62 protein-coding genes, 2 tRNA genes and 1 riboswitch (1 of these 65 running past the window's edge) are annotated in these 57671 nt (G+C 38.6%); of the genes, 18 read left to right on the top strand and 46 right to left on the bottom strand.

The window, feature by feature from the left end; all coding sequences use genetic code 11:
• The 14 genes from FRX54_RS05690 to upp all read right to left on the bottom strand — a co-directional run.
• Window positions 1–276, bottom strand: the 5' portion of a protein-coding gene (locus tag FRX54_RS05690) for a hypothetical protein (RefSeq protein ID WP_146461961.1). The gene continues 81 nt to the left of window position 1, outside the view; 276 of the gene's 357 nt are visible here — the first part of the coding sequence; the start codon lies at window positions 274–276; its stop codon lies off the left edge, out of view.
• Window positions 269–1144 carry a 16S rRNA (cytidine(1402)-2'-O)-methyltransferase gene (gene rsmI, locus FRX54_RS05685; RefSeq protein WP_146461959.1) on the bottom strand — a complete coding sequence of 292 codons (876 nt, stop codon included), beginning with the start codon at window positions 1142–1144 and terminating at the stop codon, window positions 269–271. Before rsmI ends, FRX54_RS05690 begins: the two co-directional genes overlap by 8 nt.
• A gap of 2 nt (window positions 1145–1146) precedes the next feature.
• A complete protein-coding gene (gene yabA / locus FRX54_RS05680; protein ID WP_146461957.1) occupies window positions 1147–1464 on the bottom strand; it encodes a DNA replication initiation control protein YabA in 318 nt (105 codons plus the stop codon).
• Window positions 1465–1472: 8 nt separating this feature from the next.
• Entirely contained in the window at window positions 1473–2348 is an 876-nt protein-coding gene (locus FRX54_RS05675; RefSeq protein WP_146461954.1) for a DNA polymerase III subunit delta', read from the bottom strand.
• A 1-nt stretch (window position 2349) separates the two neighbouring features.
• Entirely contained in the window at window positions 2350–2988 is a 639-nt protein-coding gene (gene tmk / locus FRX54_RS05670) for a dTMP kinase (RefSeq protein WP_146461952.1), read from the bottom strand.
• Window positions 2989–3098: 110 nt separating this feature from the next.
• Window positions 3099–3755 (bottom strand): CBS domain-containing protein, encoded by a 657-nt coding sequence (locus tag FRX54_RS05665; protein WP_146461950.1) that lies wholly within the window; start codon window positions 3753–3755, stop codon window positions 3099–3101.
• Window positions 3756–3854: 99 nt separating this feature from the next.
• Entirely contained in the window at window positions 3855–4565 is a 711-nt protein-coding gene (locus tag FRX54_RS05660; RefSeq protein WP_146461948.1) for an ABC transporter ATP-binding protein, read from the bottom strand.
• On the bottom strand, window positions 4565–5329 hold the full coding sequence (locus tag FRX54_RS05655; RefSeq protein WP_146461946.1) for an ABC transporter ATP-binding protein: 765 nt from the start codon (window positions 5327–5329) through the stop codon (window positions 4565–4567). Before FRX54_RS05655 ends, FRX54_RS05660 begins: the two co-directional genes overlap by 1 nt.
• A complete protein-coding gene (locus FRX54_RS05650) occupies window positions 5329–6279 on the bottom strand; it encodes a branched-chain amino acid ABC transporter permease (protein WP_146461943.1) in 951 nt (316 codons plus the stop codon). Before FRX54_RS05650 ends, FRX54_RS05655 begins: the two co-directional genes overlap by 1 nt.
• A 1-nt stretch (window position 6280) precedes the next feature.
• Entirely contained in the window at window positions 6281–7150 is an 870-nt protein-coding gene (locus tag FRX54_RS05645) for a branched-chain amino acid ABC transporter permease (RefSeq protein ID WP_146461941.1), read from the bottom strand.
• Between the two features lie 99 nt (window positions 7151–7249).
• On the bottom strand, window positions 7250–8425 hold the full coding sequence (locus FRX54_RS05640; RefSeq protein ID WP_146461939.1) for an ABC transporter substrate-binding protein: 1176 nt from the start codon (window positions 8423–8425) through the stop codon (window positions 7250–7252).
• Between the two features lie 113 nt (window positions 8426–8538).
• Entirely contained in the window at window positions 8539–8787 is a 249-nt protein-coding gene (locus tag FRX54_RS05635) for a DUF2129 domain-containing protein (protein ID WP_146461937.1), read from the bottom strand.
• Between the two features lie 79 nt (window positions 8788–8866).
• Window positions 8867–9469: an ATP-dependent Clp protease proteolytic subunit gene (locus FRX54_RS05630; RefSeq protein ID WP_146461934.1), complete on the bottom strand. Its 603-nt coding sequence runs from the start codon at window positions 9467–9469 to the stop codon at window positions 8867–8869.
• A 141-nt stretch (window positions 9470–9610) separates the two neighbouring features.
• Complete coding sequence (upp, locus tag FRX54_RS05625; protein WP_146461932.1) at window positions 9611–10240, bottom strand: uracil phosphoribosyltransferase; 630 nt, start codon at window positions 10238–10240, stop codon at window positions 9611–9613.
• Between the two features lie 198 nt (window positions 10241–10438).
• On the opposite strand from upp, the gene FRX54_RS05620 reads away from it, so the two are divergent.
• From FRX54_RS05620 to FRX54_RS05605, 4 genes are read left to right on the top strand one after another with little or no spacing between them, the layout of a single operon-like run.
• A complete protein-coding gene (locus FRX54_RS05620; protein WP_146461930.1) occupies window positions 10439–11230 on the top strand; it encodes an ABC transporter ATP-binding protein in 792 nt (263 codons plus the stop codon).
• Window positions 11231–11232: 2 nt separating this feature from the next.
• Window positions 11233–12159, top strand: a complete 927-nt coding sequence (locus FRX54_RS05615; protein ID WP_146461929.1) for an ABC transporter substrate-binding protein — start codon at window positions 11233–11235, stop codon at window positions 12157–12159.
• A gap of 9 nt (window positions 12160–12168) precedes the next feature.
• Window positions 12169–13188: an iron ABC transporter permease gene (locus FRX54_RS05610; protein ID WP_146461928.1), complete on the top strand. Its 1020-nt coding sequence runs from the start codon at window positions 12169–12171 to the stop codon at window positions 13186–13188.
• Window positions 13185–14171 carry an iron ABC transporter permease gene (locus FRX54_RS05605; RefSeq protein WP_146461926.1) on the top strand — a complete coding sequence of 329 codons (987 nt, stop codon included), beginning with the start codon at window positions 13185–13187 and terminating at the stop codon, window positions 14169–14171. Before FRX54_RS05610 ends, FRX54_RS05605 begins: the two co-directional genes overlap by 4 nt.
• A gap of 38 nt (window positions 14172–14209) precedes the next feature.
• On the opposite strand, the gene FRX54_RS05600 is transcribed toward FRX54_RS05605, so the two are convergent.
• The 8 genes from FRX54_RS05600 to FRX54_RS05565 all read right to left on the bottom strand — a co-directional run bounded on the left by FRX54_RS05600 (window position 14210) and on the right by FRX54_RS05565 (window position 21513).
• Window positions 14210–15142 carry a manganese-dependent inorganic pyrophosphatase gene (locus FRX54_RS05600; protein WP_146461924.1) on the bottom strand — a complete coding sequence of 311 codons (933 nt, stop codon included), beginning with the start codon at window positions 15140–15142 and terminating at the stop codon, window positions 14210–14212.
• A 69-nt stretch (window positions 15143–15211) separates the two neighbouring features.
• On the bottom strand, window positions 15212–15967 hold the full coding sequence (gene pflA, locus FRX54_RS05595; RefSeq protein WP_146461998.1) for a pyruvate formate-lyase-activating protein: 756 nt from the start codon (window positions 15965–15967) through the stop codon (window positions 15212–15214).
• A 139-nt stretch (window positions 15968–16106) separates the two neighbouring features.
• A complete protein-coding gene (locus FRX54_RS05590; protein WP_146461922.1) occupies window positions 16107–17345 on the bottom strand; it encodes an MFS transporter in 1239 nt (412 codons plus the stop codon).
• Window positions 17346–17510: 165 nt separating this feature from the next.
• Complete coding sequence (locus FRX54_RS05585; protein WP_146461920.1) at window positions 17511–18845, bottom strand: hemolysin family protein; 1335 nt, start codon at window positions 18843–18845, stop codon at window positions 17511–17513.
• A 79-nt stretch (window positions 18846–18924) separates the two neighbouring features.
• Window positions 18925–19476 carry a class I SAM-dependent methyltransferase gene (locus tag FRX54_RS05580; protein WP_146461919.1) on the bottom strand — a complete coding sequence of 184 codons (552 nt, stop codon included), beginning with the start codon at window positions 19474–19476 and terminating at the stop codon, window positions 18925–18927.
• 52 nt (window positions 19477–19528) lie between these two features.
• Window positions 19529–20182: a phosphatase PAP2 family protein gene (locus FRX54_RS05575; RefSeq protein ID WP_146461917.1), complete on the bottom strand. Its 654-nt coding sequence runs from the start codon at window positions 20180–20182 to the stop codon at window positions 19529–19531.
• Window positions 20172–20741, bottom strand: coding sequence for an ECF transporter S component (locus FRX54_RS05570; RefSeq protein WP_146461915.1), 570 nt, complete (start codon window positions 20739–20741; stop codon window positions 20172–20174). The genes FRX54_RS05575 and FRX54_RS05570 overlap by 11 nt, the downstream gene beginning before the upstream one ends.
• 59 nt (window positions 20742–20800) lie before the next feature.
• Window positions 20801–20933, bottom strand: a riboswitch (FMN riboswitch).
• A 31-nt stretch (window positions 20934–20964) separates the two neighbouring features.
• The gene (locus FRX54_RS05565; RefSeq protein ID WP_146461913.1) at window positions 20965–21513 is read right to left on the bottom strand and encodes a tRNA (cytidine(34)-2'-O)-methyltransferase; all 549 of its coding nucleotides are present in this window, start codon (window positions 21511–21513) and stop codon (window positions 20965–20967) included.
• Between the two features lie 268 nt (window positions 21514–21781).
• On the opposite strand from FRX54_RS05565, the gene trkA reads away from it, so the two are divergent.
• The 4 genes from trkA (at window position 21782) to FRX54_RS05545 (ending at window position 26011) form a co-directional block, all read left to right on the top strand.
• Window positions 21782–23131 carry a Trk system potassium transporter TrkA gene (gene trkA, locus FRX54_RS05560; protein WP_146461912.1) on the top strand — a complete coding sequence of 450 codons (1350 nt, stop codon included), beginning with the start codon at window positions 21782–21784 and terminating at the stop codon, window positions 23129–23131.
• A gap of 4 nt (window positions 23132–23135) precedes the next feature.
• The gene (locus tag FRX54_RS05555; RefSeq protein WP_146461910.1) at window positions 23136–24575 is read left to right on the top strand and encodes a TrkH family potassium uptake protein; all 1440 of its coding nucleotides are present in this window, start codon (window positions 23136–23138) and stop codon (window positions 24573–24575) included.
• 119 nt (window positions 24576–24694) lie between these two features.
• The gene (locus tag FRX54_RS05550) at window positions 24695–25162 is read left to right on the top strand and encodes a peptidase (RefSeq protein WP_146461908.1); all 468 of its coding nucleotides are present in this window, start codon (window positions 24695–24697) and stop codon (window positions 25160–25162) included.
• A 21-nt stretch (window positions 25163–25183) separates the two neighbouring features.
• Window positions 25184–26011, top strand: coding sequence for a hypothetical protein (locus FRX54_RS05545; RefSeq protein WP_146461906.1), 828 nt, complete (start codon window positions 25184–25186; stop codon window positions 26009–26011).
• 85 nt (window positions 26012–26096) lie between these two features.
• Here the strand turns inward: FRX54_RS05545 and FRX54_RS05540 are convergent, their stop codons facing one another.
• The 15 genes from FRX54_RS05540 to FRX54_RS05470 all read right to left on the bottom strand — a co-directional run bounded on the left by FRX54_RS05540 (window position 26097) and on the right by FRX54_RS05470 (window position 38963).
• Window positions 26097–26939 (bottom strand): DegV family protein, encoded by an 843-nt coding sequence (locus FRX54_RS05540; RefSeq protein ID WP_146461904.1) that lies wholly within the window; start codon window positions 26937–26939, stop codon window positions 26097–26099.
• Between the two features lie 102 nt (window positions 26940–27041).
• A complete protein-coding gene (locus FRX54_RS05535) occupies window positions 27042–27860 on the bottom strand; it encodes a Cof-type HAD-IIB family hydrolase (protein ID WP_146461902.1) in 819 nt (272 codons plus the stop codon).
• A gap of 15 nt (window positions 27861–27875) precedes the next feature.
• Window positions 27876–29102, bottom strand: coding sequence for a hypothetical protein (locus FRX54_RS05530; RefSeq protein WP_146461900.1), 1227 nt, complete (start codon window positions 29100–29102; stop codon window positions 27876–27878).
• Window positions 29103–29291: 189 nt separating this feature from the next.
• Complete coding sequence (gene rbfA, locus FRX54_RS05525) at window positions 29292–29645, bottom strand: 30S ribosome-binding factor RbfA (RefSeq protein WP_146461898.1); 354 nt, start codon at window positions 29643–29645, stop codon at window positions 29292–29294.
• A 29-nt stretch (window positions 29646–29674) separates the two neighbouring features.
• Window positions 29675–32395 carry a translation initiation factor IF-2 gene (gene infB, locus FRX54_RS05520; RefSeq protein ID WP_146461896.1) on the bottom strand — a complete coding sequence of 907 codons (2721 nt, stop codon included), beginning with the start codon at window positions 32393–32395 and terminating at the stop codon, window positions 29675–29677.
• An 18-nt stretch (window positions 32396–32413) separates the two neighbouring features.
• Window positions 32414–32716: a YlxQ-related RNA-binding protein gene (locus FRX54_RS05515; protein ID WP_146461895.1), complete on the bottom strand. Its 303-nt coding sequence runs from the start codon at window positions 32714–32716 to the stop codon at window positions 32414–32416.
• Window positions 32709–33005, bottom strand: coding sequence for an RNase P modulator RnpM (rnpM, locus tag FRX54_RS05510; protein WP_146461893.1), 297 nt, complete (start codon window positions 33003–33005; stop codon window positions 32709–32711). The genes FRX54_RS05515 and rnpM overlap by 8 nt, the downstream gene beginning before the upstream one ends.
• 19 nt (window positions 33006–33024) lie before the next feature.
• Window positions 33025–34173, bottom strand: coding sequence for a transcription termination factor NusA (nusA, locus tag FRX54_RS05505; protein WP_146461891.1), 1149 nt, complete (start codon window positions 34171–34173; stop codon window positions 33025–33027).
• Window positions 34174–34199: 26 nt separating this feature from the next.
• Complete coding sequence (gene rimP / locus FRX54_RS05500; RefSeq protein WP_146461890.1) at window positions 34200–34670, bottom strand: ribosome maturation factor RimP; 471 nt, start codon at window positions 34668–34670, stop codon at window positions 34200–34202.
• A 492-nt stretch (window positions 34671–35162) separates the two neighbouring features.
• Window positions 35163–35408 (bottom strand): hypothetical protein, encoded by a 246-nt coding sequence (locus tag FRX54_RS05495; protein ID WP_146461888.1) that lies wholly within the window; start codon window positions 35406–35408, stop codon window positions 35163–35165.
• A 173-nt stretch (window positions 35409–35581) separates the two neighbouring features.
• Window positions 35582–35668 (bottom strand) — tRNA-Ser (locus FRX54_RS05490).
• 32 nt (window positions 35669–35700) lie between these two features.
• Entirely contained in the window at window positions 35701–36345 is a 645-nt protein-coding gene (gene trmB, locus FRX54_RS05485) for a tRNA (guanosine(46)-N7)-methyltransferase TrmB (protein WP_146461886.1), read from the bottom strand.
• 2 nt (window positions 36346–36347) lie between these two features.
• Window positions 36348–37136 (bottom strand): cell cycle regulator CcrZ, encoded by a 789-nt coding sequence (gene ccrZ / locus FRX54_RS05480; protein WP_146461885.1) that lies wholly within the window; start codon window positions 37134–37136, stop codon window positions 36348–36350.
• Between the two features lie 58 nt (window positions 37137–37194).
• Window positions 37195–38229, bottom strand: a complete 1035-nt coding sequence (locus tag FRX54_RS05475) for an ABC transporter permease (RefSeq protein WP_146461883.1) — start codon at window positions 38227–38229, stop codon at window positions 37195–37197.
• Entirely contained in the window at window positions 38226–38963 is a 738-nt protein-coding gene (locus FRX54_RS05470; protein ID WP_146461881.1) for an ABC transporter ATP-binding protein, read from the bottom strand. Before FRX54_RS05470 ends, FRX54_RS05475 begins: the two co-directional genes overlap by 4 nt.
• Before the next feature lie 195 nt (window positions 38964–39158).
• Between FRX54_RS05470 and FRX54_RS05465 the strand changes: the two genes are divergently transcribed.
• Window positions 39159–39578, top strand: a complete 420-nt coding sequence (locus FRX54_RS05465; protein WP_146461879.1) for an HIT family protein — start codon at window positions 39159–39161, stop codon at window positions 39576–39578.
• Window positions 39575–39895, top strand: a complete 321-nt coding sequence (locus FRX54_RS05460; protein ID WP_146461877.1) for a hypothetical protein — start codon at window positions 39575–39577, stop codon at window positions 39893–39895. The genes FRX54_RS05465 and FRX54_RS05460 overlap by 4 nt, the downstream gene beginning before the upstream one ends.
• A 47-nt stretch (window positions 39896–39942) precedes the next feature.
• Here the strand turns inward: FRX54_RS05460 and brpA are convergent, their stop codons facing one another.
• From brpA to FRX54_RS05435, 5 genes are all read right to left on the bottom strand, one after another.
• Window positions 39943–41286 (bottom strand): biofilm formation/cell division transcriptional regulator BrpA, encoded by a 1344-nt coding sequence (gene brpA / locus FRX54_RS05455; protein ID WP_146461875.1) that lies wholly within the window; start codon window positions 41284–41286, stop codon window positions 39943–39945.
• Window positions 41287–41295: 9 nt separating this feature from the next.
• Entirely contained in the window at window positions 41296–41817 is a 522-nt protein-coding gene (locus FRX54_RS05450) for a GNAT family N-acetyltransferase (RefSeq protein ID WP_146461873.1), read from the bottom strand.
• On the bottom strand, window positions 41810–42253 hold the full coding sequence (gene tsaE, locus FRX54_RS05445) for a tRNA (adenosine(37)-N6)-threonylcarbamoyltransferase complex ATPase subunit type 1 TsaE (RefSeq protein WP_146461871.1): 444 nt from the start codon (window positions 42251–42253) through the stop codon (window positions 41810–41812). Before tsaE ends, FRX54_RS05450 begins: the two co-directional genes overlap by 8 nt.
• Before the next feature lie 83 nt (window positions 42254–42336).
• The gene (locus FRX54_RS05440; protein WP_146461868.1) at window positions 42337–43749 is read right to left on the bottom strand and encodes an NCS2 family permease; all 1413 of its coding nucleotides are present in this window, start codon (window positions 43747–43749) and stop codon (window positions 42337–42339) included.
• Between the two features lie 123 nt (window positions 43750–43872).
• A complete protein-coding gene (locus tag FRX54_RS05435) occupies window positions 43873–44463 on the bottom strand; it encodes a DUF1361 domain-containing protein (RefSeq protein ID WP_146461866.1) in 591 nt (196 codons plus the stop codon).
• A gap of 161 nt (window positions 44464–44624) precedes the next feature.
• On the opposite strand from FRX54_RS05435, the gene FRX54_RS05430 reads away from it, so the two are divergent.
• The 6 genes from FRX54_RS05430 to serS all read left to right on the top strand — a co-directional run bounded on the left by FRX54_RS05430 (window position 44625) and on the right by serS (window position 50348).
• Entirely contained in the window at window positions 44625–45440 is an 816-nt protein-coding gene (locus FRX54_RS05430; protein WP_146461851.1) for a Cof-type HAD-IIB family hydrolase, read from the top strand.
• A gap of 224 nt (window positions 45441–45664) precedes the next feature.
• A complete protein-coding gene (locus tag FRX54_RS05425; protein ID WP_146461849.1) occupies window positions 45665–46657 on the top strand; it encodes a PTS sugar transporter subunit IIB in 993 nt (330 codons plus the stop codon).
• A 30-nt stretch (window positions 46658–46687) separates the two neighbouring features.
• A complete protein-coding gene (locus FRX54_RS05420) occupies window positions 46688–47488 on the top strand; it encodes a PTS mannose/fructose/sorbose transporter subunit IIC (protein ID WP_146461996.1) in 801 nt (266 codons plus the stop codon).
• Between the two features lie 14 nt (window positions 47489–47502).
• Complete coding sequence (locus tag FRX54_RS05415) at window positions 47503–48414, top strand: PTS system mannose/fructose/sorbose family transporter subunit IID (protein WP_146461847.1); 912 nt, start codon at window positions 47503–47505, stop codon at window positions 48412–48414.
• A 60-nt stretch (window positions 48415–48474) separates the two neighbouring features.
• A complete protein-coding gene (locus FRX54_RS05410) occupies window positions 48475–48840 on the top strand; it encodes a DUF956 family protein (RefSeq protein ID WP_146461845.1) in 366 nt (121 codons plus the stop codon).
• Between the two features lie 233 nt (window positions 48841–49073).
• The gene (gene serS, locus FRX54_RS05405) at window positions 49074–50348 is read left to right on the top strand and encodes a serine--tRNA ligase (protein ID WP_146461843.1); all 1275 of its coding nucleotides are present in this window, start codon (window positions 49074–49076) and stop codon (window positions 50346–50348) included.
• A gap of 89 nt (window positions 50349–50437) precedes the next feature.
• Here serS and FRX54_RS05400 read toward each other — a convergent pair whose 3' ends face one another.
• The 3 genes from FRX54_RS05400 to FRX54_RS05390 all read right to left on the bottom strand — a co-directional run bounded on the left by FRX54_RS05400 (window position 50438) and on the right by FRX54_RS05390 (window position 54857).
• The gene (locus tag FRX54_RS05400) at window positions 50438–51838 is read right to left on the bottom strand and encodes a LysM domain-containing protein (RefSeq protein WP_146461842.1); all 1401 of its coding nucleotides are present in this window, start codon (window positions 51836–51838) and stop codon (window positions 50438–50440) included.
• A gap of 206 nt (window positions 51839–52044) precedes the next feature.
• Window positions 52045–52914, bottom strand: a complete 870-nt coding sequence (gene scrK / locus FRX54_RS05395; protein ID WP_146461839.1) for a fructokinase ScrK — start codon at window positions 52912–52914, stop codon at window positions 52045–52047.
• 71 nt (window positions 52915–52985) lie between these two features.
• A complete protein-coding gene (locus tag FRX54_RS05390; RefSeq protein WP_146461838.1) occupies window positions 52986–54857 on the bottom strand; it encodes a sucrose-specific PTS transporter subunit IIBC in 1872 nt (623 codons plus the stop codon).
• Window positions 54858–55065: 208 nt separating this feature from the next.
• On the opposite strand from FRX54_RS05390, the gene FRX54_RS05385 reads away from it, so the two are divergent.
• Entirely contained in the window at window positions 55066–56508 is a 1443-nt protein-coding gene (locus tag FRX54_RS05385; RefSeq protein WP_146461836.1) for a sucrose-6-phosphate hydrolase, read from the top strand.
• Between the two features lie 4 nt (window positions 56509–56512).
• On the top strand, window positions 56513–57475 hold the full coding sequence (locus FRX54_RS05380; protein ID WP_146461833.1) for a LacI family DNA-binding transcriptional regulator: 963 nt from the start codon (window positions 56513–56515) through the stop codon (window positions 57473–57475).
• 86 nt (window positions 57476–57561) lie between these two features.
• Here the strand turns inward: FRX54_RS05380 and FRX54_RS05375 are convergent.
• Window positions 57562–57635 (bottom strand) — tRNA-Asn (locus FRX54_RS05375).
• Between the last annotated feature and the right edge of the window lie 36 nt (window positions 57636–57671).

The following is a 57671-nucleotide window of genomic DNA, read 5'->3' as shown; positions in this document are numbered from 1 at the left end:
TGTTTGCTGATCCGTCATAAGATAAACCATTCTAAACAGTCCTGCTCGTTTAACATTAAACGTAAAACGTTGCTTTAGGTCACGTCCATATTCTTTTTGTCTTGTTTTATCCAATTCTAAGGGTAGTTTGGGAAGACCTGCCATAACAAAATTTCCATCTTGATCCATCAAGGGGATTTGGTTATAAAGCGTTGTTAGATATTGGACCCCAGTTTCACGATCGACCAAGAGCATCACGGGATGTTTCAACATATAATAAAGAAAACGATTATTCACTGTGATCCTCCTTTTGTTGATGGTAGGCTTGATAGAGTTCCTGACGATTTAGACCGTATTCTTTAGCAACTGCCTTAATCGCTTGGTTGGGCTTATGACCTGATACAACTAAGGCCTTGACCAAAGCTACTGGATCTTGGTCTGCTAGCGATCTATCTTCAAGAGCTGCTCCTGAAACGATTAGCAAACATTCTCCCTTAATGGCTTTCTCTTCTAACGCCTCAATCAGCTCACTTAGACTTGCACGTTGATATTCTTCATAAATCTTGGTCAATTCACGTACTAAAACCACTTGACGATCACCATAAACTGCCAACATATTCGTCAACGTGTCTAGCACACGATAAGGTGACTCATAAAAAATTTGGGTTTCTGGATAGGCTTTTTTTTCTTCAAAAAAACTGAGCTGCTGACCTTTTTTACGTGGTAAAAAACCATAAAAAATATGCGGTTGCGGAGCCAGCCCACTCGCAATCAAGGCTGTAATGCCTGCAGAGGCACCCGGCAGAGAAACGACTGGAATCTCTCTAGCAAGTGCTGCTTGTACCAAATCATGACCTGGATCAGAAATACTTGGCATGCCAGCATCAGATACTTGAGCTAGTGATTTCCCCGACAACAACAATTCAATTAACTCTCCTATTTTTTCATAAGCATTATGCTCGTGAAAGCTCGTTTGAGGGGTTTCAATGTCAAAATACTTAAGTAGTTGCCCAGTCGTCCTTGTATCTTCCGCACAAATGACATCAACTGACTTTAAGACATCGATAGCTCGAAAGGTCATATCTTGCAAGTTACCAATAGGTGTTGGCACCAGATAAAGACTACCGACTACTCTTACTTCCTTAAAACTTTTTTGAATTTGCATCGTTAAGCTCTTTCTAGCTGCTCATCACACCAAAGGCAGTCACCGTCATTATCTCGTCGTTGACCATAAAAATCTTTACACACATGAAAGCCATCTTGATAGATGCCCAATAAGGTATCACGAGTTTCCTTACTGGTTCTCGTTTTACCTTTTTCAACTTCTTCAAAATATTGACGCAGCTTGGTATTCTCTAAACGCAAGCGAGCATTCTCCTCGACCAAGGCTTGCACTTGTTTTTTCATGGCTTCCACATCAGCCAAGGTCAACATTAAATTTTGTGAAAAGCCATCAAAGGCATCAAATAGATCTTTTTTTACCATTATTTTCCTCAACTTATCACCATATATTCCAAAACATTTTGAAAACTAACATGACTTTTCCACATTTTCTGAGCCAAATAAAGTCGCTCTAAATAAGCAAAAGCCATCTGTTTGGGCAACTGTTCTGCCAACAAGAAACTCAACAACTTAAAAACAAGCTCTTGTTCACTTTTTTCCTTAAACAGCGTTACTAGACGTGCAACTTCTAAAAAAGAAGACTTGGAATCATTAAATAAAACGGTTAAAAAACGTTCTAGGTGCTGTAGTTGCTGCAAGACTTTCTGACTTTTTACCAGAGTTTCAGCCTCTTCTTGATCCTTAGCCAATTGTGCTAGAATCTTCGCTTGATTCGGTAATAGCCCTGATCTAGCAAAGAAATCCCTGAGATAGCTTTCATTTTTAGGGAAAAACACCTGCTGACAACGACTTTTGATAGTTGGTAGAATCAGATTAGCATCGTCTGTTAAAAGAAAAATCAAAACATTAGTCTTTGGTTCTTCCATAATCTTCAACAAGCTATTGGCTGCATTGGGGTGCATTTTTTCTGCCTGTCGAATAATAAAAACCTGCTTATCTCCCTCAAAACCTGAACGAGAAAAATCACGCAACGCCTCTCTGATGGTTTCTGTTTTAATCACCTGTCCGATTGGCTCAATCACATGTAAATCAGAAAATTCCAACCTTGTAATCAAGCGACAAGAACGACACGTTCCACAGGGCAAGTTTTCTACCAATTCAGAGCAAAATTGACTTTGCGTGATAAACAAAGCTATTTCCCAACTGGCAAATCCCCCATCAAAAAGATAAGCATGACTCAAACGCTCTGTCTGTAAAATCTTAACAAAGTCTGCGTAAATTTTCGGTTGTAATTGGGCTACTGTCATGCTAATTACCTTTCACTAAGGTTAGTATCTTTTCCATCGCCTCTTTCACAACAAGATCCAAAGCCTGTGTGGCATCTATACAGACAATCCGTTCAGGGTGCAGCTGGGCTAGTTCCTGGTAACCCTTTCGCACACACTGGTGCATCTCCAGTTTTTCCAAATCTAGACGATTAACTTCTCGATTTTTATTTTGATTGATACGCTCTAGGCCAATTTCAGAAGGCACATCAAAATACAGGGTCAAATCTGGCTCACGGTCATCGGTAACGTAAGCATTAAGCCAAGTAATCGCTGACTTATCCAGTTGGCGACCGTAACCTTGATAAGCCATCGAACTATCAACAAAACGATCCACCAACACCAAGGTCCCGTTTTCCAAAGCTGGCACAATCTTTTCAACCATGTGTTGACGTCTAGCCGCCATATAAAGCAACAGCTCCGTCTTATTGTCCATGCTAGTGTGCGTAATATCTAAAATCACGTCACGGATTTTTTCAGCGATCGTTATCCCACCTGGCTCTCTAGTTGCCACTACATCAACTGATAATTCAGCCTGCAAGCTAGGTAACAGACGCTCTAAAACTGTTGTTTTTCCAGCTCCATCTGGCCCTTCAAATGAAATCAATAATCCTTTTGTCATAGCAGCCCTTCATTAGTTTAGTAGTTCTATTCTATCAAAAAAAGTCAAAAAAAGCAGTCGCAAGCAAGTAAAAAGGTTGAAAAGTTTTCCCTTTCCAACCACTAATAGCCTTATAAAGCCTTGACCTCAGTTAGGGTCACACTATCCACTTGAACTCCTTGTTCTGTCAATTCTTTCTTCAACAGTTCTGGGTCAAAACGACCATCCAACTGGACTTCAACCAAAACCTTATCTTCATTTTCATTATTGACCAAAACGCTTCGGATATTGAGATGGTCCTCAGCAAAAATCTTAACGACTTTTTCAAAAGCTCCTGCTTGATCTTTCAAGAACAAACGCACACGCACCCCTTCTTCACCATAACCAGATACTTTAAGGAAGGTTTTAAAGACATCTCGATCAGTAATGATGCCAGACACAATCCCATTTTCTGCTACAGGAAGAACACCAACCTTATTTTTCATCATGAGATAGATCGCATCTTCTAACGTCGCATAAGGTGAAATCGAAACTACATCCTTAATCATGACATCACCAATCTTCGTCTTATTTAATAAATAATTCATCTCATAAATGGAAAGACTGGTTGCTTTTGAAGGGGTCGCTTCTGCCATGGTTCCTTCTGTCACCAAACCGACTAGTTTATCATTTTCAATAACAGGTAAACGACGCAAATTTTGTTCCTTCATCAAGTCAGCTGCATGAGCCACACTCGTATCTGGTGATACATAAACCACTTTTTTAGTCATAAAATCTTTAACAGCCATAAATACTCCTCCACTCTTTTTATCTACTTTTATTATAGCATAAGTCGAAATCGTTTTCTATGTTAAAAAAATCCCTGACAAGTGTCAGAGATTTTCTCGTTAACCACCAAGATAGGCCTTTCTCACTTCATCAGAAGCTAAAAGCTCCTGACCTGTTCCTGAAAGAACTACTTTACCAGTTTCTAAAACATAACCACGATTAGCGATTGACAAGGCCTTATTGGCATTTTGCTCAATCAGAAGAACCGTTGTACCTTGACGCTGAATATCTTGGATAATGTCAAAAATTTCTTGAATAAAGATTGGTGCCAACCCCATTGATGGCTCATCTAGTAAGAGCAACTTGGGTTGACTCATCAAGGCACGCCCCATAGCCAACATCTGTTGCTCACCACCGGATAGAGTCGCTGCATCTTGGTTTTTACGTTCTTCTAAACGAGGGAAACGTGCAAAAATCTTTTTGAGATTAGCTTGGTTTTCTTCTCGATTATTTTTAAGGAAAGCACCCATCTCAAGATTTTCCAAAACCGTCAAACCTGAAAAGACATGGCGACCTTCTGGTACTTGTGACAGACCGTCTGCTACGATCTTACGAGCAGGGACTTTTTGAATTTCATTACCTAAAAATGAAATCGTACCACCACTTGGACGAACCAAGCCAGAAATAGTTCGTAGAATCGACGTTTTACCTGCACCATTGGCACCGATTAGGGTAACCACTTCTCCTTCGTTAACCTCAAAACTAACATTTTTAACAGCCTCGATAACACCGTAACTGACTGATAAATTTTCTACTTTTAACATAGGCATTAGGCGTCACCTCCTAGGTAGGCTTCAATTACTCGTTTGTTATTTTTAATTTCTTCTGGTGTACCATGAGCGATTAGACGACCGTATTCTAAAACATAAATACGTTCTGTTACTTCCATAACCAAACTCATGTCATGCTCGATAAGGATAATGGTAATACCAAATTCTTCCTTAATCTTACGAATTAAGCTAGTCAACTCTGCCGTTTCTTGTGGGTTCATACCCGCTGCTGGCTCGTCCAAGAAAAGAATCTTAGGCTCTGTTGCCAAGGCACGAACAATTTCTAAACGACGTTGCTGACCATAAGGAAGATTTTTAGCCAAGGTATCCGCATCCTTATCCAAATCAAAGATGGCAAGTAAGCTCATGGCTTTTGAGGCCAATTCTTCTTCATTTTGATAGAATTTTGGCAGACGAAGAAAAGAAGCTAGTAGATTTGGCTTACGATTGTTCCCCATACCAACCAAAACGTTTTCCAATACCGTCATATCCTTAAACAGACGGATGTTTTGGAAGGTACGCGACAAACCAAGTGAAGCAATAGTATATGGTTTTTTTCCATTAAGAAGAGTGCCGTCTAAGCTCACTGTTCCTTCACTTGGCTCATAAACACCTGTCAAGAGATTAAACAGTGTGGTTTTACCTGCCCCATTAGGACCAATCAAACCAACCAGTTCACCTGCATTTAATTCTAGAGTGACATCACCAACGGCAGTTAGACCACCAAAGTTTTTAGTCAGATTTTTTACCTCAAGAAGTGCCATTAGTTTTTGCCCTCCTTACCTTTTGCGAAAAATTTAGATAGCATCAATTCTTTTGTACCAAGAAGACCACCTGGACGGAAGACCATTACCAAGATAAGAGCAAGTGAGTAAATAATCATTCGCAATTCTGATACATTTTGCAAGAACATATTTAAAACACCTAATACAATAGCAGCAACTACTGTCCCAGTTACTGAACCTAGACCGCCCAGTACGGCAATAATTAAATAATCAATCGAGCGTAGAATGGTGAAATCTTTTGGCACTGCTGTTCCAAGGTAACCAATATAAAGAGACCCTGCCAAACTTGCCATCATAGCTGCAATCACAAAGGTTAGTACTTTAGCTTTTGTCGTGTTAACACCCATTGACTCAGCCGCAATTTCATCCTCACGAACAGCAATCACTTCACGCCCCATTGGACTACGAAGGTAGTTTAAAACCAAGATAACGATCCCCACCACAAAGATGAATACAGTTGGCCAAGTCGTGTATTGTAAGATACCAGTCAAACCTGCAGCACCATTAGTTAGCTCTCCTCCGTTGATGATAATCATACGGATAATCTCAGATACACCAAGGGTTGCAATAGCAAGATAGTCCCCTTTCAAACGTAACGTTGGTAAACCAACAACTAGGGCAACTATTGCTGCAATCAAGGCACCTACAAGCATAGATACATAAAATCCCGCATAGGTCGGCATGGATTTTGTTAAAATAGCTGTCGCATAGGCACCAATAGCCATGAAACCTGCTTGTCCTAGAGGGAATTGGCCTGAGAAACCAAGAATTAAGTTAGTTCCTAAAGCCATGATAATGCTAATACCAATTCCCATCAAAATTTGCACATAATAAATGCCTAATAAACCACTAGAAATCAAAACAGATAAGAGAACAAAGACGGCAGCAATCAAAGCAAGCCAAACAAGATTTACTTTCAAATTTTTCATGCTACACCTTCTCCTTCACATTTTTACCAAGAATACCTGCTGGTCTAATCAGCAAAATGACAATCAAAATAATATACACCACTGCATCACGGAAACTTGACAAACCAATTGAGATTGAGAATGTTTCCAAAAGACCAATGATAAAGCCACCAAGTGCTGCACCTGGAATAATCCCGATACCACCCAAAACGGCAGCAACGAAGGCTTTAATACCTGGTGTCATTCCCATCAAAGGATCAATCGAGTTGTAATAAAGACCAATCAAGACACCTGCTGCACCAGCAAGAGCCGAACCAAGAGCAAAGGTAAAGCTGATGGTCGAGTTAACGTTGATCCCCATAAGTTGTGCCGCATCACTATCAACAGACACTGCACGCATGGCTTTACCCATTTTTGTTTTCTTAACAATAAATTGCAAAGCAATCATCAAGCTGACCGATACAAGCAAGATAGTCAACTGAACATTGGTAATGCTAATTGGACCTAAATTATATTTAACTGTCTGTAAGGCTTGTGGAAAGGCACGCGTGTTGGCACCAACCAAGTAAACCATACCGTATTCTAAAAGGAAAGACACACCAATTGCTGTAATCAAAGCAGCAATTCGAGTTGAATTTCTTAACGGACGATAGGCTAAAAATTCAATTAAAACACCCAAAGCCGCAGTCAAAATCATTGTCAACAAGAGTGCAACAAAGAAATTCATCTGGAAGGTTGAGATTAAATAGTAACCAATAAAGGCACCCATCATGTAAAGATCACCATGGGCAAAGTTAATCAACTTGATAATACCATATACCATGGTGTATCCAAGGGCAATCAGGGCGTAGACACTCCCTAAAATTAACCCATTGACAAGTTGCTGAAGCATAGAGTCACCAAACTTTCTATCAATAATAATGAATAAGTGGAAGAATATATTCTTCCACTTATGCTATTTTAATTCAGACTATGTAAATAGTCAAGTCCCTTATTTGACTTCAACTGAAGTTGCTGAAGCTTCCTTACCATCTTTCAAGCTAACAACAAGTGCTGTTTTCGCTGGGTTATGGTTGGCATCAACTGTGAACTTACCAGTTACACCCTCAAAATCTTTCAAACTAGCCAGGTTAGTTGCCACATCTTTAGACGTTTTAGCACCCTTAGCTGCTTCTGCTACCATATAAACTGAGTCGTAAGCAAGAGCGGCAAACATGTTTGGCTCTGAGCCATATTTCGCTGTATAAGCTTTTACAAAGGCAGAAGATTTTTCAGTCAAGTTAGTTGATGTTGAGTAACCTGATACATAATACACATTATTAGTGTTTGCTGCACCTGCTGTTTCAACGAATTGTGGATCATTAAATCCGTCTGGGCCAAGGATTGGCTTATCGATACCCATTTCACGCGCTTGTTTCGTGATCAAACCAGTTTCAGTATAGTAACCTGGCATAACGATTGCGTCAAACTCTTTATCTTTAACTTTAGTCAAAGCTGCTTGGAAATCTTTATCGCCTGAAGCAAATGTCTCTTCAACAACAACTTCCCCTTTGTAAGATTTCTTGAATTGATCAGCTACAGCTTTCGCGTAGTCACTTGAGTTGTCATAGAAAAGAACAACTTTTTTAGCACTTAGGTTATCTGTTGCATATTGTGCAAGGATTGCTCCTTGGAAGCTATCAACGAAGGTCGCACGGAAAACGTAATCTTGTACTTTACCAGAAGCATCCAAAGTCAAGCTGTCTAGCGTACCTGAAGGTGTTACCAACGGTACTGCAGCTTGTTGAGCAGCACTAACTGTCGCTGCCGTATTAGCCGATGTCGCTGGTCCAACCATAGCGACAACCTTATCTTGAGTCGCCAAGCTTGTTGCTACGTTTGCTGCCTCAGTTGTGTCCGATTTGTTGTCTTTAGAAACCACTTCAAGTTTCTTACCATCAACACCACCAGCAGCGTTGATTTCTTCAGCAGCCAAATCAGCACCGTTTTTCTCAGCACTACCATAAGCTGCTACTGCTCCAGATAACTCAAAGTTGTAACCAACTTTTACTGTTTCACCAACTTCATTACCTGCTGAATTAGACGAACTACCTGGTGCAGCACCACAAGCTGCTAAGACAGCTGTACTAACAAAAGCAAGTGTTGCTAATGCAAATTTTTTCTTCATAATCTTTTCTCCTTAAGAATTTCTTAATTGATATGTTTTATATCATACTGAATTGTCAGATAATTGTCAAGACTTTTTTTATTAAATTTTTTTATTTTATTATAAAAACGTTTTCACTCCTGTAAATTACCAACAAATTCTTGGTTAATGTCCGTAAAATACGATGGCAACACAGTTTTCACATAGTTTAACTGACTAATTTCTGCTACGATTTGTTCAGCCCCTTCTGCATTAACATAGAGTAACAGGTAACGCATTTTTTTTGAATGATAAATTTTATCGCCATACTGACTTAATTTTTTCGCATCTCGATTGTAATAGAGATAAACCAGTAAACCTTGTCGTTTTTGCCTTTCAAACATCACTTCTCCTCATCAAAATAAGAGATAAAAAGCTAACCAATTTATCTAAGGAATTGCTTTTTATCTCTTGTTACTCACTTTATTGCAAATTGTTATTGGCCATGATTTCATCAATAAAGCCATATTCTAGCGTTTCTTTCGCACTCATCCAACGATCGCGTTCCGCATCTTGATGAATCTTCTCAACAGGTTGACCTGAATTTTCTGCTAAAATTCGTTCAAGATTTTCTCTGGTTTTCAAGAGGTGTTCAGCTGCAATAGCCATATCTGTTTGTTGAGTACCGCCACCTGTGCCACCCATTGGCTGATGGATCATGTATTCTGCATTTGGTAACATGAAACGTTTACCTTTAGTACCACTTGAAGCAATAATCGTTCCCATTGAAGCAGCCATTCCCATCACAATAGTCTGAACATCTGACTTAATAAAGTTCATGGTATCAACAATAGCAAGACCTGCTGACACTGATCCACCTGGAGTATTGACATAAAGATAAATGTCTTTGGTATTATCTTGGGCATCAAGAAACAGGAGTTGGGCAATGACAGAATTTGCCATGTTATCCTCAACAGGACCTGTCAACATAATAATACGATCTTTTAATAAGCGTGAGTAAATATCATACGAACGCTCGCCACGACTAGTTTGTTCAATTACTACTGGAATCATAATTCTCTCCATTTCTAATTTTGCTTGGTCAATTATGACCGTTACAACATTCAATAAGTCTATTATAAAGCCTTGGTCAAAAAAGGTCAATTTTTTTTATTTAACTACTTTCATAAAGTAAGGACCGAAACAACTGTTTCAGTCCTACTCGACCTACTTGGTACCAAATAAACGGTCACCTGCATCACCAAGACCAGGGACAATGTAACCATTCTCGTTTAATTTTTCATCCAAGGCTGCTGTGTAAATGTCAATATCTGGATGGGCTGCTTGTAATTTCTTTACACCTTCTGGTGCCGCCACCAAACACACAAATTTGATATTGGTTGCTCCACGTTTTTTAAGGGAATCTACAGCCAAAATCGCTGAACCACCTGTCGCCAACATCGGATCAACTAGAAAAATTTGACGTTGATTAATATCTTCTGGTAACTTAACCAAGTATTCCACTGGCTCAAAGGTTTCTTCATCACGGTACATGCCAATATGACCGACCTTGGCTGCTGGAACCAGACTCAACAAACCATCAACCATACCAACACCAGCTCGTAAGATTGGCACAATCGCTAACTTTTTCCCTGTCAATTGTTTTTGGACAGTCTTAGTAATCGGTGTTTCAATCTCCACATCTTCTAGGGGAAGGTCACGAGAAACCTCATAACCCATTAACATGGCAATTTCATTAACCAATTCACGAAAGTCCTTGGTCGAGGTTGTTGTGCGACGCAAAATTGACAATTTATGTTGAATTAAAGGATGTGAAATTACTTGAAAGTTACCCATAACAATCACCTCTATTATTTTTTTCTATTATAGCAGATTATTAACTGAAAATCTGCTATAAGGTTATGAAAATTAGAATTTTATGCGACTTCCTCTAGATTAGTCAATAATGATTCCAATATTTCTGAAAAGAGCTTTCTCCTCTTGGCTGACTTTTATTTTGTGCTATAATAAAAATCAGAAAGAAGACTAGAAACGATGTCAATGATTGAAGCTAAGGGTATCCATGTTACTTATCATAAACAAAAGATTCTCTCAAACTTAAGTACTAAATTAAACGATGGACAAATCACAACCATTATTGGCCCCAACGGTTGTGGAAAATCTACCTTGCTCAAGGCTTTATTACGTCTAACACCTATTGAAAAAGGGCAAATTCTTCTGGATGGACAGGCTATTCATTCATTACCAACCAAGGACGTGGCTAAAAAAATTGCCCTTTTACCACAAACGCCACAAGTGCCAAAAGGGCTGTCAACCTATGAGTTGATTTCTTATGGTCGTTTTCCACATCAAAAGTATCTAGGTGGTCTTAGCAATGAAGACCGTGATAAAATTCATTGGGCTATGGAAATCACAAGAGTTACTCCTTTTGCCCAGACGGATGTTGACCAGTTATCAGGTGGGCAACGCCAACGTGTTTGGATTGCCATGGCTTTAGCCCAAGATACGCCAACGATTTTTTTAGATGAGCCAACCACCTACTTGGATATGAATCATCAATTGGAAATTTTAGAGCTCTTACAAGACCTTAATCAGCAGCAAGGAAAAACCATTATTATGGTCTTACATGACTTAAATCTAGCTACTCGTTTTTCTGACTATTTAATTGCTATGAAAGAGGGCAAAATCCATCATCATGGAGTTGTTAATCAGGTCTTGACTAAGTCTGTCTTACGAGAGATTTTCCAAATCGATGCTCAAATCACAACCGATAGGCTTTCACAAAAACCGATTCTAATCAGTTATCAATTACACAAAGGAGTCTAAACATGAAAAAAATGACTAGCTTAGTTTTAACCCTTCTCATGATTATGGTTTTAGCAGCTTGTGGCAAGGCCACATCAAACAATCAATCTCTTTCTGATTCTGAGAATTTGCCTAAAATCGACGGCTTTACTTACTATGGTCAAGTTCCCCAGTCACCAAAACGAGTAGCTAGCTTATCTGCCAGCTATACTGGCTATCTCATGCAGTTAGGGCTTAATATTGTTGCTGCTACGACCTATGACATGGACAATCCTGTTCTGAAAAAAGAATTGGGACAAGCTAAGGAAGTCATGCCAACAGATCTTGAAGCTCTAGCGGCAACCAAGCCTGATTTGATTATTGCTGGCTCAACCGAAGCAAATCTTGAACAGTTGGCTGCCATCGCCCCTGTTATTGCCATCGAGTATGGTAAGCATGATTACTTGCAAGTACTTTCTGATTTTGGACAAGTGTTTAACAAGGAAAAAGAAGCACAAGATTGGTTAAATACTTGGGAAAACAAGGTAGCTCAGACCAAGGACAGATTGACCAAGAGTATTGGAGCAGATAAAACCTTTACTATCATCGGCCTAAGTGAAAAAGAAGTTTATCTTTTTGGTGATAACTGGGGTCGTGGTGGCGAGATTATTTATCAAGCTCTTGGGTTTACAGCTCCAGAAAAGATCACACAAGACGTTTTTCCAAAGGGATATCTCTCTATCTCCAAGGAAGTGTTGAATAACTATATCGGTGATTATGCCATCGTTGCAGCTGATACGACAACGACTAATGCCGCCCTTTATGAAAGTGATATGTGGCAAGCTATTCCTGCTGTGCAAAATGGCCGTATCATCAATGTGCCTGCTAATGCTTTTTATTTCAACGACCCCAAAGCTCTCGATTATCAGTTAGATGTTTTAGAAAAAGCCATTCTAGCAATAAACAACTAGAAAGACAATATGACAACAAGCAAACACTCTCTTCAAACAAAGCCAAATCATTTTTGGCTTGTTTTTTTCATCAGTCTGATTGGCTTAGGATTGGGAATTTATGCCAGCCTACGTTTCGGTGCCATTAGTTACAGTCATCAAGAACTGATGACCATTTTAACCCAACCTTTTCTTGACAGTCAGGCTCAGAATATCATTATTGATAGCCGCTTCCCTCGACTTATCGCTGCCTGTTTAGTTGGGGCTGGATTAGCAACTTCAGGCTTAATCACTCAAGCTGTCACTAGAAATCCTATTTCTGACCCAGGTCTATTGGGAATCAATGCCGGTGCCGGTTTAGCTCTAGTGTTATCCTATCTTTTGATGAAAAACTTACATTATAGCCTCATTCTACTTTTTTGTTTAATTGGTGCTAGCCTAGCTGCCCTATTAGTTTTTGGACTTGCCTATCAAAAAAAGGCAAGCAATCATCAAATACGCTTGATTTTAGCAGGAGCTATGATGACCACGCTATTTTCAGCCATTGGTCAAGCGATTACTCTAGCCAACCATTTATCAACCAGCATTATCGGTTGGCAGTCAGGTGGTCTAGTCGCTGTCAACTGGCCCATGGTTACTTTTATGGCTCCATTTATCCTTGTTGGTCTTGGTTTTGCTTTACTTCTTAGCCATCAACTCAATCTCCTTAATCTTGAAAAATCACTCTCTCAAGCCTTGGGACAACAGATGAGAAAAACACAGCTATTGCTCTTAGCTATCGTTTTGCTCCTATCGGCTAGCAGCGTCGCCTTGGTCGGTAATCTAGCCTTTGTTGGACTTCTCATTCCACATTTAGCCAAACTCGTCAGCAAGCAAAATTATCGTCAACTGCTGCCCCTGACCATGCTTTTGGGAGCTAGTTTTATGGTTTGGATTGACTTACTTTGCCGTGTTATCAATTCGCCATACGAAACATCACTAAATGCTGTGGTCAGCCTTATCAACCTTCCTTCTTTTCTGATTCTCATTAGAAAGGGGCAAAATCTATGACTTCATCTCCAAAAAAAGTCATCGTCGTCTTATTTATCAGCCTAGTGTGTGCTAGTTTACTAGCCTTATCATTTGGCGAAAGCCACATCAATCTAATCACTCTCTTTGACAACAGTAAACAAAGCGAAATCGACCTCATTCTTTTCAATATTAGATTGCCTCGAATTTTGGCCAGCCTTATGGGAGGAGGCTCTCTGGCTCTCGCAGGTTTGTTACTGCAAACCCTTACTCAAAATCCACTAGCAGACTCAGGTATCTTGGGTATCAATGCTGGGGCAGGTTTGGTTATTGCTAGTTTACTAGCTTTTGGGAAATTAGAGTTTGCAATTAGCCAGTCCTTGCTTCCTAGTCTTACCATTCTTGGTAGCTATGCTACAATTCTTCTAGTCTATCTACTTTCTTATAAACCCAATCACAACATCAATCCCAATCGACTGATTATTGCTGGAGTCGGCATTTCCACCATGATGTCTAGTCTTATCGTAACCTTAGTTAGCTATGTAGATCGCTACAAGATTGATTACATCAATAACTGGCTAAGTGGACAAATCACGGGTGATAATTGGCAGAGTCTTTTGATTTGTAGTTTTCCCTTGATTATATTATGGGGGCTAACTTACAGTCAATATCAAGCTTTAAATATCATGAACCTTAACGAATATACGGCAACTGCCTTAGGACTTAATTTAAAAAAACAACGCTTGTTTATTCTTTTTCTAGCCACCTCTCTAGCAGCCATCAGTGTTATCTTGGTTGGCAATATCAGCTTTGTTGGTTTAATTGCTGGTCATAGTGTCAAGCGACAACTTGGGAATAATCATCTTCTAACTATTCCTACTAGCCTGATGGTCGGCATGCTCATCCTCCTAATCGCAGACACTTTGGGACGTATTTTCCTTGTTGGCATGGGGATTCCAACTGGTCTGCTAGTTGCTATCGTTGGTGCACCTTATTTTCTTTATCTGATGTTGAAAATGGACTAATAAATTCAAAAAGTTGAGCCAAACATGGCTCAACTTTTTTACGCATTAAAACTCTCTGTTAATTGTGGAACTACTTGTTTCTTACGTGATACAGCACCTGGTAAAAAGGCATGATTGTTCTCCAATTTGAAGTTGAATGCCGCCTCAACCTTATCCATGTGTTGACCCAATGCCAAAATCTCTGAATTTGAATTAACAATATCTGTAATCATCAATACAAAATCTGAATAGCCATTAGCCTGACTAGCTGCTAACATGGCTGCCTCGATCTCTTCTTGACGTTCTAAAACTTCTGCAATATCAACAGTATTGACTTGAGCCACACGAACTGGATTGCCATTTAATTCAAATGTTTTAGCATCAATATCAATCAATTCTGCTGCTGACTTGCTAGCGAGATTTGTTCCTGCTTTCAATAGGGCTAAACCATAAGTTTCCAAATCAACCTCTGCCAATTCAGCCAGTTCTTTAGCCACTTGATGATCACTTTCTGCCGTTGTTGGTGATTTCAATAGAAGCGTATCTGAAATCAAACCTGACAACAATAGACCTGCCACTTCTTTTGGCAGTACTAGACCAGTCTCTTTAGCAGCACGATAAACAATTGATGACGCTGAACCTACTGGCTCTAAACGCATATAAAGTGGGTTGGCTGTTTCAAAATTCGCCACACGGTGATGGTCAACCACTGCCAAAATCTCAAGTTCTGCAATATCGCTAATTGATTGTTGGAATTCATTGTGATCTGTCAAAATCACTTGACTCGCACCTGCTTCCTTAGCTGACGTTACCACAGTCGGTGCTTCAACACCAAAATAATCCAAGGCAAAGGCAGTTTCTTCGTTCGGAGTGCCTAAGGCTACTGCTTTAGCATCACGCCCCCAAGCGTTTTTCTCCAAATAAGCCCAACCATAAGATGATGCAATGGCATCCGTATCAGGATTTTGATGACCAAATACTAAAATCGACATGTCTTTTCTACCTCATATATTTCTAAGTTTCGCTTTATTATACCAAAAATCAAGCCAAGTCGCAAAAGACTAGGAATGAATACGTTTCATATAATTGGTATAGGTTTCTGTTTGCATCAAATCCTTGGCATTTTTGACACGGTCTGCTGTCGGTGGCTTAACACCAGCCAAGGCATAGGGAATTCCCAACTCTCGCCACTTAAATTCGCCCATGGTGTGATAAGGCAAAATCTCAAACTTATCCACATTTTTAAGGGTTTTGACGAACTGACCTAGCTCCACCAAATCTTGGTCAATATCTGTCAAACCAGGCACCAAAACATGGCGAATCCAAACTGGAACTCCTTTATCTGATAGGTATTTAGCGCAGGCAATGATATTTTTATTGCTTTGGCTGGTCACAAATTTATGGCGTTCATCATTGATTTCTTTAATATCCAACAACACCAAATCCGTCACTGCTAGCAATTTATCAAAAATTTCATGGTAAGCTGGCGTATCACGAAACGGCAAGGCACAGGTATCCAAGGTACAATGAATACCTAGTTTTTTAGCTTCCGTAAACAAGGCTGTGACAAACTCAATCTGAAGCAGAGCCTCACCACCAGAAACCGTAATACCACCTTCTTTGCCCCAAAAATGACGGTAAGACAAGGCTTCTTTCAAGACATCTTCAACCGTCCGTTCTTGAGAGTTATTGGTTTCCATTTCCCAAGTGTCTGGGTTATGACAATATTGACAACGCATTTTACAGCCCTGCATAAAAATAATGAAGCGAACGCCTGGACCATCCACTGTTCCAAAACTTTCTGTTGAATGCACCATACCTGTTACTTTTTTATAATCAATATCAATCACCAAACCACCTCTTTTGAAAACGCTTTATAGATTTATTATACTCCTTTTTTAGACAAAAAACTAGCTAAAATAAAAGAAAGACATCACTTCGTCTTTCTCTTTTCTCTTAAAGTAAATCTTTCTTTTTCAAAAAACGGCTAAGATAGGCTACAAAGGCAAGCATTAGAAAACCTGAAACGAAAAACACGGTCAAAATAGGAAAATACTCAAATAACAAGCCAAAAATCAAGGTCCCCACAGGAACTGACACCTGAACCAAAACATCAAGAATAGCAAAAATTCGACCTTGCTTACTTGGTGCAATCTGCTTTTGAAATAAGGTCAAAATAGGAATTCTACCTGCTGTCAAAGCCAAACCTATCATCAGATTGATAACGACTAAGAAGATCAATAAAAAGAACAGGTTATGTTTGAAAATCGTAACGCCAAAAACAATGGCAAAAAGACAAAATCCACTAACCAACCAACTCTTAATAATTAGACTGATTTTATCAGGATTGATTGAGCGATAGGCAAAGACACTACTGGCTAGTAGCATACCTACTGAAACACTTGCTTCTAAAATGCCTACTGCTAGACTATTTTCTGAAAAATAAGTGGTCACAATGATTGGAAAACCAATCACCAAAGCTGATAGAAGAAAATTCATGACCAACATGCCAAACAATAAAATCAGCAAGACTTTTTGGTCAAATAAATAAGACAAGGCAGCTTTCAATGTCTGCTCTTCCTTAGCATTTCCATCAACTATGTCATCGTCAAGCTGCTGAAACGGGCGATTGCTAAACGAGAGAAAACAAAGTGAGATTAAACCCAGACCTTCTAACAAAAGCTCCAAGCCAATCGCCATATCTAAGGACATTAAGGGATAAATCGCCCCTGCTACAACTGGACCAAGCAAGGATGAGGCAGAGTCAACGCTCTGAATCAAGCCATTAAACTGTCCAAGTTCTTCTTCTGACTCAACCAAATGAACAGCCGATGCCAGTATCGTGGTTGATACTAGACTATCCATTAGATTAAGCAAGACCACAATCAAGATGACAATGAACAAGTTAGGTGTCACTTGACCCATACTGAAAAAGAAACACATTGCCAAAATTAGCATACTAGTGAGTTGAGCCATAAGCAATAGTGGTTTTTTAGGATAACGATCCACCATAAGACCAATGACAGGTGTTCCCAATAAACTAACAACTGAACCAATCAAGACAATCTGACTAAAGGCAAGAGGGCTTTTGGTCTGCATGAGTACGGTCAAAGACAAGAAAAATGTCAATACCGCACTACCAAATTGTGTGAACAGAACGGTGAAAAATAACGGAAGTCTTACTCTAAGTGTCATTTGTTTACCTCCATGTGCTAACAAAGAAATCTTATTGCTAAAATATATATAATTGTTCGTCTATCGCTAGTATATCTCAACAGACAAGACCTGTAAACCCAGAGCTAAATAGGCATCAAAATAGGAACTGATGATTTAACCATCAATTCCTATGATTTTATTATCTTAGTTGACTTGCTCATCAGTTTCTAATGGACTGACTAGCACTTTCAACTTGACGACACGACCATCTTTGACCTTATCATTGATAAAATCAAAGCGTTTATTTTGGCTATCAACTTGATAGCTTTCTTTAACATCTTGATTAGGAATAGTGCCAATACCTGCTAGGTAAAAACCTGCAATGGTATCCACATCATCACTAACTAATTCACTTTCAAAATATTCGTTGAATTCGTTGAGTGTCATATTACCAAGGACAATATAGGTTTGATCGGCGATTTCTCGAACAGACTCTGCTGCCTTGTCTGTTTCATCATCGATTTCACCGACAATCTCTTCTAGCAAGTCTTCCAAGGTCACCAGACCTGATACGCCACCATATTCATCTAGTAAAATCGCCATTTGTCGTTGATTGTTACGCAGAGTAGTTAAGAGATTATCCACAAAAATCGTTTCTGGTACAAAAAGTGGCTCTTGCAGTAACTGGCGAAGATTGATTTTGTCAAAACCTTGAGCAAAAGCTGCACTCAAAATATTTTTCGTATGAATCAAGCCGATAATCTTGTCCTTATCCCCATCATAAACAGGAATACGAGAATAGTTTTCTTTTAAGATTTCCTTAATCAGCTCTGTGGTATCGTCATTGATGTCAACCATAAAGGCATCTGTCCTTGGCACCATCACTTCACGCGCCATGGTTTCATCTAAAGAAAAGACCCCTTGCAACATGCCAATCTCTTCAGCGTCCAATGTCGCCTCACTATTGGTCAACAGGTACTCAATCTCATCTCTGGTCATCTGCTCATTGGCATCATCAAAGGTCATTGGCGTTAGACGACTCAAAAGATTGGTTGATGCTGATAAGAACCAAACAAAGGGACTGACCAATTTACCCAAAAAGAGAATAATTGGGGCTGAGTAAATCGCCAAATTTTCCTTGAGGTTCATGGCAATTCGCTTAGGATATAGCTCACCAATCACAATCGAGATATAAGTCAAGAAAACCAAAGAAATAATATCTCCTGCCGTTTTCGCAGTTGTTGATTGGCCAAACCAAGACGCAATCACCGTTCCCAAGGAATCTGCAAAACTTGCCCCTGATAAAAGGGTAATGAGGGTAATCCCGACTTGGATAGTTGACAGAAAATTATTGGGATTATCCAAAATTTTCAACAAACGGGCATAACGCTTATCTCCTTCGGCTGCCTTTTGCTCCACACGAGAACGATTGAGCGATACCATAGCCATTTCACTAGCTGAGAAAAAGGCATTGAATAAGGTGAGTAGTAATAATAATAAAAATTGTAATAACAAGGACTGACTGCTAGGGTCTTCCATTTTTCATCTCCTAATTTCTAAATAATCCAGTCTATTATATCATATTTTCCATAAATATCACGTTTTGAACGATTATCTCCTACTTAGCCTTCCCTAATTTCTCAATCATAATCAAAAAAGGCGGCTGATTGATTTGATTAAGAGCCTGATAGGACATGACTGCAAAATCTTTTTGAGGCAGACGGCTGACAAAATCAAGCAGGGAGTCTTTTTCTCTTTGCCCACCCTCATGACCATAATAAACCATGATTGAGATACGACCACCAAAAGATAAACGTTCTAAAATTTGTTCAAGAGCCAGCAAGGTGGTTTTGGGTTGAGTTGTTAAAGACTTGTCTGCTCTAGGCAAATAACCTAGATTGAAAATCGCACCATCAATTTTTTCCTTAACATAGTTTGCCACTTGCTCATGTCCTGCATGAATCAAGTTAGCCACCAGATTTTCTCTTGCCAATCGTTCTTGCGTCCAAACCAAAGCTTGCTTTTGAACATCGAAAGCATAAACTTTCCCCGCTTTTTTGGCCAAAAAAACTGTATCAAAACCTTGACCCATGGTTGCATCTACCACTACACTATCGGGTGTTAATACCTCAGCTAAAAAATCGTGAGCCATGGCCAATGGTTTTTTCATCTTAAATCTCCTTCTTTTAATGAAATAAGGCTAGGGCTGACCTAACCTTATTTTATTTTTGTTTGGCTTGAAAACGCCATTTAAAACGCCAGCGATCATAGTAGGGAAATAACATATTCAAAATCGCATAGCCAACTAATAAACCTGATAAAATATCTATTGGATAATGAACACCCAAGTAAACTCGAGATAGAGCTACCAAAACAATCAAGCTAGTCAAAACCAAACTAACAATCAGTCGTAAACCACTTCTTTGGTTCAAACGTTGGTAACAAACAATCAAAATCGCACCAAAGATGACCATCGCTCCCAAAGCGTGTCCGCTTGGAAAAGAGTAGCCGGATGCTGATACTAGATGTGGGATGCTTGGACGTGGACGTTGATAAACTGATTTGAAAACAACAATTGCCAAGCCAGCTAAACTTGCACTAATTAACAAATAATAGGCTTCTGCTCGCCATTTTTTCAACCAAAAAACAAGGGCAGGAAAAATAGTCAGAGCTAATTGAACAGGTGGATTACCTAAAACAGTTATGTTTTGGAAAAAGTCTGTCCAAAAACTTGGTAGATCGTTTCTAAACTTCGCTTGTACAGTTTGATCAAAAGATAGAACGGTTTCTGGATAAAATTTAATCACATAGCCCATACAGACAAAAATGACCAAGGCAAATGTGCCACGAAGTAGGTAAGTTTCTTTATTTTTCATAACGATAAGTGGATAAAATAGGTTTCAATAAACGGTAAATGAGCGCAAAGGATAGAGAAAAAATCAATCCTTGAACAAGATTAAATGGTAAAACCATGCCAAAAAGATAAAGTGAGGTACCGATAAACTGACTAATATCAAAATTCGCCAATTTCGCATAAAGTGGGATACCATATACCCAGTTCAAGAGCAACATGCTAAGGGTTAAGACAACTGTTCCAACTAGACTCGCCATCACATAGCGAGAGACTGTTTCCTTTTTTTTCCAAATCAATGCAAAGCAAGCCACAAAAATGGCCAAGGCTAGCACATTCATCGGCAAACCAATCCAATCATTAACCCCGCGATTGTTTAGGACAAACTTGAGAACAGTTCGCAGACCTAAAATAAGATAGGCTGTTTTAAGATCAAACAAGTACAACCCCAACAATATAGGTAAAATACTCAACTCCACTTTCAAAAAATCAGCTCCTGGAATAATCGGAAAGCCAAAAAGCATTAAGCTAAAAGATAGAGCTGATAAAATGGCAATTAAAACCATCTGTCTTGTTTGTAACATAAAAAATTCCTCCAATTTTGACAAATTGGAAGAAGTAGCAAAGAGTACACTAAAAGACCCTTTGTCTTCTCCCATCCAGACTTTACTGTCGGTTGTGGAATCACACCACATCAGCTTACGCTCACGGACTTCTACATGCCACTGCACCTAGTCACCGCCGGTCGGGAATTTCACCCTGCCCTGAAGACCTCTTTAGTATATCATAAACTTATGGTTGGAACAATCATTTGAGCTTATCTTGCTCATAGGTATGTTCCAACTCGAGTTGGGGAAAACCTTGTTGACGCAAGGCTTCATAGACAATCATACATACCGTATTAGACACATTTAGGCTACGGACGTGTTGGTCATTCATGGGAATGCGTAGGGCTTTGTCAGCATGTTGACGCATAAAATCCTCTGGCAGCCCTGTATCTTCTCGACCAAACATAAAATAATGCGATTGATCATCATGATAATCAACCTCACTATAAACTTTCTCAGCAAATTTTGTGATCAGGTGAAGTTGACCTTGGCATTGCTCTAAAAAGTCATCCAAACTATCATAAAAATAAATCTCTAACTTATCCCAATAATCCAATCCTGCTCGCTTCATTTTCTTATCATCAATCGGAAAACCCATGGGTTTGATGATATGAAGTGGACTATTGGTTGCTACACAAGTTCTAGCAATATTACCTGTATTGGCTGGGATTTGAGGCTGATACAACACAATATGATTTTGTCTTTCAACCGTTACTTGTCTATCCTGGCTCAATTCTGCTAAATTCATCTTGATTAGTCCCCATTCTTTTGATTAAAAAAATAGCCATGCCACCCGGATTAAATCAGCAGGCAACATGGTTGATAGCTCATTGACTTAAATCATAACAGGATTGAGTTAAACCAATGAGTGACTATCCTTATTATAGCATGCTTAAACGGTCTGTCAATAGCTTTTTTGATAAATTTCTTAGACAAATAACGCATTTCGGTCAGAAAAATGTGCATTTTTGCTAAAAAAGGAGTATGATATAGGGTATATAAAAGGAGAAACAATCATGAAAATCATTGTTATTGGTGGAGGTAAGGTCGGTTCTGCCCTTTGCCAATCTTTAGTTGAAGAAAATCACGATGTGATTCTCATTGAAGAAAAAAAAGACGTCTTGAAACGTCTGACTAAACTTTATGATATTATGGGCATTGTTGGCAACGGAGCCAATTTTAAGATTTTAGAAGAAGCTGGAGTCAATCACTGCGATATTTTTATCGCCCTAACCGAAAAAGATGAGGTTAATATGATTGCTGCTGTTCTGGCTAAGAAAATGGGAGCCAAGGAAACGATTGTTCGGATGCGTAATCCAGAGTATTCTAACTCTTACTTTAAGGATCGAAATTTTCTTGGCTTTTCAGCAGTGGTTAATCCAGAACTATTGACAGCCCAATACATCGCCAACAGTGTTGAATTTCCAAATGCCCAGTCGGTCGAGCATTTTGCCAATGGCCGTGTCATGCTGATGGAATTTCACATCACTAAAAAAAGCCATCTCTGTAACCTGACCCTCAATCAATTTCGTAAAAAATTCAATGGCTTAGTAGTTTGTGCCATCCAGCGTGACGATCAAGTCTTGATTCCCCACGGTGAGGCAACCATCAAAACTGACGACCATATCTTTGTGACGGGCAATCGTTTAGAGATGATTCTCTTTCACAACTATGTCAAGAAAAAAAACGTCAAAAATATGATGCTGATTGGAGCTGGAAAGATTACTTACTATCTGCTTCATATCTTGAAAAACACCAACATCAAGGTGCGAGTCATGGAAATTAATCCTGAACGTGCTACCTGGCTTAGCCAAGAATTTCCTTATCTACACGTTATTCAGGGCGATGGAACTGCCAAAGAGTTATTATTAGAAGAAAATATTCAAAACTATGACGCTGTAGCCACATTGACAGGTTATGATGAAGAAAATATTATCGCCTCAATGTTCTTAGAAACTTTGGGAGTTGAAAAAAACATTACCAAGGTCAACCGTACTGCCTTATTAGAGATTATTGATGCCCAACCTTTTTCAAGTATCGTTGTTCCAAAACGAATTGCTATTGACAGCATCATGCACTTTATCCGTGGACGTGTCAATGCCGAAGGCTCAAAACTTGATGCCATGCATCATATTGCCAACGAACAGATTGAAACCTTACAATTTGAAATCAAGGAGGGAAATCCCTTGGCAGATTTGCAATTAGCTAATATTGAGTTGAAAGATAATGTACTGATTGCAGCCATTATTCGTAAAAATCAGACCCTCTTTCCAACTGGGCAAGATCATTTGGAAATTGGAGATAAGGTGATTGTCATTACCCTATTGAAAAATATTTCTAGTATCAAGGATTTATTAGCGAGGTAAGTAAATGAATAAACGTATGATTGGCTATCTCCTTGCAAAATTGCTCTTGATTGAAGTTGGCCTACTTCTTGTGCCATTAGTAACTGCTTTTATTTACGGTGAAGACCTAAAAATCAAGCTATCTATCTTACTAACCATGGCTCTGTTGACACTTTTTGGGTTACTGGGAACACACTTAAAACCCAAACATCAAAAACTTTATACCAAAGAAGGGTTAATCATTGTTTCTCTTTGTTGGCTCCTTTGGTCTTTCTTTGGAGCTTTACCCTTTGTCTTTTCTGGGCAAATTCCCAATCTAGTTGATGCTTTTTTTGAAACCACTTCTGGCTTCACCTCAACAGGGGCAACTATTTTAACGTCAACCAATGTCCTATCTCACTCACTTTTACTATGGCGAAGTTTTACCCAACTCATCGGAGGAATGGGAGTGTTGGTCTTTGCCTTAGCCATTTTAGACAATTATCAAAACAATAATTTGGAAGTCATGCAGGCAGAAATGGCTGGTCCTGTTTTTGGTAAGATTGTTGCCAAACTTAAAAATACAGCTCAAATTCTCTATCTCATCTATTTCATTTTATTTGTTATTTTAACGGTTATTTTATGGATTACTGGACTTTCGTTTTATGATAGCCTAATTACTGCTATGGCAACAGCTGGAACAGGGGGCTTTGCCGGCTATGAAAACAATATCGCCTACCACAACAACTCCTTGGTCACTAACATTATTTCCATTAGTATGATTCTCTTTGGGATTAACTTCAACCTCTACTATCTGCTCCTTCTAGGTAAAATTCGTAGTTTCTTCAAAAATGAAGAATTGAAACTTTATTTAATTATTATTATTCTCAGTAGTTTAGCTATTTGGCTTAATGTTAAAAATCTCTATCCATCATTTCAAGAATCTGTAGAAAAAGTATTCTTCCAAGTTTCCTCTACTCTAACATCAACTGGATTCAGTCATCCAGATATTACTCCTTGGCCACTCTTTTCACAAGTTATCCTACTTGGCTTAATGTTTTGTGGGGGAATGGCTGGTTCAACTGCTGGTGGTTTCAAAATCATGCGAGTGCTCATTTTACTTAAATTAGTCAAGAACCAAATGTTAGCAACTTTGTATCCTAATAGAATACTCTCTCTCCATATTGACCAAGCACCCTTAGATAGACAAATCCAAGATGACATTCTTAAATATTCCATTGTTTATGTTATGATTTTGTCGAGTTTGATTCTTATTCTTAGCGTAGACAGTAATGATTTTCTCGTTGCTTTTAGTGCCGCCCTATCTAGCCTTAACAATGTCGGGCCAATATTAGGCACCCCTCAAAATTTCAATCTCTTTAGTCCTGTCAATAAAGTCATTCTATCCATTATTATGATTGCTGGGCGTTTGGAGATTTACCCACTGCTCCTATTCTTTCTTCCTAGGACTTGGTCAAAAATCTAAACACCAACAGGTTAAAATCAAGAAGATTTTAACCTGTTTTTAACAACTACGACTTGAAAAAGTTGAACTTTCTCGCTATAATAGAAAATACTGAATAAAATTTGAAAGAGGCAACTCCTATGAAATCTTCAAAGAATGAAGTCGTCTATCTTGTTTTGACCATTCTATGTGTCATTTTTATTGGAACTATTTATTTTATCTTTGGAAATATCCGTCAAGCTAATGTGTCAGTAACACCTACTCCGTCTATCACGGCTAGCCAAGTTGACAATAAAAATCTTGAAGCGGCACAAGCTGCCGTTCAAGCTGCTGAGGCGAACAAGAGTGAAGAAAGTATTGCTCTAGCTCATGAAGCTCTACAACAAGTGCAGGATGAAAAAGATAAATTGGAATTACAAGCCAAATTAGATGATCTCAGCACTGAATTAACCAACCAACAGGTCGCAACAACGGCCGTTGAAACTGCCGAAGCTAGCCTGAGTGCTGAAGATGTCCAAGCTGCCAGGGAAGCTATCGAGCAATTAAAAGATGACGCTAAGAAAAACGAATTGCAAGTAAGACTAGAAGCTATTGCAACTGAAAATTAAACATAAAGGAACTCAACTGATATGAAACGTAAAGAACTCATCTATAGCGGTATTACGCTCTTATTGCTACTGATTTTAGGCGTCAGCTACCTATCATTGAATAAAAAGACAAGCAAGTCAACGACATCAGCGACTGCCCTAACATCTAGTAGCTCAACTAGCACACCTATCCCACCAGCTTTGGAAAAATTATTTCAAACTTTGGAAAATGATCCTAATCAAACTGGCATTAACCAAGCTCAAGCTGCTATTGATAAACTAACAAATAACGATCAAAAAGAAAGTTTGCAAAATCGCTTAAACAAAATCAAGGCTAAACTTAAATTGATTGAAAGTACAGAAAAAGCTCTTCAAAGTGCTGAGAAAAACCCTAGCCAACGTACGATTAAGGCTGCTCAAGATGCCATCAATCGTATCACAATTCCTAGCAAGAAAGAAAAATTCCAAAAACGCTTAGATCAAATTAAAAAAGAATTGGAAAATCCTAGTCAATCTTCTGAATCAAGCAGCCAAGAAGAAAGCAGAGAATCAAGTTCAGAAGCAAGTAGCCAAGCCAGCTCAAGCTCTGAATCTAATGAGCCGGCAACTACAATTACAGAAACTAATACTAATACTAATACTGATACTGCTGTCACTTATAACAACTCTCCTTCAACTGCTAATTCAAGCTATTATGTACCAAGTACCACTCAAACAACAAACTCATCTACAGCTAGCTCTACTGTTACACCTAGCGTTAGTGTAGAGGAAACACCTGCTGTATCAGAAACACCAGTAGAAACTACTGCTGAAGTCCCAGCAGAAACTAACATTGCTGATTCAGAAGTAGAAACATCTACCACTGAGTGATCATATCAAAAAAGCGTGTCTCACACGCTTTTTATCATCGATAAACTTAAAACCATCTCGCTTTACTCACGAGATGGTTTTAATATTAAATTTCATACCCCATTAAAATACCACCGTCTTCAGCATAGAAGCTACATAAGCCAGATGTGGCATGATAGCTAATTTCTGCTTGAGGGAATTGGGTCAAGATTTTCTCACTTAATTGTTGGCAGATTTTCTCATTGTTAGAATGAGCAATAACCACTTTACCGCCTTTGTAGCCTGCCTTAACCATCTCTTCCAGACTAGCTAAAATAGCTTTTTTCTGACCGCGTGATTTTTGCAAGAGTTCTAAACGTCCTTCTTGACTAGCCTCACCAACCATACGAATATTCAAAAGACCAACCACTGCTCCTACTAGCTTACTTAAACGGCCATTTTTGACCAAATTATCAACCTTAGCTAGAACAAAAAGTAATTTTGTCTTTTCTTGATAGGCTGTAATTTTATCAACCACTTCTTCAAAGGATAAGCCTGAAGCAATCAAGCGATTAATCTCCATCACCAATAAATCAATTTCACCACCTGCTGATAGGGAATCAATCAAATGAACCTTGATACTAGGATTTTCTTCTTTCAACATTTCCACTGCCAAACGAGCACTGTTATGACTACCTGATAGTGTCCCTGTAATCGTAATGGCAATCACATGGTCTGCTCCACGATAGGCTTGCAAGAAGGCGTCAGGACTAGGGCAACTTGAACTTGCTGCAGCAGAAGTTTGATACATGGTTTCCATCATTTTAGGAATATCCAAACCTTCATCATCTACAAAAATCTCATTACCGATTTGTAAGGTTAAGGGAACTCGCTCAAAACTAGTGTTAGGAGCTAAGTTTTCAATGTTTTTTAGATCGCAACCTGAGTCTGCAACAACTTTCCATGACATAATCATTTCTCACTTTTCTTAAAAATAAAATGCTTTCATTCTTATTATAACACCATTTGTATGAATCAGCTAGCAAAAAACATTTGATAATCAAAGGAGATTTTAGTCAAACAACGGATTTAGCACATAAGTTTCAATGGCCTTAGCAACTCCTGCTTCATTGTTAGAACTTGTTTGGTGACTTGTAATAGCTTTCACTTGCTCTGTTGCATTGCCCATAGCGACACCCAAACCTGCATAAGCTAGCATTTCCAAATCATTATTACCATCACCGAGAGCCATAATATTTTCTGGAAGAATCTCAAAACGTGTGGCTAAATCTGACAGAGCACTTGCCTTAGTCACACCTTTTGGCATGGCTTCAAAAATATAAGGCTGACTACGAACAACTGAAAAAAGACTCGCTAATTTTTCTTCTTGTTCTTTTTGGAATTGATCTAAAACACGCTCATCACCTAAAAACATAGCTTGAAAGATTGGTTCTTTCTTGGCTTTTAGGTCTGCTAAATCAATAGCAATGGCTTCTGTGAATACCAGACTAGCATCATAAGCAACAATTTCTGGCACATGATCGGCAAAAACATAGAAATGATTATCCGTGATTAAGGTTAAATAAATCCCAGGATACTCTTGTGCAATACCTAGTAAGAGTTCAATTTCTTCAAAACTTACCCCGTTAGTATCCACCAAGGACCAATCTTTTGTGGCATAGGTCGAACAACCATTGTTCAAAATAGCATAATCACCAATCCCCAATTCATCAAAATAAGGAATAACACCTGGCTTCATTCGACCCGTGCAAAGAACAATCTTCACACCCTTTTGAGCTACTTTCTGCAAGACCTCTTTATTGGCTTGCGGAATTTGTTTGTCATCGTTTAACAAGGTGCCATCCATATCAATCGCAATTAGTTTAATCATACCAGTTCTCCTTACTTATTCATCTAACCAATTCAATTCTCGAAGAGCATCTATTAAGTTTTTTCGATCATTTAATAATGCAAATCCGTCTAATTCCCTAGCTAAATCATCATCGAAAAATATCGCCGAAATATTTTCTTTCTTACATCTAGATGGATAATAAGTTCCAGGTTTTTGAATTTTATAACGATCCTGTTCTTGTATAGCAAAATCTTTTATTTGTTTGCCACCAAACTGTGTAAGTTTCTCTTCTTTTGTATTTAAAAATATAACTTCTTTATCTTGCCTAATAGAAAAAACTAGGTGTCCTGCCTCATCATACACTTTCTTATTTTTGCTTATGGTAAAATGTTTTATTAATAACTCGTCATTTCCTTCAAAAGTTTCATCTATATCTTCTCTATTTAAGAATATATCTTCTTTACCTTTATTTTGTACAATATAGAAAACTTGATGCCCTGCTTCATCATACACCTTACCATCTTCATCTGGAATAGCTATATTCTTAAAACATTTCTGATATTTATCGTCATATCCCTTACAATAAAATTCACGATATAAATCTACATTATTAGCATTATCATCATTTTGAGGAAGATCGAAATCTTTATCAAAATTTGGAATAAAAATATGACTATCTTCCAACATTTCTTGACTATTATTCTGTTTTATTGTTTTGAATAAGATTTTAGTGCCTATTGGTATCTTATCATCCTTATCATAAAAGAATATTGTGACTTCATATTGTATTTTTCCGCCTCCATTTTTAAGATAATTTGCTATTTTATTCTCATAAAATGCTTGACTTTTTCTAAAATTACCACTGGCTTTCTCTTGTTGCAAATTAGCTACACTAAATTGAATAAAACCATTCCTTTTATTATCTTTGATAATATTTTCTTTTTCTTTATCATTAATAAAACTATAAAATTGGCTAGCTAAAATATGTCCATGATTAAAAAAATATTGTCCATTAATTTTAACAGGATTATTTGATCGTAGTTTTTTTAATCCTAATTTTGATGTTGATTTTTCACAACTTTCAGTATCTCCATTTAATCTTACTCGCCATCCTTTTGTTTTAGAACCCTTTAATTTTTTAACCGGCCTATTATCGTCTAGCACTCTGAAAATAGTGTGTTTTTCATCATAGCATACTTTAAAACCTAAAATCTTTTCAAGTTCACCATCTTTTAAACCTAGTCTCTTTAATACTTCTAATTTATCCAAATCTTTTTCCATCCTTTAATTTATTTTCAAAACAATCACTAATAAACTCTTTTTAGTCACAAAACATATAATAAATTCTTTAATCATATTACATCATTAGTTTAATCATCATTTACTTCCTTACTCTATTTTCTTTCATTATACCATAGAAAGCCTTTGCCAAACTTTTTCATTACAAAAAACCAGCCGTAGCTGGTTTTCTTAGTCTTTACGTTCGAGTTCACGAAGCATTTGATCGATCTTGTTACCATACTCAATGGACTGATCTTTGACAAAGACCAAATCAGGAATCTTATACATGGTTAGGCGTTTGCCCAACTCACGTTTGATGGTTCCTGTGGCTTTTTCCAAGCCTTTTTGAGCCTTTTGATTATCTGAAGCCAAGTCACTTAAAATGGTATAGTAAACTTTTGCGGCTGACAAATCACCAAGCATCTGGACATCTGTCACCGTTACCCCTGAAACTCTGGGATCTCTTACCTTTTTTTGTAAAATATCGTTGACTTCACGTTTGACTTCCATGCCAACACGGTCAACACGAAATGAATTTGCCATGCTAACTCCTTTCTGCTTAGCTAGCTGAATTAGCGTTTGATTTCTTCCATGATGTAGGCTTCAATGGTGTCATCGACTTGTAGGTCATGGAAATTCTCAATCATCAGACCACCTTCACGACCATTACCCACTTCTTTAACATCATCTTTATAATGTTTCAAACTCACAAGGGCACCGTCATGAATAACTACACCATCACGGATAACACGAACCTTAGAATCACGCGTTACCTTACCATTGATAACCATAAAGCCACCGATTGTACCAACCTTAGAAATCTTATAGGTTTCTCGGATAAGGGCTTCACCGATTACTTTTTCTTGGAATTCTGGATCTAGCATACCCTTCATGGCATCTTCAACTTCTTCAATGACTTTGTAGATGATGCTATGTAGGCGAATATCGACATCATCTGAATCGGCTTGTTGACGCGCTTGTGGTGTCGGGCGAACATTGAAACCAATCACAATGGCATTACTTGCTTCAGCTAGGGTCACATCTGATTCACTGATGGCACCAACTGCTGAATGGACAACATTAACCTTAACGCCTTCGACATCAATCTTGAGAAGAGATGAGGCTAGGGCTTCAACAGAACCTTGCACGTCTGCCTTGATGATAACGTTAACTGACTTAACTTCTCCAGCTTTAAGGGTATCAAAAAGATTTTCCAGACTGACACGTTGAGTGGCTTGACGTTGTTTCAACAAGGCACGTTTAGCACGTTCTTCACCGGCAGCACGCGCAGCTTTTTCATCTTCATAAACGGCAAAATGGTCACCTGCCATAGGAGCTTCGTTAAGACCTGTAATCGAAACTGGGGCAGATGGCCCTGCTACCTTAACACGACGACCAAGGTCATTTGTCATGGCACGCACACGACCAAAGGTATTTCCAACAACGATCGGATCTTGAACATTAAGTGTTCCTTGTTGCACAAGAAGGGTAGCAACCGCTCCTTTTCCTTTATCCAAACGAGCCTCGATAACCGTACCGATAGCACGAACCGTTGGGTCAGCTTTCAATTCTTGGATTTCTGCAACAAGAAGCACCGTATCCAATAATTCTTCAATATTTTGACCGAATTTCGCTGAAATTTCAACAAATTCACAATCTCCACCCCAAGCTGTTGAGATGACACCATGTTCAGCCAATTCACCAATCACACGCTCTGGATTTGCTCCTGGTTTGTCAATCTTGTTAATCGCCACAATAATCGGTACATCGGCTGCCTTAGCATGGTTAATCGCTTCGATAGTCTGAGGCATAACACCGTCATCAGCAGCGACAATCAAGATAGTAATGTCTGTGACAGAAGCACCACGAGCACGCATGCTAGTAAAGGCCGCATGGCCTGGGGTATCAAGGAAAGTGATCAACTTACCATTTTCTTCAATCTGATAAGCACCGATATGTTGTGTAATTCCACCTGCTTCGCCTGTTGCAACACGAGAATTTCTCAAGGTATCTAGCAAAGTGGTTTTACCATGATCGACGTGTCCCATGATGGTAACGACTGGTGCACGCTCTACCATATTCTCTGGATTGAGATACGACTCATCAGCAAAGAAACGCTCAATATCCGCATTATCAACTTCGACCTTAGCCTTGGCTTCAATGCCATAATCTACCATCAATAGTTCGATAGTATCACCATCTAAAGATTGGTTTTGTGTCGCCATCACTCCCATCATAAAGAGTTTTTTGACAATTTCAGCTGGCTCACGTTTGATACGTTTAGCAATCTCTGCAACGGTCATGCCTTCTGTGTATTCAAACTCTTTTGGCAATTCATGGAATTTGCGTTCGGTCATGGCCTTAGGAGCTTCCTGACGATTTTGTTTACCTTTTTTCTTCTTATTTGGGTTCCAGTTACTATTTCTTTGATTTCTCACTTGATTTTGATTATTCCAACTCTTCTTATTCTTGTTTTGTTTTGGTCCGTCTTCATTTTCATGACTAAAATCACGAGATTTTTCTGGACGGGCTTTTTTACGACGAGTATCAGTCGCTGTTTGTGCAACTTCTACCACTGCTGGAGCAGGCTTAGTTGGCTCAACTACCTGCTTCATTTGTGATTTTTGAGCTTCTTTTTTAGCTTGACGTGCTAATTCTCGTTCTTTTTCTGCCTTTAATTTAGCTGCTTCATTTTCACGGAAACGGCTCTCACTCTGACGAGCATACTCGGCATTTTGTTCAGCTTTAAGAGCAGCAGCACGAGCCTTGAAATCAATTCTTGGTGATTGTGCTGACGTTTGCTGAGTCGGTCGTTTTGGTTGATTTTGTCTGGTTTGACCCTGACGTTTTTCTTGGTTATAAGACTGACGACCGGCTTCTTTATTGGTCTTTGTTGAAGCATTTTGAGTCTGTTTGCTTACTCGACCTTGTTGATTTGAACGATTTTGTTTACGACGTTCTGCTTCAGCCTTAGCTCTAGCTTCTCGCTCAGCCTTAAAATTACGGCTTTGTGGCTTAACAGCTTTTTGTTCAGCTACTTGTTCTACTTTTTCAGAGCTTGGAACAACTTTTTCACTTACTGTTGCAACAGTTGTTTTTTCCACCACAGGTGTTGTCTGTTTTGACGCAACTTTTTTATCGTTAAAGCTGGCAATAATTTTTTTGGCATCTGTTTCTTCAACTGAAGAGGAATGGCTCTTAACTGCCATGCCTAAATCCTTGGCACGCTCAACTACTTCCTTACTTGCCTTACCAAGTTCCTTGGCAATTTCGTATAATCTTTTCTTAGACAATTGGTGTCCTCCTATTCTCTAGTCCATAAGAGTCCTCATTTTCTTAATAAATCCAGCATCTGTAATCGCAACGACTTTTCTAGCTTTGCCCAGTGCTGTGCTTAATTCCAGTGTCGAAAACACTGTAAAGACTTCTATATCATAATAACGACTTTTATCAGTTACTGTTTTTGTCAAATTACTTGCTGCATCATTAGCGAGAAAAATCAAGCCAACCTGCTGGTTTTGAATGGCCTTAACCACCAACTCCTCACCAGAAATCACACGACCTGCTCGCTGTGCCAAGCCTAGCAAATTTGACAATTTTTCTTTATTATTCAAGACCTAATTCTCTTCTTTTTATCTTATGATCCACATAAGCAATCAGTTCATCATAAAAAGTTTCTGGCACTTCCATAGAAAAGCTTCGATTAAAAACTTGTTTTTTCTTGGCTAGCTGTGCTTCTTGATTGTCCAACTTAATATAGGCACCTCGGCCATTTTTCTTACCTGTTGGGTCAATAAAGACTTCGCCTTCCTTCGTTTTAACAACACGAAGCAAATCTCGTTTGTCAATCACTTCACCAGAAACGACAGATTTTCGTAAAGGTATTTTTCTTACTTTTGCCATCAAACACCTCTCCAATAATTTATTCTGTAACGTCTTCTGTTTGTTCAGGAATTACTTCTTCTACACTTGAAAAAGGTTCATTTTCCATTGCTTCATATTCAGAAGCTGATTTGATGTCAATACGGTAGCCTGTCAAATGAGCCGCTAGACGTACATTTTGCCCACGACGACCAATGGCAAGCGATAGCTTGTTATCAGGTACCACAACTGTGGCATGCTTGCTATTGTTTTCATCAAAGATAACATAGTCCACTTCAGCTGGTGCAATCGCATTGTAAATAAACTCTGCTGGATCTTCTACCCATTGGATGACATCAATATTTTCTTCTACAGGAACCAATAAACCTGTCTTTTGATCAAGACGTTTAGGGTGGAATTTGCTCACAACCTTTTTGATATTGGCACCACCACGACCAACAATAGTTCCAATCGCTTCAACATTAGGATTATGGCTACGAACCGCTACCTTGGTACGATCTCCTGCCTCACGCGAAACGCTCATGATTTCCACTGTGCCATCAAAAACTTCTGGAATTTCTTGTTCCATCAAACGTTTGATAAATTCTGGGTGACTTCGACTTACAAAAACATTGACTCCACGAGGATTATTTTCAACCTTATAAACGTAAACCTCAATTCGATCATGAGATTTGAAAATTTCACCTGGAATCTGGTCTTGCTTAGATAACTGAGCTTCAATCGAACCTAGATTGACATAGATAAAGCGATCATCGAAACGTTCAACCGTTCCTGTCATAATTTCACGTTCATGCTGCTTGTACTCGTTGAAGGTCACCTCTCGCATCTGACGACGCATGCGTTCCATAATCGTTTGTTTAGCTGATTGGGCAGCCACACGACCAAATTCGGTTACTGATTCTTCAAAACGAATTCTATCTCCCAATTCATAGACAGGGTTAATGGCAAGGGCGTCTTTTAGGCTGATTTCCAAACGACTATCAAATACCTCATCAACCACTTCACGCACTGTATAAACCTGAAAATCTCCAGTTTTTTCGTTAAATTCAACAACGGCACTTTCAGATTGGCCATAACGACGACGATAGGCTGATTTCAAAGATTCAGTCACTGCCTCGATAATATCTGCTTTGTTAATGTGTTTTTCTTCTTCCAAAATACGGAAGGCTTCTAACATTTCTTTAGTCATAATCTTGGTCTTTTCGACCTTCCTTTCTAAAATTTCACTGCAAGACGAGCCTTAGCCACCATCTTGTAAGGAATCTCAACTGTTTTTTGACGAGTTTTATCCAAGTAAGCCATTTTCAAGGTTTCACCATCAAAAGACAATAAATCGCCTTCAAAAATCTTAACCTTATCAATGGCTTGATAAAGACTGACATTGATATATTTCCCAATAGCTGCAGTAAGACTATCCTTGGTTTTCAAAGGACGTTCCAAGCCTGGACTAGACACTTCCAAAAAATACTGGTCAGGAAACGGGTCAGGCTGAATCGTATCTAAAAGTGGGCTAATAACCTCGGTCAATTCTGCTGTGTCTTCTACGCTAATCCCCTCAGGTTTATCGACAAGTACAGACAACACATAATCGCCACCCATTTTTTCATACTCAATATCCACTAGCTCAAACGGCTCTGGAATTGCTGGCGCAATGACTTCTGTCACCTGTTCAATAAGTGATGCCATGGCATACCTCCTTGTATAGCTAAGAGGACCAAGATACACCTTAGTCCCCCCTCTGCTTTATTAGTTAGTTTCATTCTATCACATTTTCTTTATCAATGCAAAGAAAATCATTTTTTGTTAGCTAAGTCCTGTACATCGATAAAAACTTACTTTTATTTTTAACACAATTTCAATCAATAGTCATTTCTTTAATCAATAGAACTGCTGTACTACCATTAATATAACGAACAATTTTAGTCTGCTCTGTCCTAATGATAAAATATTAAGTTTCCAATTTATACCTCTCTCAACTGAAATTGACAAATAAAAAGCACCTAGAGTAAATCTAAGTGCTAAGATAGGCAGGACTGTCGGGGCTCCTGCATTTCTCGACCCACTAATAAAGTGGCGCGTTGGTGACAGATTCTCAACCTCTATCTTTATCTTAATTATACTACTGCTACTATTTTTTGTAAACAATTTTATTTAACAAGAAATTTAAAAACAGACCATTTATCCCCAAGCTAAGAATTTTTCATCTGGCAATTCTCCACTATCCCACATTTGCTTAACCACTCCTCGAGCTTTATTCGCAAAATAAGGACAACCATCTTTCTTATCGAATGCAGATAGTTCCACGATTTCAACATCTCCTGTAGTTGTATTGATTTCCACCATACCAGGCCCTGGATAATCTTCAGGAGTATAAAAATATCCTATGCGATTTGAATTTTTTATCTTTTGCAATAACAACATCATCAAAACGCCTTTCTTAAAGTCTAATAAAACATTTCATTCCTAGTCATTTTCAGCTTTTTATCTAATCCAGCCATTGAAAAAGCATAAAGAAACTCTATTTTTTACATCTTGGATAAAAATCTTGACTTTGACGGGTGAACCCTCGCCAAAGCCTATAAAATCAATAGGATAAAAGGAGAGGAGGGGATTCGAACCCCCGAGCCCCGTGAAGGACTACACGCTTTCCAAGCGTGCGCACTCGGCCACTATGCGACCTCTCCATTATGTGAGCTAGACTCACATTCAAAATAGTTTATTTTTTAGGAAATTGAGATTCCAAACGGTAAATGACTTGACCTTTGTTAGAGAACTTACGCTCATATTCTGTCATCACATTGCCCTCATAGTCGCTAGCGTGCAAATCTAGCCAGACTTGGTTCAATACCATGCCATACTGTGATAAAGACGCCAAGCTATACTCAAACAAGCCACGATTATCCGTCTTAAAATGAATCTGCCCCTCTTCTGGTAAAATTTGCTCATAGGTTTCTAAAAAGGTTTTGTAAGTCAAGCGACGTTTCTCATGACGAGTTTTAGGCCACGGATCACTAAAGTTGAGATAAAGTAAATCAATCTCACCATCAGCGAAATAATTGGTCAAACTTGACCCATCAACCAAAAGTAATTTAATATTTGGAAGATTACTCTCTAAAACCTTATCCAAGGCATAGGACAAGACCGAACGCTGAATGTCTATCCCAATATAGTTGATATGGGGGTTTTTTGCCGCCATACCAGTGATAAAGGCTCCCTTACCACTACCTACCTCAATATGAATAGGATAATCATTGCCAAAAACGTCTTGCCAATGTCCTTTGGCTTCTTCTGGCTTCAACACCACATACTGTGGATTATTTTCTAGGTGTTCTTCAGCACCTTTACGTTTTCTAACTCTCATTTTTACTTTCTAAATGTTTCACGGAATTTTCTAAGTTCGTAGATTTCTTGATTGACATGCTCCATATCACGACTATCAAAGCATTTGATGATTTGTGATAAGTAAGAAAATTGACCATACCAGTATAACTTACTCAGCACCTTTTCATTATACTTATAACCATACAAGGCCAACCATTCCTGCCAACGCACACGAGGGATATAATGGCTCAAAACATAGGCTACATCATACATACGATCAGTTAGGCGAACAGAATCCCAATCCACTAAATAAATCATGCCACTGGTTGTAATCACCCAGTTGCTATGACAAACATCCCCATGGACAATAGTCGCCAAGTCTGAACGAAATTCTGGCAAGCTACGTTTGAGTTCCTTAATCACTAATTGTAGGTAGGAATTTTCTTGTAGTTGTAACGGTGCATTCTTTTCCCAATCCACCAATAAATCATAAGGATTTTCAATCTTAAAATTAAGTTGCAAAAGTTGATTAACCAACGCTTTAGAGCGATGCATCCGAACCAAAATTTGAACAACTTGTTTACTATTCATATCCTGTTTGGTCAAAATCCGACCATCTAACCATTCTTGAGCACTCATCATGTCGCCATTGCCCATACGCTTAGCCCACAACAGTTGAGGAGCAATCTGTTCCTTGGCTAGAGCAGCAAGGATAGGAGTGGTATTTAATTTGACAAAAACTCGCTCACCATTAGGATAAGTTCCCATATAAGCCTGACCACTGTTACCTTTAAGAAGAGTTAATTGTAATTCTTGATCTGTACCAGCCATTGTTTTTCCTCCTATTTTTCTATTGAGCCTTATCATCTTACATTGTACTTGTTTTCAATCACTTAGTCAAACTTGACTTAACTTTTTTGGGTAAATAAAAGAAACTTAATAGCAAACCTCCGACAACAAACAAGCCACTAAAACCAAAAAAGAAAGAACAACTGGTTTGGATGATATAAAAGATTAAAAACAAACGTTGCAAGACACCTTGAAGGGCTACACTTTTATCTGCTTGCTTAGGATACAAACGTGTTAGATACTGGTAGTCATAATGACGTCCCAAAGCCGTCATTTGAAAAAGCCACAAGTAATTAAACAACAAACCTAAAGTCTCGGATAGCCATGGATTAGAAATGGTTACCAAACTTAATAGAGATAAAAAGAACAATCGAAGTGTCAAATGCAGATAATCGCCACTACGCACAAAGGCCTGAGCGTAAAGTTTGGACCATAGACTTGGTGTCTTGCCTGACAAAAACGTGATAAGGCTATCTAAATAAGCCCTTCTCTTAACTGGGCTGGAAATGCCTTTCACATCTGTAAAGAGTGAGAAAAATTTTAAAATTGCCTGCTTGCGTCTTTGTTCATAAGCAATAGCCTTTGACCAATGCAAAGATGAAGGTTGAAAAAAGTCTCTAATTTTCCAAGACATCAAACCAGCCTTAACTAGCCAAAGTAATACCACTAATAGTAAAATCTGCCAACTCGTCCAACTCAATTTTAGTAGAAGTGGACTTAAAAATAAAACACCTATTGTTTGAAGACTTCCCCAAAGTAAGACACTTCTTTTTAAGGCTTTCTTAATTTCTCTTCTGACCTCTGCTTCTTTTACCAATAAAAATAATTGGTCTGCTGGTTCTAAGTAAGTCGCGACCCGACCCATACTCAATAAAATCAGCAAAAGCAATACAATCACTGACCAAATGGGCCAGGTTTGGCTAGGAAAATCATTTAATAATTTGCTGTATTCCACCATGACAAAGCCTGTCAGAAAGACGAGAATCAAAACAAAATGGTCATTTAACACATAGCGCAAATATTTCAGACAGAGCTGATGAAAATCGAAACGTCGTTTACCAAAAAGCTCTCTCATAGACTGCCACTTTCCTCCTGTGTCAAACTTAAATAAATATCGGTCAAGCTAGCGGTTGGTTGGGCAAAACTCGTCTGCAACTCAGCCAAGGTTCCCTTTGCCTTAACCTGCCCTTGATGCAAAATGATAAACTCATCACACATCTTTTCTGCGGAATCCAACACATGAGTACTCATAAGAATGGCTGTTCCTTTCTCCTTTTCCTCCATAAGCAAATCGGTTAAATCCTTGATAGCTACTGGATCAAGCCCCAAAAATGGCTCATCCACAATCAAAAGGCTAGGTTCAACCATCAAGGCTGAAATAATCATCACCTTTTGTTTCATTCCCTTAGAAAAATTGACTGGAAACCAATCCAACTTATCTGACAAACGAAAGATTTTTAATAGACGTTCAGCACACGCCATAGCTTTTTGTTGATCCAAATCATAAGCCAAGATGACAGTTTCCAAATGTTCCTTTAAAGTTAATTCTTCATACAGGCTAGGTGTTTCCGGAATTAAGGCTAGCTGTTTACGATAATTAACTGGATCCGTAGATAAGGTCAAACCATTTAAGCTAATTTGTCCTTGATAAGGCGTTAAAAGCCCAATAATCTCACTAATCGTCGTTGATTTTCCTGCTCCATTCAGACCAATCAAACCAACCAATTGCCCCTTGTTTACTTCAAAACTCAGGTCTTTCAAAACAGGGATATTGATATAGCCCCCTGTAACATGTTCTAGTTTTAACATCGTCATTTTCCTTGTTATAAGATTACCTTTCATTTTATCATATTATTTGATTTAGACAAAATCCTAAACAAAACAAAAGAAATCCATTCTCATTTTCTTAAAGCAATCTAATCAATCATAAAATGACTTTTTCACAGACCAGTGACTAACAATATGCTATACTGATAGTAAATTAAAGAAAAGAAGGTTGAGCTTATGCAAAAATGTATTTTTTGTCAAATCGTTGCAGGTGACATTCCTGCTAGCAAAGTCTATGAAGATGAACACGTTCTCGCCTTTTTAGACATCACTCAAGTCACTAAAGGGCATACCCTTGTTATCCCTAAAAAACATGTTCGTAATCTCTTAGATATGGATTCAGAAACTGCCCAACAGGTCTTTGCCCCTATTCCACAACTAGCACGTCGCTTACAAACCGTTACTGGAGCTAGTGGGCTTAATGTGCTTAATAATAGCGAAGCAGTGGCTGGACAGACCGTCTTTCATGCCCATATTCATCTTATTCCAAGATTTAATGATGAAGACTGCTTAACTATTGACTTCAAAACCAATGAACCTGACTTTGAACAACTCAGTCAGTTAGCTAAGGCAATCACAGATGAGGTAGAAAAATGAAATTAAAAACCTTTATCTTGTCAGGATTGGTAGGAGCAACGCTTTATAAACTCTATGACAATCGTCAAGTCATCGAAGCAGAAGTCAAGGATAAAACCAATCGTCTGAAACAAGGCAAACAAGATTTCTCTAAAGCTCAAGATAGCTTAGCAACTATTCAAAAAGAAAGCCAAGCAGTCAGTAAGCTAGGACAGGATTTATCTTATCAAACCAGAGTCTTTCAGACAGAAGTCCAAGCAACCATGCAAGAAATCAATAAATTATTAAATAAATACAAAACGGCAAAACTCTTATCAACTTCTGATAAATCTCAATAGAAAAACAACCTAGAAAATCACTTCTAGGTTATTTTTTATGATAAATTTTATTCTACTACAGGAGTAATAACAGGGGTTTCTACTGCTTGTGGCGTTTCAACTACATTAGGAACAACTGACTGCTCATAAACTGGTTCTACAGGGGTAGAGTACACAGGGGAAATTTCAGAATAACTTGGATAGACCTCTTGTATTGCTTGGCTAACTTCTGGTACAACAGGAACAACTGATTGCTCACTCGCTGGCACATTAACAATAGGACTACTCTCGTAACTGCTAACTTGTGACTCTGTTTCTTCTGAAGAGCTATCTTCGGTATCCTGACTACTTTCAGTTGATGATTTACTCTCATTGATGTCAATCTTACTGTCTAAACCATATAAGGTTTCATAAACGACTGCACTGGTTTTTAATTTCGACTGATTTGTTTTCAAACCTAACTCTGTCTTAATGCGATTTTGAATGTCCAAAAGATGCTCTGCCGTCACAACTTGATAAGAACCGCCATCAGCCATAGTGGCATCTTCTCCACGAAGTTGATAGCTCTTGATATTTTTCAAGGCCTCTCGATAGCCCAACAACTTAGGAATAGTTTTCGTTGATATTTCCACGTTAGTCTGCATGTTACTGCTGACTGCTGAAAGAATTTTACGGTAGTTACTAATGCTGTCCAAGGCTAAAATTTTCGCCATGATTTTCTTGATAACTTCTCGTTGACGTTTTTGGCGTCCATAATCACCATCTGGATCGTCATAACGCATGCGAGCATAAACTAAAGCTTGATCGCCATTGATTTTGTGAGTTCCTACAGGCACTGTTGCTGTATAGGCTGGCTCTTGTTCATATATTTGAATCGGAAAATCAAAATTATTGGTAACAGTAATTCCACCAACTGCATCAACCAAGTCAACCATGCCCTGCATATTGATCTGCATGTAATAATCAATGGTAATATCCAGCAAATCCTGAACTGTCATAATAGCCATCTGAGCACCACCAGCAGCATAGGCAGCATTTAATTTGGCCTCAACTCCGGTCATGTCATTTTTCTTTGGTCCTGACAATTTGATTAAAATATCTCGTTCCAAACTGGTCATAGTCGTTTTTTTAGTTTTAGGATTAACCGTCACCAAAATCATGGAGTCACTATTACCCTGCCAACGGTCTGTCCTATCGGCACTACCTGTATCCACTCCCATTAACAGTATAGAAAAAGGTTTGGTCTGCTTAATGGCTTGACTAACATTTTTCGAGGTTTGATAGTTCTTAAAGGTTTTTGCAAATTCACTATTCGTGAAACTAGATAGGGTCGTAAAATAAAGCCCCACTGCTAGTGCTGTTGTTGCTAAAATCGCAACAATCATGATACTAATTTTTTTTCCAATGCTCATGCTGTCTTCCTAATCAATCATTTTTCCCATGATATAGACATCAAGAAACTCGCCTGTACTTGTTTTGGCACCACGTTTCTTAACACCTTCTATCTCAAAACCAATCTTTTCATAAACATGGACGGCACGCTGATTTCGTTTTTGCACGGTTAATTCCAAACGACGAATCACTCCAGATTGTTTAGCCCACTCAATTGTTTCAGCCATCAAAACTTGACCTAAACCATAACCCCAATACTGTTTTTTGATGCCGATAAAAATATCTCCAATATGATTGACACGTTCATGAAAATCACTGGTAACATTAAGAACCCCAACCACTTCTGAACCTTTTTTCACTAGCAAGCAGAGCTGATTGACCGATTCTTGTCGATGCTTGATAAAATCAACCATCTGCTCAGTTGTCATCAAAATGCCCGCCTCGTCCAAGGTAATAAATTCACTTTCTCCCCCTATCTGATTGAGGGTTTCAACCAGTGCTTTGGCATCATTTGGTTCTGCTTCTTTGATGATAAATTCTTGTTCAGCCATGACTAATGACCTCCTTTAGTTGATTGGATCGTTTTCCCTTAGGGACTAATGACACACGACGACCAACGTCTTTTGTTTCGATCACAACTTCCATATAATCATTCGTAAAATCTGCACCCAATAAGTGTCCCCATTCAATAACAGTGACACCATTGCCATACAAAAACTCATCTAAATCAATAGAATCTGGGTCATTACCAATACGATAAACATCTAAGTGATATAAAGGCAAACGCCCCTCATACTCTCTGACAATGGTATAAGTTGGGCTCTTAATCATTTGATCAATCCCTAGACCTTTGGCGATTCCCTTGGTCAAGGTGGTTTTACCTGCACCTAAATCCCCTGTCAACACTAGCACATGACCCGCTTCCAAGGCTTGACCAATACGATAACCAAAAGCAATCAATTCATCTTCGTTACAAATGTCAAACATATTCCTATTTTAACACAATTTAATTTCCTAAACCAGTCACAACTGATAAATAAAAAAACTAGAGTTACCCCTAGTTTTCCATCTTAGATTAACAAAAAGTTAACAATAAAGAGAATATCCAAAATCCATATTATCGGTTGAATATCCTTAACTCGTCCTTGAACTAGTTTACTAAGGGTGTAAAAGAGAAAGCCAAAAGCAATACCATTAGTCAAACTATAGCCAAAGCCCATGAAAATTGACGCAAAGAAGGCTGGAATAGCTTGACCCATATCATCCCACTCAACATGTTTCAGACTAGAAATCATCATAATACCAACCATAATCAACACTGCTGCCGTCGCTTGAGTAGGAATAACCGCCAAAAGTGGACTGAAGAAACTAGATACCATAAAGCATGCTGCCACCACTAAGGCAGTTAGACCAGTTCGACCACCTGCTGCGATACCTGCCGCTGATTCTACATAAGTTGTTACATTTGACGTGCCAACCACGGCTCCTGCTGTTGTCGCTAACATATCAGCATAGAGGGCTTTTTCCATTTTTGGATCCAAGTCCTTAGCATTTTCATTGGTCGTCTTAAAAATCTGAGCTTTTTGACTGGTTCCAATCAAGGTTCCGATTGTATCAAACATGTCTGTCAAGGCAAAAGCAAATACAGTCATTACAACCTCTAATAAACGACTAGAATCAGAAAATAAGGTCCTTAAGCCTGTAAAAGCTGCACCAAACACCAGTCCCAAGTCCTGAAAGGCTGTCACAATATTATTCGAGGTAAAATCAATAGCTGATAAGTCAACAATGCCAAGTAAAACAGCCAGCAAGGTAGTTGTAATCATGGCTAGCATGATACCGCCTTTAACATGACGAATGACAAAGATAGCAGTAATGACAATCGCACAAAGCGACAATACCACACCAGCATTATCAAAAGAAACGAGAGCAGGAACTGCTGAGGCATTACCGACAATGGTTGCCCCTGCCTTATCTGCCCCGTCACCCAGAACGGTGTAGGTATTCGGATTCAAGGTAAAATTCAAAAGTCCTGCATTTTTAATCCCTAGATAGGTCAGAAAAATACCAATACCACCACCAATGGCATGTTTAAGCGTTTCTGGAATGGAAACGATAATGACCTGACGTAATTTACTCAAGGTAATAACCATGGCAATACAGCCACAAAGAAAGACCATAGCCAAAGCTTCCTGCCAAGTATAACCAAGACTAAATACAACTGTGTAGGTAAAGAAGGCATTCATCCCCATCCCTGGTGCTTGTGCATAAGGAACATTGGCATAAAGTGCCATAATTAAGGTGCCCACAACTGAGCCAATAATAGTTGCTAGAAAAACACCCTGAATCGGCATTCCTGTCTGAGCCAACATCGCTGGATTGACAAAAAGAATATAAGACATCGCAAAGAAAGTCGTTACCCCAGCTATAACTTCTCTACGAATCGTCGTGCCATGCTCTTTTAACTTGAAAAATGTTTCCATTTTGATTACAAAACTCCTTTTTAGAACGATATAGATATATTAACATAAAAATGTACGTCTTTCAAGGTTTTTAAAAATGAAATTAAACAAAAATAAAAATACACACAAAAATATGCGTATATTCTATTCTCTATCTAAGAAAATCAAGGTCATCATCTGTAAAAAGGTAAAGCCAGCGATAAAAGGTAGGGCTGACCAAGACACCACTTCAACCATACTATCAACCACTGTCATAGGATTCATTAGGGCATCCCATGAGTTTAGGCGAGCATAGCGACCAATATGAATGGCAAAACTTGATAAAAAAGATAAGTTAGTAATAACCAAATAGCGAAGATAGATATTTTTCACGCCCAGGCTATTGAAAATCAACTGCAAACTCAAGACACCAGACAAGACACCAAACAAGATACTAGACACATAAAGCATAAACATAATCATACTCAAACGATCCCATAGAGCTTGATCTGCAAAGGACATGTGAATAATATCTGTCAACATGTAAAAGGTATTGGGATAAAAGAGTAACCACAGTAACACACTTACAATCTTCAAAAAGGTATTTTTCGTGCGATAGGCTAGGTAAGCAAAATCCAAGGCCACCAAGGCCAAAAACATGTTCCAAATCAGATTAGGGCCACTGGTCATATAACGAAAAATCCCAGCCGATATAACCACCCAAAATAGATGAATCAAACTCATTTTTAATTTCATGTCATCTCTCCTTCTTGCAAAACTATTTTCCTATTATAACATAGGAAGAAATAAATGCCGTTGATTAACCCATCTTGTGAAGTGTTTGTTAGGTTTTGACATTTTTATCTAATTTTTACTCATTTTCACAACTTTTTGTCACAATTTGTTATAATAGGAACATGACTAAAAAAATAATTGCAATTGATTTAGATGGTACTCTTCTCCATAGTGATGAAACCATCTCTACCTATACTGTTGAAACGCTAAAAAAAGTTGAAGCTTTGGGACACACAATTATCATTGCGACTGGACGTCCCTACCGTATGGCCATTAATTATTATCGTCAATTAGGCTTAAAAACACCGATGATCAATTTCAACGGTTCCTTGGTTCATCTACCAGAGCAAGATTGGCCACATGAATTGGACATTCGTCTTGATCCAAAATACATCTGGAAATTACTCGACATTAAAGAAGAAATCGAACTTGATTTTCTAGCTACAGAATATCGAGATAAGCTCTTTATCAATTTTGACCATCGTGACCAGATTGACCCTAAACTATTTGGGCTTAAAGAAATCACAGACGAGTTAGAATTGGTGGCAAACAAGATTAGCACTGGACCAAATGCTCTTTTGATGAAAACAAGAGCCAAAGACAAGTATGCTCTAGCTCAAAACATCAAAGAGCAATTTAACCACGACATCGAAGTGGATTCTTGGGGTGGGCCTTTGAACATCTTGGAATTTTCTCCCAAAGGTGTCAATAAGGCAATGGCACTGCAACATTTATTAACTGCTCTGAACTTGGATAAAAAAGACCTTATCGCTTTTGGTGATGAGCATAACGACACTGAAATGTTGGCTTTCGCCCAAACAGGATACGCCATGAAAAATGCCAATCCGATTCTTCTAGAATTTGCCGATCAGCAATTGCCTTGGACCAATAATGAGGATGGAGTTGCCAAACAATTAGAACAACTTTTTTTAACATAAAAATCAGAGATGCCCAATAGTTTTGAGCATCTCTTTTATGCTTGTCATTTTTCCTTTTGACTGATTTTCATCTATTTTTGATAAATTTTGTGATTTTTTCTCAGATAACCTTGACATTTTCTTGAAAACGTTTTAAAATAGCTATGTTCTTGAATTTCGTTTGAAGGTGATACTAATTTAGTATGACACAAAATGAAAAATAATTAAAAGGAGGAAAATCAAGAATGGGTATCGGTATTATTATTGCCAGCCATGGTAAATTTGCTGAAGGTATTCATCAATCAGGTTCCATGATTTTCGGGGAACAAGAAAAGGTTCAAGTTGTCACTTTCATGCCAAGTGAAGGACCAGATGATCTTTACGCACACTTTACCAATGCTATCGCTCAATTTGATGCTGATGATGAGATTCTTGTCCTTGCTGACCTTTGGAGTGGTTCACCCTTCAACCAAGCAAGTCGAATCATGGGAGAAAATCCTGAGCGTAAATTCGCCATCATCACTGGCCTCAACTTGCCTATGCTAATTCAAGCTTATACAGAACGCATGATGGATGCATCTGCTGGAGTTGAGCAAGTTGCAGCTAACATTATCAAAGAGGCTAAAGAAGGGATTAAAGCCTTGCCAGAAGAATTGAACCCTGCTGAAGCCGCTCCTGTTGTTGCTAAAACTAGCGACGCACCACAAGGGGCTATTCCTGAAGGAACAGTTATTGGTGATGGTAAGTTGAAAATCAACCTTGCTCGCATTGACACACGTCTCTTGCATGGTCAAGTCGCAACAGGTTGGACACCCGCTTCAAAAGCTGATCGTATCATCGTTGCATCTGATACAGTTTCTCAAGATGAATTACGTAAACAATTGATTAAACAAGCCGCTCCTGGTAATGTTAAAGCAAATGTTGTACCAATCCAGAAATTGATTGACGTTTCAAAAGACCCTCGCTTTGGTAATACTCATGCGTTGATTTTATTTGAAACACCTCAGGATGCCCTTCGTGCTATCGAGGGCGGAGTTGAGATTGAAGAATTGAACGTTGGTTCAATGGCTCACTCAACTGGTAAAACAATGGTCAACAATGTGCTATCAATGGACAAAGACGATGTTGCTGTCTTTGAAAAATTACGTGACCTTGGTGTCAAATTTGACGTCCGTAAAGTACCAAATGATTCTAAAAAAGACTTGTTTGACCTAATCAACAAAGCAAACGTTAAATAAGCTATATAAAAGAAAGGATTTATCATGGATATTTCAATTATTTCTGCGATCTTGGTGGTCGTGGTTGCCTTCCTTGCTGGTATGGAAGGAATTCTTGACCAATTCCAATTCCATCAACCAATCGTTGCTTGTACCCTTATCGGTTTGGTAACAGGTAACCTTATTCCTGGAGTTATCCTAGGTGGAACACTGCAATTTGTCGCTCTTGGTTGGGCAAATATCGGAGCTGCCGTAGCACCTGATGCGGCACTTGCTTCCGTTGCTGCTGCCATTATCTTGATTAAAGGTGGTGACTTCTCAGATCAAGCCATTAGTGTTGCTCAAGGTCTTGCTATCCCACTTGCTGTTGCTGGTCTTTTCTTGACTATGCTCGTTCGTACCGCATCTGTCGGTTTGGTTCACGGAGCTGATGCTGCTGCTGAACGTGGCGACTTTGCTGCACTTGAACGCTATCATTTAGTAGCTCTTTCTCTTCAAGGTCTTCGTATCGCTGTTCCTGCTGCATTCTTGCTTGCCATTCCTTCTGAAAGCGTAAAAGCTGCACTTGAGTTGATGCCAGAGTGGCTAAGTGGTGGTATGCAAGTTGGTGGTGGTATGGTTGTTGCCGTAGGTTTCGCTATGGTTATCAACATGATGGCTTCTCGTGAAGTTTGGCCATTCTTTGCCCTTGGTTTTGCTCTTGCAGCCGTTAATGATTTAACACTAATCGCCCTTGGTGCTATCGGTGTTGCTCTTGCCTTCATCTACCTTAACCTTTCTAAAAAAGGTGGCAACGGTAGTGCTAGTGCAGGGTCACACGATCCAATCGGTGACATCCTAGAAGATTACTAAGAGGAGGCAATAACATGGCAGAAAAAATTCAACTTTCACTAAGTGATCGTAAAAAAGTTTGGTTCCGTTCACAACTCCTTCAAGCATCTTGGAACTACGAACGTATGCAAAACTTAGGTTGGGCTTATGCTTTAGTTCCAGCTATTAAAAAACTTTACACGAAAAAAGAAGATCAAGCAGCTGCACTTAAACGCCACATGGAATTCTTTAATACGCATCCTTATGTGGCTGCACCTATCTTTGGGGTAACACTTGCTCTTGAAGAAGATCGTGCCAATGGTGCAGATATTGATGACGCTGCAATCCAAGGGGTTAAAATCGGTATGATGGGACCTCTTGCAGGTATCGGTGACCCAGTGTTCTGGTTTACTGTTCGTCCAATCATTGGTGCCCTAGGAGCTTCACTTGCTATCGCAGGTAATGTTCTTGGACCAATCATCTTCTTTGTCGCTTGGAATGCTATTCGTATGGCTTTCCTATGGTACACACAAGAATTTGGTTACAAATCAGGTAAAGAAATCACTAAAGACATGTCAGGTGGTATCCTACAAGACATCACCAAAGGAGCTTCAATCCTTGGTATGTTCATCTTAGCTGTTCTAGCGCAACGTTGGGTATCAATTAAGTTTGCTTTCAATGTTTCAAGTGTACCACTTTCAAAAGGAGCTTACATTGAGTGGGATAAACTCCCAGCAGGTAGCGAAGGTATCAAAGAAGCCTTTGCTCAAGTTGGAGCAGGTCTTTCACAAACTCCTGAAAAAGTAACAACTTTCCAACAAAACTTAGATGGTTTGATTCCTGGATTTATGAACGTTCTTCTTGTATTCCTCTGCATGTGGTTACTGAAGAAAAAAGTATCTCCAATCACTATCATCGTTGGTTTGTTCATCGTTGGTATTCTTGCTCGTTTAGCTGGTATCATGTAAAATAAGAAAGGTTGGGAGTTTATCCTAGCCTTCTTACTTTACTCATGGAAAGGAAAATACATGGCACAATCCCTCAATAAAACCGTCCTTCTCCAAACAACAGGAGTGTCTTATCTCGGTATTGGTAGCAAGGTCGGCAAGTTTCTTATTGGCCCAGAAGCTATAGAATTTTACCCTGATGTCAATGTTGAGCAATATATCCAAATCCCATGGTCGTCCGTAGATTACATCGGAGCAAATGTATCTGGTAAAAAAATCAGTCGCCATTTTGAAGTGATGACACAGCAAGGTAAATTTCTTTTTGCGTCCAAAGATTCTGGCAAGATTTTGAAAATCGCTCGTGACATTTTAGGAAATGATAAGGTTGTCAAACTTCCCACTCTTTTACAAATGATTGGGCAAAAACTACTCCCGAAAACTCGATAAAGCCTTTACTTTTATAAGAAAGTTGGGTATAATAAAAATAACGGATAAGTAGAGATTAGTTACTTTTCAGAAAGCCTACGGTCGCTGCAAGTAGGTAAGGGCTAATGTTGAAATTCTACCGTTGTTCATTATTACGTAGATAATTAAGTGCACAAGATTTGTGAAGTTGGATGGAACCACGCCTTTGGCGTTCCAACATAGCTCATCTTGTGCTTTTTTATAGGAGGAATTTTATGTTAGATTTAAAACGCATTCGTAATGACTTTGATCATGTTGCTGAAAAACTAGCTTTACGTGGCGTCAGTCAAGAAACTTTAACACAATTAGCAGAACTTGACCAAAAACGTCGTCGCCTTTTGGTTGAAACAGAAGAACTTAAGGCTGAACGCAATCTTGCTTCTGCTAATATTGCCCAAGCTAAACACAACAAAGAAAATGCTGATGAGCAAATCGCTGCCATGCAAAAACTATCTGCCAAGATTAAGGAAATCGACAATGAACTACTTGAACTTGATCAACAAGTAGAAGGTATCCTAGTTGTCTTGCCAAATACACCGCATGACAGTGTGCCAGTTGGGGCTGATGAAGAAGACAATGTAGAAGTTCGTCGTTGGGGAACGCCTCGTGAATTTGATTTTGAGCCAAAAGCTCACTGGGATTTAGGTGAGAATCTCAATATTTTGGATTGGGAACGTGGGGCTAAGGTGACCGGTGCTCGTTTCCTTTTCTATAAAAATCTCGGTGCTCGCTTAGAACGTGCCCTTTACAATTTCATGCTTGATGAGCATGCGGCAGAAGGTTATACCGAAATTATCCCACCTTACATGGTCAATCATGACTCTATGTTTGGTACGGGTCAATACCCAAAATTCAAGGAAGACACATTTGAATTAGCTGACAGCAATTTTGTCCTTATTCCAACTGCTGAAGTTCCTTTGACCAATTTCTATCGTAACGAGATTATCAACGGTAAAGATTTGCCAATCTACTTTACAGCTATGAGCCCATCTTTCCGTTCTGAAGCAGGTTCTGCCGGTCGTGACACGCGTGGTCTAATTCGTTTGCACCAATTCCATAAGGTAGAAATGGTCAAATTTGCCAAACCTGAAGAATCTTATGAAGAATTAGAAAAAATGACAGCTAATGCTGAAAATATCCTACAAAAACTTGGCCTACCATATCGTGTTTTAGCACTTTGTACTGGAGATATGGGCTTCTCAGCTGCCAAAACTTATGACCTAGAAGTATGGATTCCAGCTCAAAACACCTACCGTGAAATTTCTAGTTGTTCAAACACAGAAGATTTCCAAGCTCGCCGTGCCCAAATTCGTTACCGTGACGAAGCTGACGGTAAGGTGAAACTACTTCATACCTTGAACGGTTCTGGTTTAGCTGTTGGCCGTACTGTTGCAGCCATTTTGGAAAATTATCAAAATGAAGATGGTTCTGTAACCATTCCTGAAGTACTCCGTCCATATATGGGAGGACTTGAGGTGATTAAACCTTAATATCAAATAGATAAAAACTCAGTTAACTAGCCTAACTGAGTTTTATTTTGACATTTGACAAAAGAAAAATCACGCTAAGCGTGATTTTTTTATTCATTCATAGAAACGTGAACATGATCCATGTGGTTTTGTGTTGCACTACCACGGTCTGGCATTAGGTTCCAAGTATTGGCTGGACCATAGATGTTATTGACTGGTGAATAGAAGCGTTGTTGCCAGATAACATAGGCAATATCATTATTAGCAATATTATCAACAGCGTATTGAGCTACTTGGTCACCTTGAGCAGCACTGTCAACCATAATATCAACAGCTAGACCTTGTCCATGATCATCATTTGAGTTACGATAGCCACCAATGTTACTAATACCAAATTCATTACCTACTTGTGATTGGAAAGCTGCTGTCTGAGCTTGCATTCCTGCACTATTATAAGTCAAGGTTTGAGTAGGAGTACTCTCTGGAGCAACTTCTTCGACAACCGTTTCTACTGGTTCAGCAGGTGTTTCAACTACTGGTTGCTCTACTGCTGTTGCTTCTTCAGCCGCTGATGTTTCTTCAACTGGAGCCACTTCTTCTGTACTTGCCTCAACAACTTGTGTTACGGCTTCAGTGATTGGATCTTCTGATTGACCATAATTTTGAGTCATCTCACTAGATTCCACAATTGATTGAGTGACTTCTTCAACATTTGGTGTTTCAACTACATCGCTAGTTGATGTTTCAGTTGATACTTCTTCTACTGTTTCAGTAGCTACATTTTCTACTGCAACACTTGACTCATGTGTTTCTGATGCAACTTCACTGCTGCTAGATACTGGCTCTTCAGAAACCATTTCTGTTGTTGCTACAGATGTATTTTCTGCAATATCACTTGATGCAGACGCTTCACTTACCACTTCAGTCACAACTGTCTTGCTACTTGGTACTACTGGTTCTTTTACTTGTTCTACTGATGACTCAACCACAGGTGTTGTCGCTACAGGAGTAGCCTCTTGACTAGATGTTATAACATTAACCACTTCTGCAATTTGAGCAACCTGACTTGCTGGTTCTGCCGTCAAATCATTTACTTTAACTGTTTGATTTTTAAGAACGACTTCATTTGTTGCCAAATCTGCCTTGACTGTCATCTCTTCTGTTGATGATGTTTGAGGAACATCTACTTGAACTGTTTTGACATCTTGGTTATCACCGTAAGTAATCGTTAAAACAGTATTAGGAAGAATAAAGTTAACATCTGCAATATTATTTAGATTAGCCAAAACATTGACTTCTAACCCAACTGCTTCTGCAATACTACCTAATGTATCACCATATTGAACCGTATAAGTAATTTTATTGTTTTCTTTAACTAAATCTGCTCTAATCTCTTCCACAGAACGTGGTGCCCAAACCAATCCTTCTTCTGCTTGAACTTGATTAACTCCAAAGATCGATAAGGCCATTGTTGATAATAAAAGAGATTTTTTAATAAAGTTTTTTGACATAATTTTTTCCTCTTTGTCTAATTGTGATTACAATGATAACATAAAAATCAGACGAATTAAAGGCATTTTTTCTTTATTAAAGGAATTGTAGTTTCTGTTATCTGTTCTTCATTTTTGTAACCTAAATGATACATTTCCTTATTTCTTAATCTAGCGTAAACTAAATCCCCACTTAATCAATGTTAAGTGAGGACTGAGATAGTTGACTAGTTAGCCACTTTTTTTGCTAGGGCAAAGTTACCCAAGGTCGCAGAGCCATTATTAGCCACTGCAGGCGTTACAATATACTCTTCTACTGGTGGAATTGGTAGATAGTCATTGAGCAAGTCTAGGAAGTGCTGATGGACTAATTTAATCATGTGGTCCTGAGCCATAACACCTCCACCAAATACGATCACTTCTGGACGAAACATCATGGTTGCTTGAATTGCTGCTTGGGCAATATAATAAGCTTGTTTATCCCAAACCTCATGCTCAACAGGAATATTTTCGCCACGAATGCCCGTACGAGCCTCTAAGCTTGGACCGGCTGCCAAACCTTCTAAACAGCCTTTATGGAAAGGACAAACTCCCTCAAAATCGTGATCCTTATCATGTTTCATCATATAAGTATGCCCCATCTCTGTATGGCCAACCCCTCCGATGAATTCACCATTTTGATAAGCACCTGCTCCAATCCCTGTACCAATGGTATAATAAACCAGATTTTCAACATTCTGGCGAGCAATGACTTCACCATAAGCTGAACTGTTAACATCTGTTGTAAAGTAAAATGGCACTTGTAAGGCTTCTTTCATTGGGCCAATCATATCAATATTTGACCAATCTGGTTTTGGCGTTTTTGTCACATAACCATACGTTTCTGATACTTCATCAATATCAATTGGACCAAAAGAACCCACAGCTACGGCTGCTAAATTATCAAATTGTTGAAAAAAAGCAATAGTTTTAGCAATGGTTTCCTCTGGCTTAGTTGTTGGAAATTGTGTTTGCGAAACGACTTCAAAGTCTTCATTACCAACAGCACAAATAAACTTTGTACCACCTGCCTCAACACTACCATATAATTTTGTCATATTTTACCTCATTCTTAATACAGAAAGAGGTTGATGTTAATCAACCCCTTTTGTTTGAAGGGAAAACTCCCTTATTTGACTTGTAATAACTCGCTACCTTCTTGAACATTGCCACTTGCCAATGTTTCAACTGCTACAAAATCTGCTGTATTGGTTACGATTACCATTGTCGTATCATCAAGACCTGCATCCGCAATCGCTTTAGAATCAAATGTTCCAAGCACATCACCTGCTTTAACAGTTTGATTGGCTTTCACGTTTTGAACAAAACCTTTGCCATTCATTGATACGGTATCAATACCAACATGGATAAGAATTTCTGTACCATTAGTTGATTTAATCCCATACGCATGACCTGTTTCAAAGGCAATTTCAACTGTTCCATCAACTGGCGACACAACTTGATTACCAGTTGGTTTAATCGCAATTCCTTTACCCATAGCTTCTGAAGCAAAAACTGGGTCATTAACGTCTTTCAAGTCAACAACTTGACCTGCAAGTGGAGCAAAAAGCGTTTCTTCTTTGACTACAACCTCTGCAGCTGCTACTGGAGCAACTTGAGGTGTCTCAGACTTTTTTACATCTTTTACCTCATCTTCATAACCAAAGAAGTAGGTCAAACCAAATCCTGCTGCAAATGACACAGCAACCATTAGTAAGTATTGGAACAATTGACCATTTAGGTAAAGAAGCGTTCCAGGAATAATTGTAATACCAAATCCTGTACCTGCAAGACCTAAGATAGAAGCTACTGCACCACCGATAGCACCTGCAATCAATGATAAGAAGAATGGCTTACGGAAACGTAAGTTAACCCCGAAGATAGCTGGTTCAGTAATTCCCAAAAAGGCTGAAAGAGCTGCTGGAAAAGCAAGAGCTTTTAATTTAGGATTTTTAGTTTTCACACCAACCGCTACTGTTGCAGCTCCTTGAGCTGTCATTGCTGCTGTGATAATAGCGTTAAATGGATTAGCACCTGTATTGGCAACCAATTGTGATTCTAGCAAATTGAAGATATGATGAACACCTGATACAACGATAATCTGATGAACTCCACCAATTAGCAAACCACCAAGTCCAAATGGCAAAGCAAGTAGGCCCTGTGTGGCAACTAGAATACCTTTTTCAACCACATGGAATACTGGACCAATCACAAATAGACCAAGTAATGACATCACAAGAAGTGTGATAAATGGTGTCAATAGCAAGTCAAGTACTTCTGGTACAACCTTACGTACCGCTTTTTCAAACTTAGCACCAATAATACCGATGATGAAGGCTGGTAAAACTGATCCTTGTAAACCAACAACTGGAATGAAACCAAAGAACGTCAAGGGTTTAACATCACCACCTGAAGCAACTGCCCAAGCATTTGGTAATTGCCCTGCAATTAGCATCATCCCCAAAACAAGACCAATTGTTTGGTTACCACCAAATACACGGAAAGTTGACCATACAACCAAGGCTGGTAAAACAATAAAGGCTGTATCTGTCAAGATTTGAGAGTAAACATTCAAATCTTCCGGCAAGGTGTAACCTAAAGCTCCCAACAAACCACGAAGCCCCATAAACAAACCAGTCGCTACAATTGCTGGAATAATTGGAACGAAAACATCACCAAACGTACGAACGGCACGTTGGAACCAGTTACCTTGTTGAGCTGCTTCTGCTTTTTGCTCACCTGTCGTTGCTGTTGGCAAACCTAAAGCAACCACTTCATCATAAATTTTATTAACAGTTCCAGTACCAAAAATCATTTGGTATTGACCTGAATTGAAGAAAGCACCTTTAACTTTCTCAATATTTTCTGCTTTTTCTTTGTCAATCTTCGACTCATCAACAACCATGATTCTCAAACGTGTCGCACAGTGAGCAACACTTTTAACATTCTCACGACCACCGACAGCCTCGATGACTTCTTTTGCAATTTGCTTGTTATCCATTTTGCAAAAAACTCCCTCTATATAAATTTTTCTTATCGAGTGTAAGCGTTTCACTCGTTGTTACAACTATTATTTTATCATGATTAAAAAATATGTCAAGCGTTTTGCAGAAATTATTTTTTAATTTAGCAAAAAGATTGATTTTTTAGCAGAAAACGTTTACTATATAGTTAGAAGAAGTATTTTAGATTTAGAAAGAGGATAACTCATGGTAACCTTACCAACAGAAATTCGTTACAAGCCTTATCATCAATGGACTGAAAAAGAAATTCAAGACATTAAAAACAATATTGCTAAATCACCTTGGAGAGCCAATTATCACCTAGAGGCAAAAATGGGACTTCTTAATGACCCCAATGGATTCTCTTATTTTGACGGTAAATTTCACCTTTTTTATCAAAATTTTCCTTTTGCTGCCAGTCACGGTTTGAAACAATGGGTACATACTACCAGTACTAACCTTGTTCATTTCACAGAAACAGGTGTTACCATTCAACCAGATACACCATTAGATAGCCATGGGGCTTATTCTGGCTCAGCCTATGAAGTTGACGACAAACTCTTCATCTTCTATACAGGCAATGTTCGTGATGAAAACTGGGTGCGTACTCCTTTACAAATTGGTGCTTTCATGGATAAAGACGGACAAATCGAGAAAATTAAAGACATCCTTATCCCACCTGCTACAGATGCTACTGAACATTTTCGTGATCCACAAATTTTCAAATATCAAGATCAGTTTTACGCTATCGTTGGTGCACAAAATCATGACAAACAAGGCTTTATCAAATTATATCAAGCTATTGATAATAACGTTACCAAGTGGCAGGAAGTCGGCAATTTAGACTTTGCTGGCACTGGAAGTGAATACATGATTGAATGTCCAAATTTAGTCTTTGTTGACAATCAACCAGTTTTATTCTACAGTCCCCAAGGTCTAGACAAATCTGAACTAAACTATGACAATATTTATCCAAACACTTATAAAGTATGTCAAGCGTTAGACACAAAAACAGCTAAGCTCATCAAACCTTCACCAATCTACAATCTTGATTATGGCTTTGAAGCTTATGCTACTCAAGCCTTTAACATGCCTGATGGCACCGCTTATGCTATCAGTTGGATTGGCTTACCAGACGTTGATTACCCAACAGATACTTATGACTATCAAGGGGCTATGAGTCTGGTTAAAGAATTACACATCAAAAATGGTAAACTCTATCAACAGCCTGTCGCTGCTATGACAAACTTACGTCGAAGCCAAGAAATTCTAGCCAATAAAACAAGCACCAATAACTGCTACGAACTAGAATTTGAAGTCGCTGAAAATAGCCAAGCTGAATTACTTCTATTTGCTGATACCAATAGCAATGGTCTAAAAATCACTACTGATACTGAGAAGGGAACATTCCAAATTGATCGCTCTCAAGTTGGCGAACAATATGCTCTTGAATTTGGTACCAGTCGGAGCTGCTCAATTCCTAAACAACAGACAAAGATACGCCTGTTTGTTGACAAATCCATCTTTGAAATTTTTATCAATGATGGAGAATACATCTTAACTGGTCGTGTCTTTCCAAATCAAGAACAAACAGGCATTTACTTAAATTCTAATAACATATCAGGAAATTTCTATCAATTGAAAGGATAACATCATGGTTGCTAAACTAACAGACGTTGCTGAACTAGCTGGAGTCAGTCCAACAACCGTTTCTCGTGTCATTAACAACAAAGGCTACCTTTCTGAAAAAACAATTAACAAAGTTAAAGATGCCATGAAAACTCTAGGCTACAAGCCCAATAATCTCGCTCGTAGCCTACAAGGAAAGTCAGCCAAACTAATTGGACTCATTTTTCCTAATATCAGCAACATCTTTTATTCCGAACTCATTGAATACCTAGAAATAGAACTTTTTCATCATGATTATAAGGTCATCATTTGCAACAGTCAAAATGACCCCAAAAAAGAAAAAGAATACCTAGAAATGTTGGCTGCTAATCAAGTAGATGGTATCATCTCTAGTAGCCATAATCTTGGTATTGATGATTACGAAAAAGTTGAAGCTCCTATTGTTGCTTTTGATCGTAATCTCGCTCCAAATATTCCAGTCGTTGCTTCAGACAATTTTGAAGGTGGCAAATTAGCTGCGCAAAATCTGATAAAAGTTGGCTGCCAAAAAATTATTATGATTACTGGAAATGACAATTCCAACTCACCTACCAGCTTACGTCATGCTGGCTTTTCAAGTATTTTACCACAAGCACAAATTTTCAATGTTGCAAGTCATTTTTCAGCCATTCGCAAAGAAATGGAAATCAAAAATATTCTCGTGAAAGAAAAACCAGCTGGCATTTTTGTATCAGATGACTTAACTGCCATCTTAGTTATGAAAATTGCTCAAGATTTAGAGATTACAATCCCAGAACAATTAAAAATCATCGGTTATGACGGCACTAATTTCGTTGAAAAATATTTTCCACAATTAACAACCATTAAACAACCTATTCAAGAAATTGCCGTACTTTGTGTCGAAATCTTATTAAAACAAATCGCCAAAGAAAATGTTAATAAAGATTACATTCTCCCGATTAGTTTATTACCTGGTGCTAGTATTTAACTCAAGTTAGCTTATTCTAACTTGAGTTTTTTTATTTATAACTCTGCTAAAAAAAAGCATTGAGAATACTCTCAATGCTTCATCTACTCCGCCAGTAGGACTCGAACCTACGACATCATGATTAACAGTCATGCGCTACTACCAACTGAGCTATGGCGGAATATCAATAGCTAAGCGACTACCTTATCTCACAGGG

Origin of the sequence: Streptococcus sp. sy004 (assembly GCF_007859205.1) — a bacterium.
GTDB lineage: Bacteria > Bacillota > Bacilli > Lactobacillales > Streptococcaceae > Streptococcus.
The sequence above is the reverse complement of the archived record's forward strand: the minus strand, read 5'-3'. Positions and strand labels throughout refer to the sequence as shown.

Coding starts and splice junctions, on each gene's coding strand:
- rsmI (WP_146461959.1), bottom strand. CDS start 1,144: ATGCAAATTCAAAAAAGTTTTAAGGAAGTAAGAGTAGTCGGTAGTCTT.
- yabA (WP_146461957.1), bottom strand. CDS start 1,464: ATGGTAAAAAAAGATCTATTTGATGCCTTTGATGGCTTTTCACAAAAT.
- FRX54_RS05675 (WP_146461954.1), bottom strand. CDS start 2,348: ATGACAGTAGCCCAATTACAACCGAAAATTTACGCAGACTTTGTTAAG.
- tmk (WP_146461952.1), bottom strand. CDS start 2,988: ATGACAAAAGGATTATTGATTTCATTTGAAGGGCCAGATGGAGCTGGA.
- FRX54_RS05665 (WP_146461950.1), bottom strand. CDS start 3,755: ATGGCTGTTAAAGATTTTATGACTAAAAAAGTGGTTTATGTATCACCA.
- FRX54_RS05660 (WP_146461948.1), bottom strand. CDS start 4,565: ATGCCTATGTTAAAAGTAGAAAATTTATCAGTCAGTTACGGTGTTATC.
- FRX54_RS05655 (WP_146461946.1), bottom strand. CDS start 5,329: ATGGCACTTCTTGAGGTAAAAAATCTGACTAAAAACTTTGGTGGTCTA.
- FRX54_RS05650 (WP_146461943.1), bottom strand. CDS start 6,279: ATGAAAAATTTGAAAGTAAATCTTGTTTGGCTTGCTTTGATTGCTGCC.
- FRX54_RS05645 (WP_146461941.1), bottom strand. CDS start 7,150: ATGCTTCAGCAACTTGTCAATGGGTTAATTTTAGGGAGTGTCTACGCC.
- FRX54_RS05640 (WP_146461939.1), bottom strand. CDS start 8,425: ATGAAGAAAAAATTTGCATTAGCAACACTTGCTTTTGTTAGTACAGCT.
- FRX54_RS05635 (WP_146461937.1), bottom strand. CDS start 8,787: ATGTTTGAAAGGCAAAAACGACAAGGTTTACTGGTTTATCTCTATTAC.
- FRX54_RS05630 (WP_146461934.1), bottom strand. CDS start 9,469: ATGGAGAGAATTATGATTCCAGTAGTAATTGAACAAACTAGTCGTGGC.
- upp (WP_146461932.1), bottom strand. CDS start 10,240: ATGGGTAACTTTCAAGTAATTTCACATCCTTTAATTCAACATAAATTG.
- FRX54_RS05620 (WP_146461930.1), top strand. CDS start 10,439: ATGTCAATGATTGAAGCTAAGGGTATCCATGTTACTTATCATAAACAA.
- FRX54_RS05615 (WP_146461929.1), top strand. CDS start 11,233: ATGAAAAAAATGACTAGCTTAGTTTTAACCCTTCTCATGATTATGGTT.
- FRX54_RS05610 (WP_146461928.1), top strand. CDS start 12,169: ATGACAACAAGCAAACACTCTCTTCAAACAAAGCCAAATCATTTTTGG.
- FRX54_RS05605 (WP_146461926.1), top strand. CDS start 13,185: ATGACTTCATCTCCAAAAAAAGTCATCGTCGTCTTATTTATCAGCCTA.
- FRX54_RS05600 (WP_146461924.1), bottom strand. CDS start 15,142: ATGTCGATTTTAGTATTTGGTCATCAAAATCCTGATACGGATGCCATT.
- pflA (WP_146461998.1), bottom strand. CDS start 15,967: ATGGTGCATTCAACAGAAAGTTTTGGAACAGTGGATGGTCCAGGCGTT.
- FRX54_RS05590 (WP_146461922.1), bottom strand. CDS start 17,345: ATGACACTTAGAGTAAGACTTCCGTTATTTTTCACCGTTCTGTTCACA.
- FRX54_RS05585 (WP_146461920.1), bottom strand. CDS start 18,845: ATGGAAGACCCTAGCAGTCAGTCCTTGTTATTACAATTTTTATTATTA.
- FRX54_RS05580 (WP_146461919.1), bottom strand. CDS start 19,476: ATGAAAAAACCATTGGCCATGGCTCACGATTTTTTAGCTGAGGTATTA.
- FRX54_RS05575 (WP_146461917.1), bottom strand. CDS start 20,182: ATGAAAAATAAAGAAACTTACCTACTTCGTGGCACATTTGCCTTGGTC.
- FRX54_RS05570 (WP_146461915.1), bottom strand. CDS start 20,741: ATGTTACAAACAAGACAGATGGTTTTAATTGCCATTTTATCAGCTCTA.
- FRX54_RS05565 (WP_146461913.1), bottom strand. CDS start 21,513: ATGAATTTAGCAGAATTGAGCCAGGATAGACAAGTAACGGTTGAAAGA.
- trkA (WP_146461912.1), top strand. CDS start 21,782: ATGAAAATCATTGTTATTGGTGGAGGTAAGGTCGGTTCTGCCCTTTGC.
- FRX54_RS05555 (WP_146461910.1), top strand. CDS start 23,136: ATGAATAAACGTATGATTGGCTATCTCCTTGCAAAATTGCTCTTGATT.
- FRX54_RS05550 (WP_146461908.1), top strand. CDS start 24,695: ATGAAATCTTCAAAGAATGAAGTCGTCTATCTTGTTTTGACCATTCTA.
- FRX54_RS05545 (WP_146461906.1), top strand. CDS start 25,184: ATGAAACGTAAAGAACTCATCTATAGCGGTATTACGCTCTTATTGCTA.
- FRX54_RS05540 (WP_146461904.1), bottom strand. CDS start 26,939: ATGTCATGGAAAGTTGTTGCAGACTCAGGTTGCGATCTAAAAAACATT.
- FRX54_RS05535 (WP_146461902.1), bottom strand. CDS start 27,860: ATGATTAAACTAATTGCGATTGATATGGATGGCACCTTGTTAAACGAT.
- FRX54_RS05530 (WP_146461900.1), bottom strand. CDS start 29,102: ATGGAAAAAGATTTGGATAAATTAGAAGTATTAAAGAGACTAGGTTTA.
- rbfA (WP_146461898.1), bottom strand. CDS start 29,645: ATGGCAAATTCATTTCGTGTTGACCGTGTTGGCATGGAAGTCAAACGT.
- rnpM (WP_146461893.1), bottom strand. CDS start 33,005: ATGGCAAAAGTAAGAAAAATACCTTTACGAAAATCTGTCGTTTCTGGT.
- nusA (WP_146461891.1), bottom strand. CDS start 34,173: ATGACTAAAGAAATGTTAGAAGCCTTCCGTATTTTGGAAGAAGAAAAA.
- rimP (WP_146461890.1), bottom strand. CDS start 34,670: ATGGCATCACTTATTGAACAGGTGACAGAAGTCATTGCGCCAGCAATT.
- FRX54_RS05495 (WP_146461888.1), bottom strand. CDS start 35,408: ATGATGTTGTTATTGCAAAAGATAAAAAATTCAAATCGCATAGGATAT.
- trmB (WP_146461886.1), bottom strand. CDS start 36,345: ATGAGAGTTAGAAAACGTAAAGGTGCTGAAGAACACCTAGAAAATAAT.
- ccrZ (WP_146461885.1), bottom strand. CDS start 37,136: ATGGCTGGTACAGATCAAGAATTACAATTAACTCTTCTTAAAGGTAAC.
- FRX54_RS05475 (WP_146461883.1), bottom strand. CDS start 38,229: ATGAGAGAGCTTTTTGGTAAACGACGTTTCGATTTTCATCAGCTCTGT.
- FRX54_RS05470 (WP_146461881.1), bottom strand. CDS start 38,963: ATGTTAAAACTAGAACATGTTACAGGGGGCTATATCAATATCCCTGTT.
- FRX54_RS05465 (WP_146461879.1), top strand. CDS start 39,159: ATGCAAAAATGTATTTTTTGTCAAATCGTTGCAGGTGACATTCCTGCT.
- FRX54_RS05460 (WP_146461877.1), top strand. CDS start 39,575: ATGAAATTAAAAACCTTTATCTTGTCAGGATTGGTAGGAGCAACGCTT.
- brpA (WP_146461875.1), bottom strand. CDS start 41,286: ATGAGCATTGGAAAAAAAATTAGTATCATGATTGTTGCGATTTTAGCA.
- FRX54_RS05450 (WP_146461873.1), bottom strand. CDS start 41,817: ATGGCTGAACAAGAATTTATCATCAAAGAAGCAGAACCAAATGATGCC.
- tsaE (WP_146461871.1), bottom strand. CDS start 42,253: ATGTTTGACATTTGTAACGAAGATGAATTGATTGCTTTTGGTTATCGT.
- FRX54_RS05440 (WP_146461868.1), bottom strand. CDS start 43,749: ATGGAAACATTTTTCAAGTTAAAAGAGCATGGCACGACGATTCGTAGA.
- FRX54_RS05435 (WP_146461866.1), bottom strand. CDS start 44,463: ATGAAATTAAAAATGAGTTTGATTCATCTATTTTGGGTGGTTATATCG.
- FRX54_RS05430 (WP_146461851.1), top strand. CDS start 44,625: ATGACTAAAAAAATAATTGCAATTGATTTAGATGGTACTCTTCTCCAT.
- FRX54_RS05425 (WP_146461849.1), top strand. CDS start 45,665: ATGGGTATCGGTATTATTATTGCCAGCCATGGTAAATTTGCTGAAGGT.
- FRX54_RS05415 (WP_146461847.1), top strand. CDS start 47,503: ATGGCAGAAAAAATTCAACTTTCACTAAGTGATCGTAAAAAAGTTTGG.
- FRX54_RS05410 (WP_146461845.1), top strand. CDS start 48,475: ATGGCACAATCCCTCAATAAAACCGTCCTTCTCCAAACAACAGGAGTG.
- serS (WP_146461843.1), top strand. CDS start 49,074: ATGTTAGATTTAAAACGCATTCGTAATGACTTTGATCATGTTGCTGAA.
- FRX54_RS05400 (WP_146461842.1), bottom strand. CDS start 51,838: ATGTCAAAAAACTTTATTAAAAAATCTCTTTTATTATCAACAATGGCC.
- scrK (WP_146461839.1), bottom strand. CDS start 52,914: ATGACAAAATTATATGGTAGTGTTGAGGCAGGTGGTACAAAGTTTATT.
- FRX54_RS05390 (WP_146461838.1), bottom strand. CDS start 54,857: ATGGATAACAAGCAAATTGCAAAAGAAGTCATCGAGGCTGTCGGTGGT.
- FRX54_RS05385 (WP_146461836.1), top strand. CDS start 55,066: ATGGTAACCTTACCAACAGAAATTCGTTACAAGCCTTATCATCAATGG.
- FRX54_RS05380 (WP_146461833.1), top strand. CDS start 56,513: ATGGTTGCTAAACTAACAGACGTTGCTGAACTAGCTGGAGTCAGTCCA.